Source organism: Lujinxingia vulgaris (assembly GCF_007997005.1).
Taxonomy (GTDB): domain Bacteria; phylum Myxococcota_A; class Bradymonadia; order Bradymonadales; family Bradymonadaceae; genus Lujinxingia.
In genome coordinates this window covers 1-57,671 of the sequence record NZ_VOSL01000059.1, presented here as the reverse complement: position 1 = coordinate 57,671, position 57,671 = coordinate 1, and the positions used below count along the sequence as shown (strand labels likewise).

The 57,671-nt window shown below is 64.1% G+C and carries 38 protein-coding genes and 1 pseudogene (1 of these 39 running past the window's edge); 9 read left to right on the top strand and 30 right to left on the bottom strand.

All coding sequences use genetic code 11. The features are described from left to right. The 5 genes from FRC96_RS15055 to FRC96_RS15035 form a co-directional block, all read right to left on the bottom strand. Positions 1–105 carry the beginning of a hypothetical protein gene (locus FRC96_RS15055; protein WP_146975598.1) on the bottom strand. The gene continues 408 nt to the left of window position 1, outside the view, so only the first 105 of its 513 coding nucleotides appear in the window; it begins with the start codon at positions 103–105; its stop codon lies beyond the left edge, outside the window. 21 nt (positions 106–126) lie between these two features. Further along, on the bottom strand, positions 127–837 hold the full coding sequence (locus FRC96_RS15050) for a GTPase domain-containing protein (protein ID WP_146975596.1): 711 nt from the start codon (positions 835–837) through the stop codon (positions 127–129). A gap of 355 nt (positions 838–1,192) precedes the next feature. Next, positions 1,193–1,645 carry a hypothetical protein gene (locus FRC96_RS15045; protein WP_146975594.1) on the bottom strand — a complete coding sequence of 151 codons (453 nt, stop codon included), beginning with the start codon at positions 1,643–1,645 and terminating at the stop codon, positions 1,193–1,195. 79 nt (positions 1,646–1,724) lie between these two features. Beyond that, positions 1,725–6,437 (bottom strand): Eco57I restriction-modification methylase domain-containing protein, encoded by a 4,713-nt coding sequence (locus FRC96_RS15040; protein ID WP_146975592.1) that lies wholly within the window; start codon positions 6,435–6,437, stop codon positions 1,725–1,727. Next, positions 6,434–8,809 (bottom strand): helicase-related protein, encoded by a 2,376-nt coding sequence (locus FRC96_RS15035; protein WP_230470295.1) that lies wholly within the window; start codon positions 8,807–8,809, stop codon positions 6,434–6,436. Before FRC96_RS15035 ends, FRC96_RS15040 begins: the two co-directional genes overlap by 4 nt. Before the next feature lie 800 nt (positions 8,810–9,609). On the opposite strand from FRC96_RS15035, the gene FRC96_RS15030 reads away from it, so the two are divergent. The 4 genes from FRC96_RS15030 to FRC96_RS15015 all read left to right on the top strand — a co-directional run bounded on the left by FRC96_RS15030 (position 9,610) and on the right by FRC96_RS15015 (position 19,621). Then, complete coding sequence (locus FRC96_RS15030) at positions 9,610–16,020, top strand: DEAD/DEAH box helicase (protein WP_146975591.1); 6,411 nt, start codon at positions 9,610–9,612, stop codon at positions 16,018–16,020. Between the two features lie 50 nt (positions 16,021–16,070). Further along, on the top strand, positions 16,071–18,206 hold the full coding sequence (locus FRC96_RS15025; RefSeq protein WP_146975589.1) for a 3'-5' exonuclease: 2,136 nt from the start codon (positions 16,071–16,073) through the stop codon (positions 18,204–18,206). 156 nt (positions 18,207–18,362) lie between these two features. Continuing rightward, on the top strand, positions 18,363–18,794 hold the full coding sequence (locus FRC96_RS22245) for a hypothetical protein (protein ID WP_230470294.1): 432 nt from the start codon (positions 18,363–18,365) through the stop codon (positions 18,792–18,794). A 59-nt stretch (positions 18,795–18,853) separates the two neighbouring features. Then, positions 18,854–19,621, top strand: coding sequence for a hypothetical protein (locus FRC96_RS15015; RefSeq protein WP_146975587.1), 768 nt, complete (start codon positions 18,854–18,856; stop codon positions 19,619–19,621). 584 nt (positions 19,622–20,205) lie between these two features. Here FRC96_RS15015 and FRC96_RS15010 read toward each other — a convergent pair. The 5 genes from FRC96_RS15010 to FRC96_RS14990 form a co-directional block, all read right to left on the bottom strand. Further along, the gene (locus FRC96_RS15010) at positions 20,206–21,051 is read right to left on the bottom strand and encodes a hypothetical protein (RefSeq protein ID WP_146975585.1); all 846 of its coding nucleotides are present in this window, start codon (positions 21,049–21,051) and stop codon (positions 20,206–20,208) included. A 424-nt stretch (positions 21,052–21,475) separates the two neighbouring features. Then, entirely contained in the window at positions 21,476–22,162 is a 687-nt protein-coding gene (locus FRC96_RS15005) for a hypothetical protein (protein ID WP_146975584.1), read from the bottom strand. Between the two features lie 451 nt (positions 22,163–22,613). Beyond that, positions 22,614–23,405 carry a hypothetical protein gene (locus tag FRC96_RS15000; RefSeq protein ID WP_146975582.1) on the bottom strand — a complete coding sequence of 264 codons (792 nt, stop codon included), beginning with the start codon at positions 23,403–23,405 and terminating at the stop codon, positions 22,614–22,616. Positions 23,406–23,603: 198 nt separating this feature from the next. Next, positions 23,604–24,401 (bottom strand): hypothetical protein, encoded by a 798-nt coding sequence (locus FRC96_RS22240; RefSeq protein ID WP_230470314.1) that lies wholly within the window; start codon positions 24,399–24,401, stop codon positions 23,604–23,606. Positions 24,402–24,607: 206 nt separating this feature from the next. Next, entirely contained in the window at positions 24,608–25,480 is an 873-nt protein-coding gene (locus FRC96_RS14990; protein WP_146975578.1) for a hypothetical protein, read from the bottom strand. 396 nt (positions 25,481–25,876) lie between these two features. Between FRC96_RS14990 and FRC96_RS14985 the strand changes: the two genes are divergently transcribed. Next, a complete protein-coding gene (locus tag FRC96_RS14985) occupies positions 25,877–27,265 on the top strand; it encodes a hypothetical protein (RefSeq protein ID WP_146975577.1) in 1,389 nt (462 codons plus the stop codon). Between the two features lie 477 nt (positions 27,266–27,742). Here FRC96_RS14985 and FRC96_RS14980 read toward each other — a convergent pair whose 3' ends face one another. The 8 genes from FRC96_RS14980 to FRC96_RS22235 all read right to left on the bottom strand — a co-directional run bounded on the left by FRC96_RS14980 (position 27,743) and on the right by FRC96_RS22235 (position 35,939). Then, on the bottom strand, positions 27,743–27,985 hold the full coding sequence (locus FRC96_RS14980; protein ID WP_146975575.1) for a hypothetical protein: 243 nt from the start codon (positions 27,983–27,985) through the stop codon (positions 27,743–27,745). A gap of 28 nt (positions 27,986–28,013) precedes the next feature. Beyond that, positions 28,014–29,597 (bottom strand): polyamine aminopropyltransferase, encoded by a 1,584-nt coding sequence (locus FRC96_RS14975; RefSeq protein WP_146975574.1) that lies wholly within the window; start codon positions 29,595–29,597, stop codon positions 28,014–28,016. Between the two features lie 15 nt (positions 29,598–29,612). Then, entirely contained in the window at positions 29,613–30,044 is a 432-nt protein-coding gene (locus FRC96_RS14970; RefSeq protein ID WP_146975572.1) for a DUF350 domain-containing protein, read from the bottom strand. Positions 30,045–30,093: 49 nt separating this feature from the next. Continuing rightward, the gene (locus tag FRC96_RS14965; protein WP_146975570.1) at positions 30,094–31,215 is read right to left on the bottom strand and encodes a hypothetical protein; all 1,122 of its coding nucleotides are present in this window, start codon (positions 31,213–31,215) and stop codon (positions 30,094–30,096) included. Between the two features lie 4 nt (positions 31,216–31,219). Then, positions 31,220–31,756 carry a DUF4178 domain-containing protein gene (locus FRC96_RS14960; RefSeq protein ID WP_146975569.1) on the bottom strand — a complete coding sequence of 179 codons (537 nt, stop codon included), beginning with the start codon at positions 31,754–31,756 and terminating at the stop codon, positions 31,220–31,222. A 184-nt stretch (positions 31,757–31,940) separates the two neighbouring features. After that, positions 31,941–33,323 carry a hypothetical protein gene (locus FRC96_RS14955; RefSeq protein WP_146975567.1) on the bottom strand — a complete coding sequence of 461 codons (1,383 nt, stop codon included), beginning with the start codon at positions 33,321–33,323 and terminating at the stop codon, positions 31,941–31,943. A gap of 182 nt (positions 33,324–33,505) precedes the next feature. After that, positions 33,506–34,912 carry a hypothetical protein gene (locus tag FRC96_RS14950; protein WP_146975566.1) on the bottom strand — a complete coding sequence of 469 codons (1,407 nt, stop codon included), beginning with the start codon at positions 34,910–34,912 and terminating at the stop codon, positions 33,506–33,508. 313 nt (positions 34,913–35,225) lie between these two features. After that, a complete protein-coding gene (locus FRC96_RS22235) occupies positions 35,226–35,939 on the bottom strand; it encodes a MarC family protein (protein WP_230470293.1) in 714 nt (237 codons plus the stop codon). A 196-nt stretch (positions 35,940–36,135) separates the two neighbouring features. On the opposite strand from FRC96_RS22235, the gene FRC96_RS14940 reads away from it, so the two are divergent. Next, complete coding sequence (locus FRC96_RS14940; protein WP_230470292.1) at positions 36,136–37,014, top strand: hypothetical protein; 879 nt, start codon at positions 36,136–36,138, stop codon at positions 37,012–37,014. Between the two features lie 311 nt (positions 37,015–37,325). On the opposite strand, the gene FRC96_RS14935 is transcribed toward FRC96_RS14940, so the two are convergent. From FRC96_RS14935 to phnD, 5 genes are read right to left on the bottom strand one after another with little or no spacing between them, the layout of a single operon-like run. Next, positions 37,326–37,700, bottom strand: coding sequence for a hypothetical protein (locus tag FRC96_RS14935; protein WP_146975561.1), 375 nt, complete (start codon positions 37,698–37,700; stop codon positions 37,326–37,328). 59 nt (positions 37,701–37,759) lie between these two features. Continuing rightward, positions 37,760–38,575 (bottom strand): phosphonate ABC transporter, permease protein PhnE, encoded by an 816-nt coding sequence (phnE, locus tag FRC96_RS14930; RefSeq protein WP_146975559.1) that lies wholly within the window; start codon positions 38,573–38,575, stop codon positions 37,760–37,762. Continuing rightward, positions 38,575–39,402, bottom strand: a complete 828-nt coding sequence (gene phnE, locus FRC96_RS14925; RefSeq protein WP_146975557.1) for a phosphonate ABC transporter, permease protein PhnE — start codon at positions 39,400–39,402, stop codon at positions 38,575–38,577. Before phnE (FRC96_RS14925) ends, phnE (FRC96_RS14930) begins: the two co-directional genes overlap by 1 nt. After that, positions 39,399–40,202 carry a phosphonate ABC transporter ATP-binding protein gene (gene phnC / locus FRC96_RS14920; RefSeq protein WP_146975555.1) on the bottom strand — a complete coding sequence of 268 codons (804 nt, stop codon included), beginning with the start codon at positions 40,200–40,202 and terminating at the stop codon, positions 39,399–39,401. Before phnC ends, phnE (FRC96_RS14925) begins: the two co-directional genes overlap by 4 nt. Positions 40,203–40,253: 51 nt before the next feature. Next, positions 40,254–41,258 carry a phosphate/phosphite/phosphonate ABC transporter substrate-binding protein gene (phnD, locus tag FRC96_RS14915; protein ID WP_146975553.1) on the bottom strand — a complete coding sequence of 335 codons (1,005 nt, stop codon included), beginning with the start codon at positions 41,256–41,258 and terminating at the stop codon, positions 40,254–40,256. A 281-nt stretch (positions 41,259–41,539) separates the two neighbouring features. Here phnD and FRC96_RS14910 point away from each other — a divergent pair, with 281 nt between their 5' ends. Then, the gene (locus FRC96_RS14910) at positions 41,540–43,051 is read left to right on the top strand and encodes a DegQ family serine endoprotease (protein WP_230470291.1); all 1,512 of its coding nucleotides are present in this window, start codon (positions 41,540–41,542) and stop codon (positions 43,049–43,051) included. Between the two features lie 331 nt (positions 43,052–43,382). On the opposite strand, the gene FRC96_RS14905 is transcribed toward FRC96_RS14910, so the two are convergent. The 4 genes from FRC96_RS14905 to FRC96_RS14890 all read right to left on the bottom strand — a co-directional run bounded on the left by FRC96_RS14905 (position 43,383) and on the right by FRC96_RS14890 (position 48,790). Beyond that, a complete protein-coding gene (locus tag FRC96_RS14905; protein WP_146975550.1) occupies positions 43,383–43,850 on the bottom strand; it encodes a TM2 domain-containing protein in 468 nt (155 codons plus the stop codon). A gap of 412 nt (positions 43,851–44,262) precedes the next feature. Next, positions 44,263–46,023, bottom strand: coding sequence for a hypothetical protein (locus FRC96_RS14900; protein ID WP_146975548.1), 1,761 nt, complete (start codon positions 46,021–46,023; stop codon positions 44,263–44,265). 318 nt (positions 46,024–46,341) lie between these two features. After that, the gene (locus tag FRC96_RS14895) at positions 46,342–47,337 is read right to left on the bottom strand and encodes a fasciclin domain-containing protein (RefSeq protein ID WP_146975546.1); all 996 of its coding nucleotides are present in this window, start codon (positions 47,335–47,337) and stop codon (positions 46,342–46,344) included. 211 nt (positions 47,338–47,548) lie between these two features. After that, complete coding sequence (locus tag FRC96_RS14890; RefSeq protein WP_230470290.1) at positions 47,549–48,790, bottom strand: M15 family metallopeptidase; 1,242 nt, start codon at positions 48,788–48,790, stop codon at positions 47,549–47,551. Between the two features lie 443 nt (positions 48,791–49,233). Between FRC96_RS14890 and FRC96_RS14880 the strand changes: the two genes are divergently transcribed. Then, positions 49,234–50,229: a hypothetical protein gene (locus tag FRC96_RS14880; protein ID WP_146975543.1), complete on the top strand. Its 996-nt coding sequence runs from the start codon at positions 49,234–49,236 to the stop codon at positions 50,227–50,229. A 532-nt stretch (positions 50,230–50,761) separates the two neighbouring features. Here FRC96_RS14880 and FRC96_RS14875 read toward each other — a convergent pair. Further along, positions 50,762–51,571, bottom strand: a complete 810-nt coding sequence (locus FRC96_RS14875) for an alpha/beta fold hydrolase (RefSeq protein ID WP_146975541.1) — start codon at positions 51,569–51,571, stop codon at positions 50,762–50,764. 83 nt (positions 51,572–51,654) lie between these two features. Then, on the bottom strand, positions 51,655–53,421 hold the full coding sequence (locus FRC96_RS14870; protein ID WP_146975539.1) for a BREX system ATP-binding domain-containing protein: 1,767 nt from the start codon (positions 53,419–53,421) through the stop codon (positions 51,655–51,657). A 277-nt stretch (positions 53,422–53,698) separates the two neighbouring features. Here FRC96_RS14870 and FRC96_RS14865 point away from each other — a divergent pair, with 277 nt between their 5' ends. After that, entirely contained in the window at positions 53,699–55,327 is a 1,629-nt protein-coding gene (locus FRC96_RS14865) for a two-component system sensor histidine kinase NtrB (protein WP_230470289.1), read from the top strand. A gap of 23 nt (positions 55,328–55,350) precedes the next feature. Here FRC96_RS14865 and FRC96_RS22230 read toward each other — a convergent pair. Continuing rightward, positions 55,351–57,671 (bottom strand): annotated as a pseudogene (locus FRC96_RS22230) (hypothetical protein); the annotation flags it as partial.

The following is a 57,671-nucleotide window of genomic DNA, read 5'->3' as shown; positions in this document are numbered from 1 at the left end:
GGTTCGCTGGGTGTTTGTATCAGTGATTCGATTAAGTTTATCGTTTTTCCATACTGCGTAAATGTCATCACTTTGGTTGTCTAAGGCCTGGCACCAGAACGTCATTATAATCATTGGTTCCCCTTTTTAGGTGTTAATGTGCTTGAAGAGTTGTACGACAATGCCGCGGGCTTTTTGCTCATCATCGAGGCTTCCCAGGATGATAGGAGTTCCGGTTGCTGCATAGATTTCGCGTATTAATGGAAGATCGCTGAATTCATCTTTTATATATTCGACTCGTTCATCAATCGTCTGGAAATTGAATTCATCGCTTAGATCACAATGTGTTCCAATAGCGAAAAATTTAGGTTTCGTTTCGGTCGCGGTCTTTCGCTCGTCGAGCCATTTGTAAATTTGGCTTATATCTTTTTTGATGCGTTTGCAGTGATGAGTATCGTTTTCGAGTGCCTTGTCCGCGCGGAAAAGATATAAGAGAATGTCGGTGTCTTTAACTATTTTTTGCCAGGTTTCGTAATTGCTGGCGCCACCACCGACATCGACCCCTTCTTTCATTTTTATCGGGAATGTGCGGGTTGTTCCATGATTTCCGGACGCCGTAAATGAGCGTTCACTGACGGGGAAGTTATCTGGCGCCTGAGTTGGTTTAACGTTTTTGTTGATTCTGCCTGTTTGGAGAAAATAGATCAGAGTTGTTTTTCCGGTTGCGCGCTCTCCAAGTAGGCCAAACTTTTTTCCGACCACTTTTCGTTGTGATTCATCATAGAGATTGACTGCTACGGCTCCTGCAAAAAAGCCGACGACCCCCGCGATAATTACAGGAACTAATGGAAAAGGCATTGGAAAGTCCTTTTGTAATGTTTCCTAATGGAACCGGTTACCGGGGGAGTTCGTAGCCAGGCTACTGTTCCCCTGGTTTTCAAAAGATGGCGTGGATTGTAACACGATGTTGCGGCGCTGGGCAAGCGGGTTGTGCGCACGTTATGATTGGTTGGGACGTTATTAAATCAGGGAACATCACAGTTTCTGCGGAGGTTTATGCGCTCAATTTCAGCCGATAATAGTATCGAGTCTTGGGCTTGGCGACATGCTCCAATGTCGTTATGCGATCAATTAACGGCTAGTTCTTCCCGGTGGGTAGTGTGAGGCGATCGTTTTATGGCTTCCATACCTTTCGGTTCTAGCCGTGTGGATGTTACTCGACTTCCCCAGGAATCTCTTTCACCTCTTCTTCCCCCGGCGCCCACCCCCTCAACCGCACCACACGCCGCACCACCCTCCTCCCACTCCCGTGCGCTCCCAAACTCACCGTCTCGGTCGCCGCGTTAGCGTTGAGGCCCAGGCCGCCCTCGCCGTGGCCTTCGTAGTATTCTTCGACCTCGATCTCGGTGGCGGTGAGGATGCGTTCGGCCAGGGCGAGCTCCTGGGCGGCGCGGGCGCGGGCCTGGTGGATCTGGGTTTCGAGCTCGGCGCGGCGTTGTTCGTCGGCGAGTTCGTGGCTGGGCATGTCTTTGATGGAGAAGGTAACGACGTCGGCGATGAGGGAGGCGATCTGATAGGAGGGAAACAACCCGACCTTGGCGCCGGCAACGGCGCCAGCTTTGAGGCTTTCGGTAAACGATGAACGGTTGGGGTTTTGCTTTGTCATATTAATCGCCTTTGCGCGGGTGGGGGCCGAGTTCGTGCTCTAAGTGTTGTGCTGGGCGTGTAGTATCGGGTCAGGTGCATCAAGCGTCCACAGACTCGTCTTTAACCGGGGCGTTATCCCGCTCGGGATGACCAAATCTTTCCTCAAACACCCCCCAAACCTCCGCATAATCTTTCTCCCGATCGCACCGCGTAAACGGCGCCTCATACACAATCGTCTTCTCCCGCACCCCGCCGGGCAGGGTGTCGTCCTGGATGGTCTGGGTGACGGTGCCCTCGCTCATGTGTTGGACGTCTTGCCAGTAGGGGCCGTCGGGCCAGCTTGCGGATTTGGAGCGGGGCAGGCCCACGCCCACCAGGCCGCGGGAGTTGGTGAAGACGATGCGGCCCTTCTGGTCGTACCAGGTGTCGTCTTCGTACATGCGCATCACGGGGAACTGCACGCGGTAGATGGTCTGCAACTCTTCAAGGGTGAGGCCTAAGGCCATGGCGGCGAGCACGTCGATTTCGACCAGGGCCTGGCGGCGGGCGTAGTCGGTGCGCAGGGCCACGTCGCGGGTCCAGGTGGGGGTGAGGTGTTTAAAGTGGGCGTTGTCCAGGCGTGGGTCGTCTTTGGCAAACGCGTCGTCGGTGAAGGCCGAGTCGAAGCATTCCTGCCAGAGGTCGGCGTAGTGGGTGGTGAGGCAGTTTAGGAGAAGCCCACGGATTCTCAGGGAGGTGCCCAGTTGAGATTTTGGTGGAGTAGGAATCTTCATCTGATTTGCGACATCCTGTCGGAAATGCCCTTTGCCTGTGGATTTGACCATGAAATCATATGGCACTGAGTTGAAAAGCGCAGTGATGTAGGGGGTGAGTTGTTTGTTGTTTTTAAATGTCAGAGAGAAGCCAAGATCAAGATGGCCTGTCTTGGGTGGGGAAATTGCTGTTATTAGAGTTCTCTCGCCAGATTGACTAAGCATTGTACGTGAGATGACGCGATAAAACTCCGTCACCGGCTTCTCCACCCCCCAGCCAACCCGCGGCGTGCGGCTCCGATACTCCTCGGGTGTGCAGTCAGGCACGTAGTTGGTGCGGGGAAGGTAGTCGTCGGGGAGGTCGGTGAGGTCCAGGCAATCGTAGGCCTGGTTGTGGTTGCACACTTCGCGCGGGGTTTTGTTGAAGGGGGTGCCGACAAAGAAGTGAGGGCCTGAGAGGATCCACTCCGATGCGTCGGTCGGGAAGCGGGTTTCGCGGCGGATGGTGCCGTCTTTCTTCACCGCGTTTGTCTCGTCGAACATGACCGTTGCGTAATACTCATCCTTCAAATCGCCCAAACGTTGAGGCTGGCGGGCGAACTTCTCCAACACCGCGACAAGTTGGGTGGAGTGCAGGGCGGGCAGGCGTGCCTGCAAGGGCGGGGTGCCTTCATCGTCGTAAAGGCGCGCGAAAAGGGCCAGTTCGGTGGGGCCAACTTCAATAACGCGGGCGCGGTGGCCGTGGATGTTCCAGTTATGCTCGTCGTCTTTGATGCCGGGCACCGGGCCATGCCCGTGATGCTCCATACATGCGTCGACGGTTTGAGGTAGGAAGAGGTTGGCGATGTGGGAGAAGCGCCGTATGTCGCGAGCGTGTGCTCGATAGATATTAATGCTGAATATTGTTTGATCGTGTACTTCAGGAAAAAGGAAAAACGCGTTGGTGAACTGAAAATGATAGGCAAGTCTCGGATAGGTGAGGTTGCGGAAATTTCCGCCTTTAGGGTCGTTATACATCCCTTCAGGATGCAGAAATCCAACCACACCGCATTCATTGCCAATCCGCCATCCCGTCGGAATGAAACATTTATACAGGTTGGTCTGAATACCCTTTAACTCAGGGTAATTCGCCGCCGCGTTCAAGAAGTTCTGGGTGCCCGTCGCCTCTTCGTAGGCCGTCAGAAACTCGCTGCGGATCTGGAGGCGTTCGATGGTCTCCTGACGCACGATGTTGGTCTGGGAGGCGGTGAGTTTTTTGATGACGAAGTAGGGGTCGTGGTCGCCGAGCACGCCGCCTTCGTCCCATTCCACTTTGAGCCAGGGCGGGTTTCCGAGGACGAGGTCGAAGCCGCCGCGCTCCTCGAAAATATCGGCGAACTCCAGCTCCCAGTGGTGGAAACGGTAGCGGCTGGCGAGTTCTTGGACGAGGGTGAGACGGCGGCCGATGTCGTCGGAACGGTTGATGAGCTCGTTGAGGTTTACGAAGCCGTACTCTTCGAGCTCTCGGCGCGCTTCCTCAACAGGTTGGGTGGGAGCGAAGAGGTCGGTCTGGTCGTCGGCGCGGTGCGAGGGAAGGATGTCAGCCTGAAGAATCAGGTTGAGATCCCAGTAAAAGGTTTCGCGGTCGGGGATGAGCTCGGCGTGTTCGTTGGGCCAGAACCAGAGGGCGCACCAGTAGTCCATCGCCATCTTCAGGCGGCGGTAGGGGCTCGAAGCGCGCACTTTTTCGGAATAGAGCTCCTGGTGGAGCACCGTGTCTTTGTAGGCGGTGGTGGTGGGGCTGTGCGGGTCGGCGTCGGCATGCGGCCACACATCGATGGGGTCGATGGTGCGCTCGCGGATGTCGTGCATCTTCTCGACGTGGCGGGCCCAGAGGCGGTCGATGGCCTCGGTGAGCTCGTGCAGGTTTTCGAGGTTGTCGCGGGTCAGCCGCGCGTTAAAGGCCTTGCGCCATGTTTTAAAATGCTCGTGCGCGTCGGTGGCGAGCCCCTCGATGGGGTTTTTGCCGCCTTTGCCTTTGATGATGTGGTCGTCGTACTTCGCCATCCCCTCATCGCCCAACAAGAAATGGTACACCGGCTCGCCGCGCTCGCTGACGGGCACCTTCTGGTGGCGGGCGCCGACAAGCGAGTTGCCGCAGCGGAGCTGGGTGCCGAACCAGGGCACAAAGCCGCCCTCGTGGATGGTGTTGAGCCAGAGGGAGACCTCGGCGAGCTCCACGGCGATGGGGTTGAGGTCGACGCCGTAGACGTTGCGGTCGGCGATGAGGGTTTTGATGCGCTGCTTTTCGCTTAAATAGCGGTCGTGGGGGATGTCGCGCCCCAGCTCCTCCTGCTTGCGCTGGAGGTAGGCTTCGGCGAGCTGGTTGACGGCTTCGTTGAGGAAGGCGGCGCTGCCCATGGCGGGCTCGCAGACGGTGAGCGCCAGAATCTCATCGGCCGATGTGACGCCTTCGAGCAGCTCTTTGAGCGCGTACTTCACCAGGCACGAGGTGAGCACCTCGGGGGTGTAGTAGCTCGCCGATTTTTCGCGGTCGCGGCCGGCGAGTCGGTAGATAAAGGAGCCTTTGGGGTGGACGACGAAGTTGCCTTTTTCGTCTTTGACGATCTCGTTGCTGCTGTACTTCTCGAGGTCGTCTTTTTGCACGAAGTAGGCGGTGTGCAGTTCGTCGAAATCAACGTTGGCGCGCTTGACCTCATAGAGGTCGGTCTCGGCAAAGAAGCCGCGGTAGGAGAGCAGGGCCTCGTAGACGGCGCCGAGCTGGTTGATTCCGAGCTGGGCGTAGGAGATGCGCCCGCGGCGTTTGTTGGAGGCTCGCCCGCTGCCTTTGGTTTCGTGCGAGAGGCTCATCAGCTCGATGATGCGCTGCACGACGTGGTTGCGCAGACGCACGCCGCTCAAGATGGGGGTGGCTTTGGGATCGAAGAGGTGGGTGCGCAATGGCGAGAGGGTAAAGAGGCCGTGCACGGCGGTGGGAGCCTGCTCCCCATCGGGGTTACCGAGGTCGTAGAGGTCGGTCTGGCCGGTCTGCGCGGTGCCGTTGAAGATCATGTCGAAGAGGAGCTTGATCGACTCGTGCAGGTAGTAGCCGTTGAGGGACTCGGGGGTGGAGAGGTCGACCTGTTCCAGCTCGCGCAGGCTCTCCAGGCTGTAGCCCTTCAAATACGCGTCGTTGTTCATGGGCGCGTAGCCCAGCTCGGGGCGCGCCTCGATGTAGAAGAGGAAGAGGATGCGGTACATGAAGCGCAGGCATTCGCGGCTCAGTTCGTCTGCGAGGCCGATCTCATAGCGCTTCTTTTTCTTAACGTTTTCAATGTAATAGACCGCCTCGTTGCCCAGAAGTTCGATGGCTTCGCGCAGGGCGTATTTAAGATCCTGCGACACCCCGAAGGCGTGTTTGTGAGAGCTCTCGTCGAGGGTATCGAGCAGGGATTGGTCCTGCTCCGACCAGATTTGACGACGCTCCAAAAGCGCGGCGGTGACCTTGAGGGTGTCGGTGTCTTTGCGGCCGAGGATCTCGTCGAGGTCAAAGCGCAGGTAGCGTTTTTCGCGCCATTTGGTGCGGTCGATGAGCGTGATGTCGAGCTCGCTGCAGAGCAGGATGAAGCGGGGCGGCTCCTCGCGCTCAAAGAGGATGGCGTTGATGTGATCCTCATAGCGGCTGAGCGCGTCGAGGTCGGGAGCCTGCGCATCATAGGGCGCGTGGAGCGCCCAGAGCACCGGAGCGCCATCCTGACGGCTCACCTCGGTCAGGGTGGTTATGCTGAGCTCCTCGACCTCCCGGGTGCGCTCAAGGGGCTCGTAGCCCAGATCAAAGAGCAGGCGGGTGAGGAAGGTGGCGTGACGCTGGCGGCGCTCCTCGGCGTCGTCCATGGATTCGAGCTCGGCGCGTAGCTCAAAATACTCGCGGGCCAGGCGGCGCAGGGCGTCGTGGGGGCGCGTGCCGTCATCGTCGGACCAGTCTTTAAAGACCTCAGAGTTCAGGTCGCTCTGGAGGACGGCGTCGAGGTAGTGGTGCGAATAAAACTCGGTGTCGTTATCAATGCCGGTGAAGTTCATGCGTCACTCCTGAATGCAGCAATCACCTGCACGAAGGGGATCTTATCGGTGGTCATGCTCGCCTCAATCCACTCGATGTATTCATCGAAGAGGGCGTCGATCTCGCGTTTTTTGCGGCTCACCTCATCGTGGGTGGCGGCCGCTGCGGGGTCGGTGACGCCCGCGGATTCAAAGGCGAAGGTGAGCTGACGTTCTTTGAGGGTTTCGAGGCGGTCGAGGTGGGCCTGAAGACGCGGGTTGATGGCGTCTTCAAAACGCTCGCGCTCCTTGAGCATCTCGGCGCGGGCGCGTTCCACAGCCTGGGGCAGCAGAGCCTGCAGGCGCTCGGGGTTGAGCTCGGGGAGCTGGTTGGGGATGGGGCGGCTGCCCAGCTCCAGGCGCTCGCGCACCTCATCGAAGCTGAGCACGCTGGTGAGGGTGGTGTCGCGGAAGAGCACGCCGTACCAGCGTTGCACCAGGGGCTGGCCCTTCTGGTTGGGAATCAGCGTGGAGATCAGCATCAGTGACTCGCCAGGCTCAAGCCCGCGGTCGACGGTGATCAGCGGCGCGGTGTGGCGGCCGAAGGCGTAGGCGACGCGGTCATTGGCCCACTCCAAAAGCGGGTGAAGGCGCCAAAGATAGTGCAGCGCGGGCCAGGCGCTCTCCTCGGTGCGGGAGTGGGCGATGGCCTCATCCATCGCCTCTGTACGGGCGCTGAGCAGCAGACGATCGTCATCGGGGATGACCTCGTCGGGCAACTTCTCAAAGGCGCGGCGCAGTGTTTTGTTGAGGCGAAGATCGATGCGCTGCGCGTCGTCGTCGAAGCTCACCTCAAAGCCATAGCGGCTTTTGAGGAAGTAGAGGGCTTCGCGCAAGTAGTCGTAATCATTCGCAAAAAGGGCGGGGAGGTGGTCGGTGGCCGGCCCCTCGCCGCGCTTTTGATCCTGCTGCGAGGCGGCGCTCAACTTCAGCAGCGCTTCGAGGGGGTTATCGGTCTCAAAGGCCGCGAGGAAGGCGTCGGGAGAGGCGCCCCCCTCAATGGCCTCAGCGGTTTGCAGCTCCTGCTCCTCCACATCGTAGGTGCCCATGAGCGCGGAGGGGTCACCGATGTTGCGGGAGGCCTGGTCATCCTTTTCGACAAGGATCTCGAGGATGCGGGTGTCGGAGTAGATGCGCTCGTTTTGAGCCAGGGTGGAGAGGTAGGCGATATGCGGGGTGCGGGTCTGGCCGTAACGGTCGACGCGGCCGTTGCGCTGCTGGAAGACCATCAGCGACCAGGGGATGTCGAAGTGCACCATGCGATGGCAGTAGTAGTGGAGGTTGATGCCCTCACTGGCCACATCCGACGCGATGAGCAGGCGAATGTCCGAGGACTCTCGGCCGAAATCTTCGACGACCTGCTGTTGGTCCAGATCGCTCATGCCGCCGTAGAGGCAGGCGACCTTCTTCTCGTCGAGGCCCAGCGCGGCGGGGAGGTGGCTGGCGAGCCAGCGCATGGTGGCGATGCGCTCGGTGAAGATGACGAGGCGGTCGTCTTTAAAGTGCCCGCTAAACTTAAAGGGGGAGTCGTCGTCGGTGAGGGTGTCGACCAGGAGCTGAAACTTTGAAAAGTCTTCGGGGGCGACGCGCTCCAGCACGCGGCGCAGGTGTTGGAGCTGGGCGACGTCGTCCTTGTAGCGATCGGCGGTCTCGCGGCTCTCGATGGTCTTGATGCGGTTGTCGATGGTCTCCATCGCTGCGGCGGGGCTGGAGAGCAGGCCCTTCTCCAGGCTGGTCTTAAAGAGCATGCGGCCGCCGGTGCTCTTTGCGTTGGGGCTGTCGAGCGCGCTGAAGTCGAGCTCGGCAAAGGCATCAAAGACCTGCTCTTCGACGAGAGAGGCCTGCGCGTTGAGGCGGTGCAGCTCGCGGGAGGGGATCTTATCGCCGAGCTGGTCGGCCACATCGCCTTTGAAGCGGCGGATGAAGAGGCCCTCGATATCTTCGGGGGTGTAGTTCTCCTCATCGGCGATGGCGGTGGGGTCGAGCATGTTCATCAGGCTCGCAAAGCTCTGCGCGCGCCCGTCGTGGGGCGTGGCCGAGAGCATGATGAGGGCGTCGGAGCGGCGCGAGAGAAGTTGGGCGAGTCGGGCGCGCTGGGAGCGATCGTGGCCGCGCACGGCGACGTTATGGGCCTCGTCGATGACGATGACGTCCCAGTGGGCCTGCTCCAGGTAGTGGCGGAACTCGTTGTTTTGTTTGAGCGTATCGACCGAGATGATGGCGCGGTCGAAGTAATGAAAAGGGTTCTGGTTGGTGGGGATTTTGCGGCGAATGCGCTGCAGGCCGGTCGAGTCCAGGCGCACCAGCGGGATGGTAAAACGGCTCCAGAGCTCTTTCTGGAACTGGGTGAGCATGCTCTTGACGGCGACCACCAGGATGCGGCGCGCGCGACCGCGGGCGATGAGCTCGGAGAGGAGGATACCCGCCCCGCCTCCAGCGTCTTACCCAGGCCGACGGCGTCGGCGATGAGGATGCGCTGGCGCGGCTGCTGGAGCGCCTGGGCGGCGGGCTCAAGCTGGAAGGGCAGGGAGTCCATCGCGGCCTGATGCCCCACGTAGAGCTTTTCGTCGGTGGGGGGCATGCGCCGAAGTTGGCTTTCGATGTAGAGGAGCGAGGCCTGATAATTGCTGGACCGATCTTCGACCAACGCGGTGGTGGCCGGGTCGAGCACCTCGATCTCGCGCTCGTAGGACTCGATGAAGATGGTCTCGCGGTCGCGAACCAGCTCCGAGATGCCTACGGCCTCGATGGCGCGGGTCTTTTCGGAGGTGTTGGTGACACGGCGAACCCGCCAGGTCGCGTCGCGTACGACAATGTTGGCACCGGGCGCGATCGGTAACTTCGACATCTTTTCCCTTCCCTCAAAAAACGGCGTGGTGCGTCTGCGGGTCATGCGTGGACGACCGCTAAACGACTTGTAACATAGCAGCACTACCTCGAAGGTGTCACTCGCGTTGGCAGGGTGGTGCCCCCGGGGCGCGTGCAGCGTGAACCCTTTATGCCCGGCAAAAAAGCGTTTTTGAAGCCCTTTATTTTGCGTATTTCGATCAATCAATACCCTTTTCGGCGCCAGGTCAATCCCTTAGACTCGCGTCATCACATGAAGAACGCTCGTGAGCAGGTGAGTGGGACCTTTTCAATTGAGATGTAGCTTATGATTCCATCAGCGTTGGTGGCCCAGCTTCAGCAGGGCATGCGGGACTTCTTGAGGGCGAGTTTTTGGACGACGACGCCGGAGTTCGAGCCGATGCTCGACGGGCTGATTGAGGGGGATGGCGGCCGCGAGGAGCACCCGCTTTTCAGGGGGCCTTATGTCTCGATGAAGCTGCCTTTTGAGACGGGGAGTGTGGGCACGGATTTCTTTGAAGAGCTGCCCACGGCCTTTCCGCCCTACAAGCATCAGGAGCAGGCGTTTCGGCGTCTGAGCGAGGTCGACGGCAGCCCGCGGCGCAGCACGCTGGTGGCGACGGGCACGGGCTCCGGTAAGACGGAGAGTTTTCTCTATCCGATTCTGGCGCATTGCCTGAAACACCGGGAGCAGCGGGGGATTAAGGCGATTCTGATCTACCCGATGAACGCGCTGGCGCAGGATCAGGCCGAGCGCCTGGCGCGCATGATTCATGCCCACGAGGGGCTGCGTACCCATGTGAGAGCGGGACTTTATGTGGGCTCTGAGTCGGCTGAGGTCGCGCGTGAGATGGGGCCGAACACGATTATTACCGACAAGAAGCTGCTGCGGGAGACGCCGCCGGATATTCTTCTGACCAACTATAAGATGTTGGATTATCTGATGATTCGGCCCGGCGATCAGGTGATCTGGCAGTGGAATGACCCGCAGACCTTGCAGTACCTGGTGGTCGATGAGCTGCACACCTTCGACGGGGCGCAGGGCACAGACCTTGCGAGCCTGATCCGTCGGCTGAAGGCGCGGCTGAAGACGCCCCAGGGGCATCTGACCTGCGTGGGGACCTCGGCGACGATGGGGGAGGGGCGCGAGAGCGCGGAGCGTTTGCGGCATTACGCCGGAGCGATTTTTGGGGAGACCTTTGATGAGGATGCGGTGATCGAGGAGAGCCGCGTCTCCAAAGATCATTTTTTGAGCGAGCTGCAGGCCCGGCGCGGGGCGTTGGGTTTGGAGGCTGGCGAGGAGCTGGATCAGGTGCCGGATGTGGGGGCGCATGGGGAGCTCTTGCCCACCGGCTACAGCGACCCGCATGCCTATCTGAGCGCGCAGCAGCGGATCTGGTTTGGGCGCGAGTTTGGGTCGGCGGCCGAGCTCGGCCAGGCGCTGGTGGGGCACTTTATGCTCGACCGGCTGCTCTACCATGTGGGCACGCGGCCGCGCAGCCTAAGCGATCTTGTGGAGGTGCTGCGCACCGAGGCCTTTGCCTCGGAGCCGGTGGAGGTGGTGGAGGCGGCGCTCTTGAGTTTCATCTCGCTGGTGGCCGCGGCGCGCGATGAGGGTGGGGCGCGGCCCTTTTTGCATGTGCGCGTGGAGCTCTGGCAACGCGAGCTGCGACGGATGGTGGCCTCGGTTGGCGAGCATCCGAAGATGGCCTTTCATGATGATCTGACCAAAGAGCAGCGTCGCAACCATCTGCCGGTGGTCTATTGCCGGGAGTGCGGCACGATGGGCTGGGCCACGCTCATTGAGAAGGACAAGCCCTTGAGTTTGAGCTGCAACCTGCAGAGCTTCTATGCTGGCTACTTCAGCAATGACGAGCGGGTGGCGTTCTTCTTCCCCAGAAGTGCCGGTGTGGAGGGGGATGTGTGGCATGTGCCGGGCACCACGCTGGAGCGACGCCGCGAGCCGCCAACCGCCGAGGAGCTGCAGGAGGAGGGGGGCTGGGTGGAGGCGATCTTTACCGACAACACCTACGAGAGCGGGGAGCGGGGCACGCGTTCGCATACGGACTGCCCGGGGTGCCAGGCTAAGAGCAGCCTCTCGCTGATGGGCTTTCAGGCCGCGTCGTTGACGAGCGCGTACATCAACCAGCTTTTTTCGTCGCGTTTTAACGACGATAAGAAGTTGCTGACCTTCTCGGACTCGGTGCAGGACGCGGCGCATCGCGCGGGCTTTTTTGAGGCGCGCACCTGGCGCTTTAACCTGCGGGTGGCGATTCAGCGGGTGGTGGAAGACAACGCTGAAGACATGAGCTTTGAGACGCTCACCGAGCGGGTGGTGGACTACTGGACCGGGGAGCTGGGGCAGGAGGGCTTTGCGGCGGTGTTTTGCCCGCCGGATATGGCCTGGCTCTCGGAGTATCAGGCCTTGCTCGCCGAGGAGATCAGCGAGACGCAGCTCGCGAAGCTCATCGAGCTGATTCGGCGGCGCGTGCAGTGGGAGGTTGTGGCCGAGTACACCTACATCGCGCGCATCGGGCGCACCCTGCCGCGCACCGGCGCGTCGGTGGCTTACGCCGATCCGCAGAAGATCGAGGAGGCGCTGGGGCGCGTGGTGGCGCGGGTGAGCGAGGAGGTCGGCGGGATGCGCGAGCTTGAGGTCGACGATCTGCGCCCGGCGGTGATGGGGCTGTGCCGGCGAATGATGCAGCTCGGGGCGATCTTTGAGCCCAGTCTGACCGAGGCGTATCGCAGCAGTGGTGGCGAGAAGACCTTTACGCTGGGGCGCATCAACCACCTGCCGCGCTTTGGGCCACGGAGTCGGCTGCCGGCGTTTTTGTGCAACCGGCCGGGCACGCGGCGTTTTGAGAGTTATGTGCGACGCGGCAAGCAGACCTGGTACGACACCTACCTGCAGCGGGCGCTGGAGGCGAAGGTGCCGCTGCTCGCTGACGACACGGCGAGCTATGTGTGGACGGCGATTCTGGAGGAGCTGACGCGGGTGGGGCTCTTGCAGGAGGAGATGCAGGGGGGCACGCGGCTGTGGGGATTTGGGATGGATGCGCTGCGGGTGACGCGCAACGTGGCGCTGCTCAAAGAGCAGACGAGCGGGTCGGTGGTTGCGGTGGCGGAACACGAAGCGCAGAGCTGGCTCGGAGCGCCGGCGTTGGGGCCGATGGGCGGGGGGCACGCGCCATTTGAGGGCGAACACGATGCGTACTACCGGGCGCTTTACCGCGGTGGGGAGGTCAGCCGCATTGTGGCGCGCGAGCATACGGGATTGTTGGAGCGGCCGGTGCGCGAAGATGTGGAGCAGCGCTTCAAATCGCGGGATGGCAAGCTCTGGGATCCGAACCTCTTGAGCTGCACGCCTACCCTGGAGATGGGCATTGATGTGGGGGATCTGTCGACGGCGATCCTCTGCTCGGTGCCACCGAGCCAGGCGAATTACCTGCAGCGTATCGGGCGGGCGGGGCGTCGCGATGGCAACGCGCTCCTGCTGACGCTGGCCGGAGCACGCGACCACGATATTTATTTCTTTCTGGAGCCCGAGGAGATGATCGCCGGGCATGTGGCCACGCCGGGCGTCTTTTTGAATGCCTCGGCGGTGTTGGAGCGCCAGCTTACGGCCTTTGCCTTTGATCGCTGGGCAGCGAGCGGAGTGGCGGCGAATGCGTTACCCCCGAGGGTGGGGTTCGCGCTCAAGCAGGGCGACGCTAACGCCTTTCCGAACAACCTGGTGAACTTCATTGAGAGCCAGCGCGATGCGCTCTTTGAGGCGTTTGTTGAGCTTTTTGATGCGCACCTCAGCGAGGAGTCGCGCGCGTATCTGCGCCGCTTCCTCTACGGCGACGGCACCGAGTTTAAGAAGCTCAGTGTGCGCATCGTGGAGGCCTTTGATGATCTTCGCGTTGAGATTCGCGACCTCGATCTGAGCACCCAACGCATGAAGCGCGCCATCGATCAGTTGGAGGCCGAGAAGGTGCGCGATAACGCCCAGGAAGAAGAGCTCGACGCGATGAAGAAGGAGCGCACCGCGTTGCGCCGTTTGATCGTGAAGATCAAAGAGCGCAACACGATGGAGTACCTGACCACGCGCGGGCTCCTGCCGAACTACGCCTTCCCGGAAGCGGGCGTGATCTTGCAGTCGGTGGTGTGGCGGCGTCGCGGCGAAGAGGAGCGGGGCGATGGCAAGTATGTGACCTTTGAGTACGAATACGAGCGGCCCACCAGCGCGGCGATCAAGGATTTTGCGCCTCGCAACATCTTCTATGCGGGCGGTCGGCAGGTGGAGGTGGATCGCATTGGCATTGATGCCGAAAGCGTGGAGAGCTGGCAGTTCTGCGATGTCTGCCACTACGCGGAGATGGTGCAGGGCAAGAGTGATTCGGCCAAATGCCCGCATTGTGGGAGCGCGCAATTTGGTGATGTGGCAGGCCAGGTGCATCAGATGGTGCGGCTGCGTCAGGTCTTTGCCAACACCAACGATCGGAAGAGCCGCATTGGCGATGAGAGCGACGAGCGGAAGCCGCGCTTTTATAACCGGCGTATGCTCGTGACCCGGCGTGGCGAGTCGCGGGAGAGCCACGCGATCGACGATGCCACCATCCCCTTTGGTTATGAGTATGTGCCGCGCACGGATTTTCGGGAGATCAACTTCGGGGAGAGCTCCGGAAGCGACCATGGCCGACGTGGGACGATCGCCGGGGTGGAGAACATCCACACCGGGTTCCGGGTCTGCGCTGACTGCGGGAAGGTGCAGTCGGAGCTGCGCGCCGGCAAAGACGCCGTCTCCGAGCATAGCTTTGGTTGTGTTAGCCGAACCCAGAAGCGCGCCGAGAAGATCATTGAATGCCTCTTCCTCTACCGCGACTTCCAGGCTGAATCGGTGCATCTGCTCTTGCCCTTTGCGAAGCGCCCGGGCTTTGAGGAGAAGATGCAGTCCTTCATCGCGGCGTTTCAGATGGGTATGCGGGAGTTTTTTGGCGGGCAGGTCGATCACCTGGCGTCGACGAGTTACATCGTGCCCGGGAAGGGCGATGAGCCGGAGCGTCTCTTTCTGGTGCTCTACGACCAGGTGCCCGGCGGCACCGGTTACCTCAACGACCTGATGCGCCCCAACGCCGATGGCGGCTCGAAGATCTTTGAGATTCTAGAGCTCGCGCTCGAGCGCCTGACCTCCTGCCGCTGCAACGCGGATCCGCGTAAGGATGGCTGCTACCGCTGTCTCTTTGCCTACCGCAACAGCTTTGAGATGCCGTCGACCTCACGCAACACGGCGGTGGAGGTCTTTGGCGAGCTGCTCCAGGCTCGGGGTAAGTTGAAGCCCGTGGAGTCGCTCAACGCTGTGAGCGTGACGGGGCTTGCGGAGTCGCATCTGGAAGCGCGCTTTCGCGAGGCGCTGCGCAAGTCGCCGGGCATCACGATGAGCTCGGATCTGATTCAGTCGCGCGCGGGCCATCGCCTGAATGCCAACGGTTCGCGCTGGCAGATGTTTGAGCAGGTGAACTGGGATAAGAGCGCGACGCTGGCCCGGGGCGTCTCGATCGACTTCTTGATCGAGCCCGCGCCGGGTGGGGCCGGGGGAACACCGCTGGCGATCTTCACCGACGGCTACCAGTACCATAAAGCGCGTATCGCCGAGGACCTCCACCAGCGCATGGCGCTGGCGGTCTCGGGGCGCGCTCACCCCTGGTCGCTGACCTGGCACGACCTGGATCACGCGCTGGCCGAGGGCGACGATGAGGCTGCGGCGATCTGGCCCACGAATGAAACCGTGGATGATCTGCTCAAGATGTTCGCGGAAAATCTCGGGGTGAAGCACCTCACCCTGCTGCCGGGCATGAAGAGTTTTGAGCTCTTACGAAGCTACCTCGATCTGGAGCGGCACGCTGGCGAGCCAGGTGAGACCTCGCCATGGTTGACGATGATCGGGACCCTGGTCTTTGTCTCGTCGATGGATATGGCCCAGACCGCAGCCGATCGTGAAAGTTTTGCCCGCGAGGCTCGTGAAGCCTTGCCTCCGGCCATCGCCGAAGACCTGCTGGACGGGATGCCCGAGGGTTTTATGGGCAAAATTCTCCAGGGGCCAGCGCTCCCTGCGAAAGACGGCCAGGAACGCGTCGCGGTGCGCACCTTCATCGTCAGCGATCGCACGTTTATCGGAGTTGATACGACGACGACACCGCATCAAAAGACGATCGATCCGACGAAGGTTCGCGTCGCGGTGCTCCTCGACGATGAGAACTTCGATGTGGAGGAGACGGCCTACCGCCGCGTCTGGAATGGAGTGCTGCGCCTGCACAATCTCCTGCATCTTTTGCCCCATTGCTGGATGACCACCACCAGCAGCGCCGCCCGGTTCAACTACTCCGACATCATCGCCACGCGCCCCCGCCGCAGCGGCGCGTCCGACGGGGAGTGGGAGGCGGCCCGTGACGCCGCGGCCGATGTGGAGCTGGGCCTTGTGGTCGACCGCCTCTTTGAAGCGGGCGCGCCCCTGCCGGCGGTGGGTGACGAGCTCCTCGACAAGGAGGGCTTCCCGAAGGGGCCGCCAGCCGACCTGTCGTGGAAAGCGCTCAAGATCGCCGTGGTTTACAGTGAGGAGGACAAGGCTCCTTACGTTGAGGAGGGCTGGAGGGTGTTTCTCTCCGACGAGGTGAGCGCCGACCCCACCGAGCTGCTGGCCGCCCTCAACGCCGCGAGCGCCCAAAACGATTAAGCTGCCAGTCTTGCTGACCGTCTTGCTGCCTATTTGACCGAGAGAACCCTATGTCCGCGCTGGAAAATACTTTCAAAGTCGCCCTCTCCGAGGACCTTCTCGACGCGCTCTTTAAGCTGCCGCGCACGCAGCAGAAGAAGGTGCAGAAGTTCATTCGCGGGTTTCGCCGCGACCCGACCTCGAGCGCGCATAACTACGAGACGATTCAGAACGCGGCTGATCCGAACATGCGCTCGGTGCGCATCGATCAGGCTTATCGGGCCATCGTGCTGGCGCCGAAGCAGGGCAATGTCTACGTGATGCTCTACGTGGCGAACCACGACGATGCCTACGACTGGGCGCAGCGCCGGCGCGCGGAGATTCATCCAGAGACAGGCAGCCTGCAGGTCTTCTCGGTCGATGAAGAGCGTTATGTGGAGCCGAGTGAGGTCGAGGACCTCGAGGCCAAGCCTCTTTTTGAGGAGGTGCGCGATCGCGAGCTTCGGCGTCTGGGCGTGCCCGACGATCTGCTGCCGGTGGTGCGCCGGCTGCAGACGGTCAGCGAGCTGGAAGGGGCTGCTGGCGAGCTGCCCCCGGATGTCTATGAGGCGCTCTACTGGCTCTCGCAGGGCGACTCCCTGGAGACGGTGCTCAATGTGGTCGTGCTCGATAAGGAGCAGGAGGTCGACACCGAAGACTTTGCCAAAGCGCTCGAGAACCCGCAGTCGCAGCGCAAATTTGTGGTCGTCGACGACGAAAACCTCGAGCAGGTGCTCAACGCGTCGATGGAGAAGTGGCGGGTGTTTTTGCACCCGATGCAGCGCAAAATCGTAGAGCTCGACCTCAACGGCCCGATCCGCGTGCTGGGCGGCGCGGGCACGGGCAAGACGGTGGTGGCGATGCACCGCGCGGTGTTTCTGGCCCGCGAGAAGTTCAACGCCCCCAACGACCGGCTGCTCTTTACGACCTTTACCAGCAACCTGGCCCGCGACATCTCCGAAAACCTGCGCAAGCTGGCCGACCCGGAGTTGATGCGCCGCATTGAGGTCGTGCACCTCGACCAGTGGGTGAGCGACTTTTTGAAAGGTCAGGGCTACGCCCGCAAGATCGAGTACTACCAGTCGGGCTCCGGCACGCTGGCGAAGCTATGGCAGGAGGCGCTGGGCGGGGTGCCCGCGCAGATGGAGCTGCCCGAGTCCTTCTTCCGCGAGGAGTGGGAGTACGTTGTCCAAGCCCAGGGCTGCCAGAGCCTGCGCGACTACCTCCGAGCCCGCCGCACCGGCCGCGGCGTGCCGCTTCGCGGCGCGCAGCGCCGCGATATCTGGAAGGTCTTTGAGACCTACCGCGCCAGTCTCAACGAGAAAGGGCTCAGCGAGCGAGCCGACGCGCTGCGCGATGCCCGCGCACTCTTGAAGGAGAAGGGCGACGTGTTGCCTTACCGCGCCATCCTCCTCGATGAGGCGCAGGATATGGGCGAGGAGGCGTTTAAGCTGATTCGCCAGATGATTCCGGAGCAGCGCGACAACGACCTCTTTATCGTCGGGGATGGCCACCAGCGCATCTACCGTCAGCCTGTCGTGATGAAGCAATGCGGCATCAACATTCAGGGCCGCAACCACGCCCATAAGCTGCGCATCAACTACCGAACCACCGACGCCATCCGCCGCTTCGCCGTGGGCATCCTGGAGGGCATTGACGTCGACAACCTCGATGGCGAGGTCGACCAGGAAGACGGCTACAAGTCGCTGCGCCCCGGCGTAAGCCCCCGCATCGAGAACGCCCGCGACTTTGGCGACGAGGTCGACCGCATCGAGGCCTTCATTCGCGAGGTAGAGCCCGAGGACTACCGCGACACCTGCCTCGTGGCGCGCACCAACAAGCGCGTCGCCGACTACAAGGAGGCGCTGGAGAAACGCGGCATCCCCACCCACACCATCAGTCGCCAGACCTACGACGACCGCAGCGCCCCGGGCGTGCGCGTGGCCACGATGCACCGGGTCAAAGGCCTGGAGTTCGACCGGGTGATCATCGCGGCGGTTAATAAAGGCGTGGTGCCTCTGCAGTACGTGCTTGATGGCAGCCAGGACGAGATGGTGCGGGCGGATCTGGATACCCGGGAGCGCGCGTTGTTTTATGTGGCGACGACGCGGGCGCGGAGTGAGGTGTTGGTGACGAGTTATGGGGAGAGGAGTGGGTATCTGGGGTGAAGGGGGCGCCCGGGTTCGCCACGCTGGTCGATTCGTTCGGGCGTTCGGTGGTTCGCGTTTTGTGGTCAGGTGGTTGTGGGGTCAGGTGGTTGCGCAACGCCCCGCTTCGCCACGCTGGTCGATTCGTGAGCACGTCCGGTGGTTCGCCGGGGGGGCATGCCGCCACTCGTATTCAGCCAGCGGCGGGGTGATGCCCGAAACACTCTCGATGACCCCAACCTCCTTCAGGATCCGCGCCAAAAGCGCTTCCGACACACCCTCTGGCGTGACGAGCTCCACCTTCCTGTCGAGGAGCGCTTCGAGCAGCTCCGAGAGCTCGAAGAGGTTCGCGTAGGTCTTCTCGCCATCCCGAAAGTCGACCTAAAGATCGACGTCACGTTGCGCGTGGGCGTCGTCGCGTGCGAAGGAGCCGAAGAGGCCCGGGCGGTGGACGCCGAGCGCGTGGATGGCGGGCCCGTGCTCGGCGAGTCGAGACAGAACGGCGTGGTTGGCCAGGGTTGGTTTCATCGTTGTGTCTCTGGGGCTGTGCGCTTTGTTCAGGGGGCGGCCCATCCCTGCGTCGTTGTGGCGCTTTTCGCAACGCGTTGAAGCCCTTTGCCAGGCTCCCTACCCTCAGCCACTCACTACCCCATCGTGGCGGACCTCCCATGAATCGCATTCACCCTCTCCTTACACTCGCCGCGCTCCTTGTGTTTAGCCTCTTGAGCGCTCCGGTCGCCGCGCAACCCGCGCTCTACCCGGAGTCGCCCGAGCGCTCCCCACCCACCGCCGCGCCTTCCGCCGATGCCGACGCGGACGCCGGCGACGAGCCCCGATTTCAGCTTCTTCAACCCACCCGCGTGCGCTGGGGGAAGAGCTACCTGGAGTATCAGCTCAAAGACCGCCAGACCGGCGAGGTCTATCGTGAAGGGGATTTCTACCGGGTGCTCGGGCATCCCGAGTTGGGCGAGCAGTTTGACGAGAATATGGCGCGCCAGACCCGGGGATACGTTCTGGGGGTTCCGATGATGGCGGTGGCGGTTCCGGTGCTCGTGGTGTCGGTCCCCGTGGTGATGTTTTCGGCCTTTTTCGTGTTCCTTGCGGGGATGGGGGCAGGGGCGGCGCTTCTCCCGCCCGCCGAGGCGTGGTGGGCGGTGGGCGGTGTGGTCGTCGGGGGGCTGACGTTTGGGTATGGGGCAAAACTCTATTCAGCTCGCCACCGCTATCGGCTCGTGTTGGTGGGGCAGGCCGACGCCCAACGTCTCGTGGAGGAGGCCAACGCGCGTGGTGCGTTGTTCGACGCCCGGGGTAACGCGCGGCTGCGCGAGACACCGTCGAGCTTTCGGTTGAGCGTGGCGCCTTATGTGCGGCCGACGCTGGGGCGCTCCGGAGAGGCCGGAATGGCGGGGGGAGTGGGGTTGAGGATGCGTTGGTAGAGCGTTGGGGCGCCGGGGTTCGCGATGTTGGCAGGCAGGTACGGGCGTTGGGTGGGGCGCGGGTTGTGGTTGGGTGGTTAAGGGGTTGGGTGGTTGTGGGGCGCCGGGGTTCGCGACGTGGGTCGATTCGTGAGTGCGTTGGGTGGTTCGCGGGTTGTGGTTGGGTGGTTGGGTGGTTGTGGGGCGCCCCGCTTCGCAACGCTGGTCGATTCGTGTGTGCCGCATTTGGCGGAAGCGGAAGGTCCCGCTTCGCCGCGCTGGTCGAGGCGTGCGCTCGGGTTTTGGAGCGCGGGCGTTTCGCGAGCCCCTCGACCCACACGCCATCTTCATCGCCGGGGTTTCGCGAACCCGTCGACGCCTGGCCGGGAGGCAGGCGGTGCCTGTTCTGAACCCCTCGACCCCTACAAAAATGGCAGGCTGTGCCTGTTTCGTACCCCTCGACCCCTGGAGAAATGGCAGGGTGTGCCTCTTTTGACCCCCTAAGTGCCCCGTTCGGGGTATGTGGTTGCGTGAACTTCGGGCAAAACGAAGCCCCGGTGGCGAGCCGGGGCTTTTGGGGCGTTTAGCGTGTCGCAATCAAGCCATCAGACGTGGGTGGGCTGCACCACATCATCACTGACCACCGGAGGCTGGACGTCGCTGGGAGGCGCGTCGCCCTCCAGGAGTTCTTCGCCGCTGACGGGGTCGATGTCGGTGGGTTTGAGGCGGCGGCGATGGTCGGCGCGCACGCGTTCGTGTTGTTCGGTGAAGCCGGCGATGAGGGATTCGCGCTGCCGGGTGGCCTGCTCGTCGAGGGAGGGGTAGCTGGCGAGGGCCTGGAGGTAGACGAGCGCGGCCGCCTCGTGGAGCTCCTCGCGGGCGGCGCGCACGTCGATGAAGGGGACTCCGGCGTCGGCCTCACGGTTGAGCTCGGCACGGAAGCGCGCGACGAGTTCGCGGAGGCGAGTGACCTCGCGTTCCAGGCCGAGCAGTGTCATGTCGCTGGCGAGCTGGCTGTCGGTGTGCTCCAGAAACACGTCGAGGATGCCGAGCTGCACCTCAAAGCTCTGATGCACAATGGGAGCAATGCCGCGCGGGAAGAGGACGTCGAGCACGCGCCGGGCGGCCTGGACAACCGGGTCCTCGTCGGGGCCCACGGTGCGCGCGTCGGTCATGGCCTTGATCGCGCCAACCTGGGCGTCGATCTGGTTGTCGATGGCCAACGCCTCGCCGCGCGCCGACGAGCTCTGGGTGCGGGCCTGCTCGTAGGCGAACTCCAGACGCAGCGCGCGCTCCCCGACGCTGATGGCCTCGTCGGCGGCCGCTTTGAGGGTGTCGAGGCTGCGCTTTTCGGCTTCGTCGCGAAGGGCTTTGAGCGCGAAGACGTAGCGGCCGGTGGGCATGTGAATGAAGTTGAGGTGATTGGAGACGATCCCTTTGATGCTTCTCATCGCTTTCCTCGCTTCTAAAGTCGGCCTTGCGAGCGGACGCAGAAGGCCCGTCGACAACGCCGTGACGTAAAAGGACCGCCGCGCCCCATGCGCGGCGGAACACTTCAGGGCGAGATCTCCTACGACGTACATCACTAGGATGAAGGATGGATCTCGGGTGTGGTGAATGAGGGTAGGTTAGATGGGGGAGGGGGGGAGGTCAACGCGGGTGGGGCGGCGGGGTGCGCGATGTTGGCAGGCCGGTAAGGACGTTGGGTGGTTCGCGGGTTGTGGTTGGGTGGTTAAGGGGTTGGGTGGTTGTGGGACGCCGGGGTTCGCGATGTGGGGCGATTCGTGAGGACGTTGGGTGGGGCGGGGGTTGTAGACGCCCCGCTTCGGGATGCGGGTTGATTTGTGCGGGCGTTCGGGGGGGCGCGGATTGTGCTTAATCGTGTTGAAAGCTCATGGTGGCGTACTTTTCGTAGAGAACCTCGCTCTCGCCCTGGCACTCCGGTTCGGCGACATCGGAGCAGGGGATCCCCGGAGATACGGTGACTTCGGCGAGGTCCTCGTTCCAGTCGATGTAGCCGGCATACCAGGGCGTTTGGATATCGTTGGCGCCAATCTCCTGAGCAGCTTCCCAGATGAGTTCACCGGCAAGGTAGACGCGGGCATGGGCGCGGATGGCCTCGGTATGGTTGTGGCCCATAGCGACAATATGGGTGCGTCCCGAGGAGAACGCGTCGTGAACGATATAGTTGAGGGGATCGTCATAGCCGACCGTGCTGACCATGGTGACTTGTGTGTCGACACCGTCAGTCGTGAAGGTCGACGGGTAGTTGCCCCAGAAGACGCATTCATTTTCGTCAATGGCTTGAGAAAAAGAGTCTTCCTCCGAGGTGCAGTAGTAGAGGTCCAGGCCTCCGCGAAACTCCGGGTCGTCTTCATTCGGAAGGAGTTTTTCCCAGGAGAGCGCAATGACGACTTCGTCCTCGGGGAGCGGGGGCGTCTCGGAAGGCTGCGGGTCGCAGGGGGCGTCGGGGCAGTCGGCGGTGTCAGCGGTATCGGCGTTACAGGCGCTGCCTAGAAGGAGTAGGGCGCAGAGGGCGATGATGGGACGTGTCGGATTCATAAGAGGGATCCTGTGGTGTTGAAACGTTGAATTGAATACTACGCCGTGAGCCAACGTTGGCGCCGTGTCTGCTGCACCGAGAGCACCCTGAGCTGCGTTACAAATCCTCGACGATGCAAAAGCATCGCCTGTGGTTTGCGCCTTGTTCAGGTCACTCTCGGTTTCGCATCCAAAGGCGTCAACATTAGCTCACAGCGTTATGATGGCCTGCGGCGATCGGTTCTGAGTTGCTCTCGAGATGAAAGCGCGTGTGATGCGAGCTCCACGCGTTGCGTTGCTCACGATGCGCTGGCGACGCCCGTGGGATGAGAAACTCACGTTAGCCAGAAGGAGGGGGGCGATTCAAATGGTTGTGGCGTTGGGTTTCAGGGGGCGCCCCGCTTGGGGATGCGGGTTGATTTGTGCGTGGGTTAGGGGGCGTGTCCGTGGGGGGAGTCTGAGGTGGTTTTATTCACTCCACCTCCACCTCATGCTCGCTCAAATCCAGTGGGACCTCGTCCATATAAAGCCCGCCTCGGGCGCAGCGGTTGGCGTCATCGGCCAGGCAGGGGAGGGGGGTGAAGCGCTCGGGGGTGTCGGTGTGGGGGAGCCAGTCGAAGAGGGCGACGTACCAGGTCTGGCCGGGGGCCATGAGGGCTTCGCGGTACTGCCAGACGCGCTCGCCATGGAGGTAGACGTCGACCCTGGCGAGCACGGTGTGGGCGCCGGCGATGTAGCGGACCGCGGCGTGGGTGCGCTGGCCGGGGAGGATGGGGTGGCCGACCTGCTCGATGAGGCCGTGGCGGGTGGCGTTGTCGCCGGCGCGGGTGAAGAAGAGGTCGCCGTTGATGGGCCAGGGGTTCTCGGGGGTGCGCCAGGAGGTGCAGCCCAGGCGGTTGGGGGCGTCAAAGGAGGTGGCCAGCGGGCTCATGCAGGCGATGAGATCGAGGTCGACGGCGTCTTCGCGCAGGATGGGGCCGTCGATCAGCGGCTCCCAGGAGAGGCGCATCACAAAGGGCTCGTCCATCAGCGGGGCGGCCGCGTCGTCGGGCAGCGGGGGAAGGTAGGGATCTTCGGCGGGCTCGGGGGGGACGGGGGTTTCGTAAAACGCCCAGTGGGCGTCGGAGTCGACGGGGGCCGGGGCGCTGGCCTCGATCGGACCGCAGGATGTGGTGAGTGCGGCGAGGAGCAGCGCGGCGCTCAGACGATGCAGAACATGGGGACGTGGGAGGGGCGCGGGTGCTACAAGGCCAGGTCGGGTCATGGTCGTCTCGGCGGTGGCGGCGAAGGGGCCGGTGGCTGGCGAGTTCCCTCCGCGGTGATGGTGTGAGCGTGGGGAGAGGCTACCGCGCGAGGGGGATGGGGTCAAAAGCGATGGTGGGTGCGTTGCACGATATAAAAAAACCGGCCCCCTTGAAGGGGCCGGTTTTTTAACCGATGCAAATGGTCTGGGAACGCCGCGTCAGGGTGCCTCGGCGAAGGTGACGACGTAGGTGTAGAGCGCGTCGTTCACCTCATGACAGGCATCATCGCCATCGCGCTCAGCACACGAGGGGCCGTCGGTGATGGTGACCTGAGCGGGGTCTTCGTGCCAGTCGATGGTGCCAGCGTACCACATCGCCTTGCTGACCTCGGGCGTGAGCTCCACCGAGTTCTCCCAGGCCAGCTCACCATCGAGGTAGACGCGGGCGTGGGCTCGGACGGCGAATCGGATGGTGTAGCCGTGGACCACCAGGTGGGTGCGCCCGGCGGTGGGGTGATCGTGCACGACCCATTCCGGGTAGTCGATAAAGCGACTTTCGAGCAGCAGCTCGGTCTCCATACGCTCACCATCCGGGGTGGGACTAAACCCGGCATGCGGGTTGCGGTAGCTCGTGCAGCCGTTCAGGTCGTCGAAGAGCGAAGCGTCGAGGGCGTGGCAGTAGAAGAGATCAAGGTCGGTAAGGGAGTTGATGTACGGGCTCGCGTCTTCATCCACGGGATCGACGCGCTCCCAGATCACCTCGATGAGGACGTCGCGTTCGGGCCGCGGAGGGGGATCCTGTGGGCGCCAGTCAGGCAGATCGTGGGGGGCGTCGGCATCGGAGGCGTCCGGGCCGGCGTCGGCGTCGGAGGCGTCTGGACCGGCGTCCTCGTCGGGCTGCACGTCGCAGGAGGCGTCGGGGCAGTCGTCGTTGGGGCTTTCGGCGTTTTCGGGCGTGCAGGCCGGGGCCACGATGAAGATGGCGAGGAGTATGGCAATCGGGAGGTTGGGGCGCATGGTAATTCTCGCTGGTGAGTTTAAGTGCTTGATTGTTAGGGGTTGTTACGCCGTGAGCTATCGTTGACGCTGTGTCTGCTGCATTGAGAGCACCGGGAGCTGCGTTGCAAAGCCTCGACGATGCTAAAGCATCGCCTGCGTTTTGCGCCTTGCTCGCGTCACGCTCAATCTCGCATTCATCAGCGTCAACTTCTGCTCACGGCGTATTAATCGGCGTCGATTTCGGCGCCATCGAGGAGCACCTCTTCGGCGTAGACGCCCTCATCGGCGCAGGCGCCAGGGGCTTCGGAGGTGCAGGGGGGCGGTTCGATGCGGGTCGGGTTCTGGGGGATATCGGGGTCGGCGGACCACGCGAAGATGGCGGCATACCAGGTCTGGTCGCGTTCGGTGAGGATTCTGGTGTCTTCCCAGATGCGTCGTCCCTCCAGGTACATGGTGAGTGTGGCGCGGGCGTCGTAGCCGCCGTAGTGGTAGCGCACGCCGACGTGGGTGCGGCCGGCCGGGAGCAGGGCGTGGCCGACCTGTTCGGCGACCCCGTCGCGGGTGGCGTCTTCGCCGGCGCGCACCGGGTAGGCTTCGCCATCGATGCGCCACTGGCTTATCGGGTTGCTCCAGGAGGCGCAGGCCTCGGTGTGGTGGCGGTCAAAGGTCTGACCGGGCGGGGCGAGGCAGGTGATAAGCTCCAGGTCGACGGAGCGGCTGACCAGGGGGCGCTCGTCGGTGAGGTGCTCCCACTCCAGGCGCACGACGAAGTCTTCGTCGAGCAGGGGGACTTCAAAGCCATCGGGAAGCGGCTGGAGGTAGCGGCCGGTGGGGTCAGTGGGATCGCCCGGATCGCCGGGGTCTGTAGGGTCCGTGGGGTCGCCCGGATCAGTGGGGTCGCCGGGGTCGCCGGGGTTTGCAGGGTCCGTGGGGTCGCTCGGATCAGTGGGATGGCCGGGCTCCTGGAACTCCCAGCCATCGCCCTCGACCAGGGTGTCGGGGCCATCATCGGGGCCGCAGCCCGCAGAGAGGAGAAGCAGCGCGCTGAAGAGCGCGCTTCCGATGCGGTGGAGCGCGTGGTGGGGGAGGAGGGGCATGGTGAGGGCTCGGTACGGATGAGGAACAGACAAACGTGCCGGGGGGCGAGCTGCCCCCCGGCTATTGTATGACTATGGAGTCAGAGTACCGAGATGGGGTGAGGAGTTCAACGGTGGGGCGTCGGGGGTTGCGGTGTGGGGAGGTTCGTGTGGGCGTGTGGTGGGGTGCGGGTTGAGGTTGGGTGGTTGTGTGGTGGTGGGGCGCCGGGGCTTGCGGTGTGGGGAGGTTCGTGTGGGCGTGGGGTGGGGTGCGGTCGTTGCATCTTGAAACGCGGCGTTGCCTGACGGGGGTCGGGGGGCGTGGTAGTGAGGGGACATCGTATTTTAGAGACTGGGCGTCCTCTGCTTTCGTGTGGTGAGGGGACGCCAGTGGATGAGGCTGCTTTGAGGGGAGCGATGATGCGCTGGAAAACGGTGAAGATGGCTTGGGTGATGGTGGCGTTGGCCGCGATGGTAGGGTGCAGCGGGGAGCCGGAGGGGCCGGCGACGCGAGATGACGCGGGCGTTGCGGTGGATGCGGGAGCGGGCGATGCCAACGTGGCGCGCGATGCGGGGGAGGATGCGAGTGATGCTGGCGGCCCAGGCGGCGGCGATGCGGGTGATGCTGACGAGGGGGAAGATGCCGGCGGGGGAGGTGATGCGGCCGATAGCGGGGAAGACGCGCAGCTCTGGGAGGGGCAGGGGGGCTATGAGGTGCGTGGGCCACAGGAGGCCGGGGCCCGCGTGGTGCTTGAGGTGGGGAGCGCGGCGGTGGGGTTTGGCGAGAAGCCCGGGGGCGGGCCGGCGCTCCTGTGGGATTTCGGGGATGAGGTCTATGTGCGCGGCGAGGCGGAGGGGTTTAACGCGGGGCTTGCGCATGGCGAGGAGGTGGAAGATTCGCCACTTTACGGCAAGGAGTCGCCCCGGGCCCGGCCGGTGTATCAGCGGGAGGGGGAGGGCTTGCGTTACCCCGGAGGTCCGGCGCATTACCTGGGGCCGGCCGGTGGCGGCCCCGAAGATCGCAAGAGCGGCGCGTACTTTATGGGGGTTGCGGCCACCGGAGGTAAGACCAGTGAGCCGGCGCCTTTTCGCGACGGGCGTTACTATTATGCGTCGCGGGTGCGTTACCCCCAGGGGCAGAACGACAACTCGCTGAAAACGATGCGGGGCTCTCAGCGCGACAGTCAGCAGGAGGGGTGGGGAGGCTCGGCGGCGGGCAACATCGCGAAGAATCAGTGGCAGTACAGCGAGGGAGGCACGCTCGTGTTTCCGCCGCCGATGGAGAACGGCTACCGGGTGCCGGTGTGGTCGTCTCGGCCCGAAGGGGATGTGACGCGTTGGCATCTGGAGGAGATGTTCATCGACCCCACCGGCGACACCGAGCCCGGGATGATCTTCAATGAGTGGCAGTACTGGTTTGCGGACACCGGACGCCAGATCTGGTTGCCGGCGATGAATCTCGGGCCCGACGAGGAGGAGCTGGGGCGCTATACGCCCAACACCCACTGGGATAGCACGCGGGGTTTCTACCATCAGGTGGGGCCGGAGCCGGCTGGCTACAACCAACCCGACTACATGTTTGGCGAGGTCTACGTCGATGGCAGCTGGCGACGGGTGGTGTTGACCGATGGTCCGGACTATCTGGAGAGCGCCCGGGTGGAGCTGCAGCGCATCGTGAGCTGGAGTGACGAGCGCATTGAGGTGGTGCTCAACCCCGGGTCGTTGCTGGAGGGGGAGGGGCCGCTCTATGTGCACTGGATCGACAATGACAACGTGGCAAGGCTTGCCGGGGTGTGGGCGCGGTGAGTAGGGCTCGGGGGGGCGCCGGGGGTTTGCGGTGTGGGGAGGAGCGTGAGGGCGTGGGGTGGTGTGCGGGTTGAGGTTGGGTGGTTGTGTGGTTGGGTGGTTGTGGGGCGCCGGGGTTTGCGGTGTGGGGAGGTTCGGGCGGGCGTGGGGTGGGTTGTGGTTGGGACGTGTCGGGGGGTGAGGGATGGGCTGGTGGGGGGTGACGTTTTCGTTGAACGTGTTTGACCAGGTTTCAGATGCGAATCGCCCGTCTTGCGACGAAATGCGTGTAAGGTGTTGATTTGGCTGGATAAAAAACGACCCACGGTCACCTCAACGGTGACCGTGGGTCGTTTTTGGAGGTCGGCAAAAAGAGGGGGTTGGGTACGGTTTTTGTTAAACGCGTTCAGCGAATATGCGTGGTGGTCGGGTGGGTTGTGGGGATAAGGTGTTGATATCGCTGAGAAATGATCGTCCCCGGGACGGGTTTGGGGGGTGTCATTTCCCGCCGTGCAACCCACCGCCGCGGAAGCCGCGGTTGCCCACGCTGCCCAGGCGCCCGGAGCGCGGGTAGGCGTGGCGGCCGTAGTAGACGACGTGCATGTCGCGGTGGCGGCGAGTGTACTCGCGCTCGTTGTCGGTGGGCGGGCTGTCGTCGGGGTTTGCGGCGACGGCGATGGCGGCGATGAAGAGAAAGAGGAGGCCGCAGAGCAGGCCGAGCCCGATGGCGTGTCCGTTCATAAGGGTGCCTTAAAAAGGTGGGGGCAGGTCAGTTCCAGCTGCGCCAGTCGTTACGAAAGTAGTCGATGAGCACCGGTCGCATCAAGGTGTTGGGCTCGACCTCCTGGCGACGCTGCAGATCAGGGGGGAAGTAGAAGAGCTCGTCATCGTGGTCGCTGTCGTAGAAGCGGCCTCTGAAGTCGCGCAGGGGCGCGGGGGGCACAAAGCCCGGGGAGGCCAGCGCAAAACCCCACTCGCCAAAACTCGGGACGTTGGCGTGAAAGGGGCGCGTCTGCCAGCCGGCGCGCTCCAGAGTGGCGATGGCGCCCCAGTAGGTGCGGTTGGCAAAGAAGGGGCTGCCGAGCTGGGCGACCATCAGGCCGTCGGGGGCCAGGAGCGCCTGCAGGCTTACGTAAAAGGTCACCGAGTAGAGCTTGGCCAGCGACTCGTGGTGAGGGTCGGGCAGATCGATAATGATGAGGTCGTAGGGCGGCTCATCGCGCGATTCAAACTCGCGCACAAAGTTAAAGGCGTCGACGTTAAGCACCTCTACCGGGAGCTTTTCAAAGGCCTGCTGGTTGAGCTCGCGCAGCATCGGGTGGTCGCGGCCCAGGCGCGTCATGGCCGGGTCGAGGTCGACCATCGTGATGTGCTCAATGCTCTGGTAGTGGCCCAGCTCGCGCAGCGCCAGGCCGTCGCCGCCGCCGAGCACCAGCACACGCTCGATGGTCTGAAGTCGGCTTGCCGCCGGGTGCACCAGCGCCTCGTGGTAGCGGTACTCATCGCGGGCGGAGAACTGCAGCGAGCCGTCGAGGAAGAGGCGGATGTCGTCGTCGCGCCTGGACATCACGATCTTCTGGTAGGGGGTCTGCTCCATAAAGACGATGGGGTCTTCATAGAGCTCGCGCTCCACCAGGCGCTCCATGGGGCGGTTGATGATCAGCGCGCCGCCGAGCAGCGCCAGCGCCAGCGCGCCCAGTGTGAGCATGGGGCGCGCGCGGGTGAGCATGGGGCGAAAGACCTGAAGCATCACCAGGGCGACGAGCACATTGAAGAGCCCGATGAGCAGCGAGGAGCCCATGATGCCGAAGACCGGGAGCAGCAAAAGGGGGAAGGCCACCCCGCCGACGAGCGCGCCCAGGTAGTCGACGCCCATCATCTGACCGACGCTTAAGCGCAGATCCTGGCGCAGCTCCTCGCTGATGCGAATCAGGAGCGGCATCTCCAGGCCTACCAGCGTGCCGAGCGTCAGGATCAGCACGACGCGCCCGATCTCGAAAAAACCGCCGATGGCATAGAGGTAAAAGAGCGCAAAGGCCGACAGCCCCCCCACAAGCCCCACCAGGATCTCGGTGAGCACGAAGACATCGACCAGGTGCGTCTTGACCCGCGTGGAGAGGAAGGCGCCCAGACCGTAGGCCGACATAAAGAGGCCGATGGTCATGGAGAACTGAAAGGTGCTGTTGCCCAGCAGGTAGGTGCTCACCGTGCCGACGATGAGCTGGTAGATGATGCCGCAGATCGAGACGGCACCCACGCTCAGGGCGACGATCGCAAGAAGCGTGCGCTGGCGGCCGCCCAGGGGTTGAGGGGAGGCCGCCTCGGTGGTCTCGGCGAGTTCGGGGGGGCTCATAGGACTTTGGGGCGCTTAGATGACGCCGTGAATGATCACGGCAAACGCGATGAAGTAGCTACCCTCAATCAGGCCGACGGCCAGGTTGTCTTCTTCGTGGATCTGCTTGTTGAAGTCGAAGGAGGTCGCCGCCACGAGGATGACGCGCCCGACCCAGAGCATCAAGAGGCCCAGCAAGAAGAGGCCGGCGACAAGCGCGATGTCGGCCCACAGCGTGCTCGCCATGCGATCGCCACCGACGAGCCCGTGCAGGATGATCGCCGCGGCGATCTGAAACATGCCCTTGCTGGCGCCGACGGCGGTGTTGCGGTCGCCGACGAGCTCGGCATTGACGTCGAAGGGCGCGATGACCTTGTAGGCGTAGCGCGCCAGCACCAGGGCGGCCATGCCGCCCAGGCTCCATCCGAGAATCTGTGTGATCAGTTGACCCAACTGTGCCATGTCCATGGGGGTTCCTCGTGCAGCGTGTGGTTATGGGGGCAGCCTCCAGGCGCGATCAGGCGCGGGGCTTTAACTCGATGATCTCGATATCCTTCCAGGTCAAAATCTCCATCAGGCTCCACTCATGCTCGCCACGGTCCTCATAGAGGAGGTGTTCGAGGATGAGGGCGCCGCCGGCGTGGATACGCGGGAAGGGGGAGGGCAAGTAAACCCAGGCTTTGTAGTTGCTTTGATAGGTCTCACCCTCAAAGCGGGTGGTCAGGCTGCCGCTGCCGCTGTTGTTGCGGTCGAGCGAGAGCGTGGTGTTGCGCACGCGCACCCAGCGCTGGTTGTGGGCCTGCTGGCTGACGCTGGCGAGCTCGTCGGGGCTGAGTTCGAGCCAGTGCAGCATGTAGCGGTGGTTGCGATAGCAGTCGTCGCCCTCGCTGTCGGTGTACTCTTCTTCGTAGGTCTCGATGGCGATGAAGTGCTCTTCACCCCGGTGATTTTGCAGCCGGAGCTCGTAGCCGGTCTCCTCGCCAGGCTCGCGGTGCTCGCGCACGTCGACCACGGTGAGCAGCTCTCCGCGGAGCTTGAGTTTGGAGCCGGAGCCCATCTTCTCAAGGTGTTTGCGGGTGACTTTGGTGCGACCGTTGGCCACATACGCCGCCACGCCGATGAAGATGAGCAGCCCCAGCCAGAAGGGCCAGGAACCCACAATGCGCGGTTTGCTGCGCAGGATCTGAACCTTGAAGGCGGCCGCCGGCACCGCGCGGGCGCTGAATAGCGTGATCTGCGGGCTGTAGGTGCCGGCGTCGGGCACGCGGAAGTTAAACTGCGTGCGGGCGTTCTGCTCGTCCCAGGTGCCCGACTCGCCACCTTCGCGCCAGACGCCGGTCTCGCGCCAGTAGGAGTCTTCGAGCTCCAGAAGTTCTTCGCCATCGCTGTTGAGCACCGCCGCGCCCACGTCCATCGCGCCGTTCACCGGCATGGGCATCGCGTAGAGGATGTTGAGCGTGTACATGCGCTCGGGGTCGAGCTCCAGGCCGATGAGCTTCTGCGGGGTGTTGAGCTCGGCGAAGTTGGCCGTCTCGTTGTAGATCAGCGTCTTGCGCTCGCCCATCATGCCGTAGATGGCACCGACCAGGCAGAAGAGCGCAAAGAAGGCGGGGATAAGTGGGCGGTCTCGGATCGTCATGGTCTCAGTCCGGCTGGGCCATCAAATCGAGCGAGGCGGCGTTGACCGGCTCGCCAACCATCACTTCATATTCACTCTCGCCCCAGCGTTGCACGCTGAGACGCTTGCCGCCCTCGCCCTCGTAGTCCCAGGAGTAGGCGGTGGTGCGCGTCTCGCTGCCGCTCTCGCGGCTGATCTTGGCGTCGCTGGTGCCTTTCTCGGTGAGGCGAAAGAGCTGGCCGAGGTACTCGATCTCTTCGGGGGGCTCCTCGTTGAGCGTAAGATCGGCCGGACGGTAGAGGGCCACTTCCAGCTCGTCGTCATCTTCGACCGAGAGCCAGATGTGGGCGTCATCACCGCCGTAGAGCTTGTAGTCGTGCCAGAAGAAGCCGTTGGCATGATTCACGATGCGCTGGTTGACGATGTAGGTCTGATCGAGGTGCACGACCACATCGCCGACGCGCAGGCTGCTCAGGTTGACGTCGCGCCCCGGGGGCAGTTGTCGCGGCTCGGGACGTTTCCCAAAGAGCGCGGCGAAGAAGCGTTTGAACCAGGCTAGCATCACAGCTCCGGGCAAGAATGGTGCACGAACACGAGAGGGTTGCGGGTATCACGCGCGGTCCCCCGGGTGCAAACGACGTCCAGCAAAAGGGGCAGCCGCGGGGGCGCGCTTCAGGGTGACCGAGGGTCGGCGGAAGGCCTCGGGTGATGCGGTCGATCGCGCGCTCCGTGGAGGCAGAATAACGTCAGCGGTCGAGCTCGTAGACCATGATCACCGGCGGGTTGGAGTAGGTGCCCTCACGGTCGGCCCGCTGGGCGGTGAGGTAGAGCAGGCCGCGCTCGGCGTCGAAGGCGCCACCGCCGATGGTGTTGGTGTTAAAGGGGATCTCCAAGGGGCCGTGGGCAACGGGGCGCACCTCATGAGGGAGCTTCTCGCCAGCTTTGACCTCGAGCAGATCGTCGATGTCGAAGGCCCAGAAGAAGGGGCTGTAGTCGGTGACGTTGTTGGCGCAATAACCGCCGCAGTTGGAGCTACCCCCCTCGGGGGTGCATTTGTAGCAGACGCCGGTCTCGTGGCCGCCGGAGTGGCCGATGACCAGATACGTGCGCGATCCCGGCGGGATAAACCCGAAGGTGGCCCGTGAGAGGTGTGTCCAGATGTCGTTTGTGCCGTCGGTGTTGTTCATGTCCTCGTGCAAGGGATGGGTGAGGCTGAAGTCCATCAGCGCTTCGGTGGGCACCTTATCGGAGGGGGGCGCGGTCAGGGCCGCCGGGTCGAAGGTGAAGAAGGAGGGGCCGATGCTCGCGCGGCCGTGAATGGGGATGCCGCCCGAGGATCCGGTCAGATGCGTGGCGCCGAGCTCCGCCTGCAGCTCTTCGGGGATGGGCATGACCCAGCCATTGGCGTGCGCGCGGCCTTCGAATTCATAGTATCCGTCCACCGCCGAGCCCTCCAGATCGTCGGGGTCGCGCAGCATTAACGTGGTGTGGGTGTTGTCGGCCGGGGCGTCGTAATATTCGTACGCGTGAATGAGGAGATCGTAGCCTTGGCCTTCGCCATCTTCGATGAAGGCCAGGCCGCCGATGCGGTCGATCGACTGGGGGTTCTCCGCCCGGTTAAGCACGCTGGCAAAGCCCTGCAACGGCGCCTGGGCCATGTTGAGTTCGGCGACCACGGCGCTGTCGACGAGCTCGGGGATCGTGAACTCGGCGATGGCCTGCTGGTAGGTGTGGCCCACAAGAAAGACCGAAGGACGCTCGGGGTGCAGCGCAATGGGGCCTTCGGAGTAGTTCATCGAGGAGTTGCCGAACTCACCGGCCGGAACGCGAAAAGCCCCGACGAAGTTGAAGTCGTCGGGGGTGACGCGCGCATCGTCCGGGTCGGGTTGTTGCGCGTCCTGGCCACTATCGTTGACATCTTGTTCGACATTTTCTTCGACGTCTTCTTCGGTGTCAGGCGTTTCTGCATCCGGTGAGGTGCTCTCGGTGTCCTGGAGGCTACCGGTGTCCGGCGACCGATCGTGTGCAGGGTCGTTGTCACCGTTGCACGCAGAGAGCGTGGAGGCGGTAAGCAGGGAGGCAAGGAGCAGGGCGAGGATGTGACGATTCTGCGATGGAACGGGGCGCATGATCACTCTCCCGGCAGTCTGGGGGGCGTAGAACAGGGGCATGGGGGCTCAGGGCGTTGCGAACGCGGCGCGGCTCACGAGATGGAAACGCGCCGGGAGCAGGCCGTGGTGAGCTGACCCAGGGTCGCCGGAGGTCCTTTGTTCATGCGGCCGGCCGCTTTCGGGTGCGCGGTGAAGGGCGCTCAGCGGTCGTAGGAGTAGACCATGATCACCGGTGGATTTAAGAACTCGCGTTCGCGGTCGGCCCGCTGGGCGGTGAGGTAGAGCAGGCCGCGTTCGGAGTCGAAGGCGCCGCCCCCGATGGAGTTGGTGCTAAAGGGGATCTCAAAGGGTCCGTAAGCGAAGGGGCGCACCTCATGCGGCAATTTTTCCCCGGCCTTGACGTCGAGCAGGTCGTCGATGTCGAAGGCCCAGAAGAACGTCGCGTAGTCGGTGGCGTCGCGCGCGCAGTTTCCCGCACATGTGGAGGTGCGGCCTTCCGGGATGCACTTGTAGCAGACACCGCTCTGATGACCGCCGGACTTCCCGATCACGAGGTAGGTACGCGAGCCGGGTGGGATGAATCCGAAGGTGGCTCGTGAGAGGTGCGTCCAGATGTCGTTGTCGCCCTGGTCGTTGTTGAGGTCATGGTGGAGCGGGTTTGCCAGGCTGTAGTCCAACAGCGCCTCGGTCGGGATCTCCTCGGAGGGTGGGGCGGTGAACGCCGCCGGCTCGAAGGTGAAGAAGGTGGGGCCGATGCTCGCGCGGCTGTGAATGGGGTAGCCGCCCGAGGAGCCGGTCAGGTGCGTGGCGCCCAGCTCCTGCTGCAGCGCTTCGGGGATGGGGGTGACCCAGCCGTTGGTGTGCGCGCGGCCTTCGAGCTCATAGAAGCCGTCTACGGCGGAGCCCTCCAGGTCGTCGGGGTCGCGCAGCATCAGCGTGGTGTGGGTTTTGTCAGCCGGGGCGTCGTAGTACTGCCAGGCGTGAACCAGGAGATCATAACCCTCGCCATCCTCCAAAAAGGCCATGCCGCCGAGTCGATCGAGCCTCTGGGGGTTGTCCAGACGGTCGAGTACGCTGGCAAATCTCTGGACCGGCCTCTCGGCGGTGTTGAGCTCGGTGAGCACGGAGCTGTTGACCAGGTCGGGAATGGTAAACTCGGCGATGGCCTGGTCGTAGTTATGGCCGACCAGAAAGACCGAGTTGCGTTCCGGGTGCAGCGCGATTGGTCCCTGGGAGAAGTTCATTGAGGAGGCACCAAACCGGCTCGCAGGCACGCGAAATGCGCCCACGAAGCTGAAGTCGTCCATGGTCACGCGCGGGTCTTCGGGGTCAGGCTGCGCTGCGTCGCCGCTATCCTCACCGTCGTCGACATCAGGCGTCTGAGTGTCGGGCGGGTCTGAGTCGTGCGCATCTGCGTCGGGCGAAGGTGCGTCGGCGTCCTGGTGCTCTCCGGTGTCGGGTGAGGGTGTTTGCCCGGGGGCGTCGTCACCGCTGCATGCGCTGAGTGCACAGGCGGTGAGCAGGGCGCTGAGGCGCAGCGCGAGGCGATGGTGGCTTTGAGTAGGGTTCGGGTGCACGGCGTTCTCCCCGCAGGTGGGGAGGGTCAATCAAAGCTCCCCGGGTCGGTCTGGCTCGAAGGTTGGGGGGAGGTTAGGAGATTCGCGGAGGTTTGAAAAGAGGGGGGCGATTGAGGGTGGGTCGGAGTGACCGTGGGTCGAGGTGACCGAGGGTCGAAGTGATCAAAAATCGATCGGAGTGACCGAGGGTCGGTCGGAGTGACCGAGGGTCGGTCGAAGCCGTGTGATTGTGCGGGTGTCGAGGGTCGGTCGGAGTGACCGAGGGTCGGTGGGAGTGACCGAGGGTCGGTGGGAGTGACCGAGGGTCGGTCGGAGTGACCGAGGGTCGGTCGAAGGTGCGTGATTACGTGCCGATCTCGAAAAAACCTTTGATGCCGGTCAGTGCGATCTGCACGCCCATGGCGACCACGATCAGGCCCATAAAACGGGTGCCGATGTCGCGGTAAAAGCTCGACGACTCGTCCTCCTTGGCGGGGGAGGTGTCGACAGGGGCACCTTCGCCGGCGGGGCTGCTTTTTGAGGGGGCCTTCCTGGCCGGTACAAAGAGCGTGATCCAGAGCAGGGCGCAGGTCACTCCGACGGCGATCAAGGCCGTCAGGGGTAGGGTCTGTTGGCTTTGTGCTGCCAGGGTGATGACGCCGGTGATGGGGCCGGGGCCGGCTGAGAAAAGGATCAGGGGAGTGAGCGAGGCCTGGTGAATCGCGCGCTCGGAGTCAGGCTCGGCGGGCTCTGGCGAGGAGTGAGCCCCGGTCTTCTGCGCGGGGTCGGGGTTGGTGGGGGTCTGACGCCCGCCCAGCATCGCCGCGCCGATGCCGACCAGCACCGCGCCGCCGGTCACCGAGAAGGCGTCGATGGAGACGCCGAACATCTCCAGGATGCGCGTGCCCAGGAGGGCGGCCCCGGCGAGGATCACCACGGTGGCAAGCGCGACCTGGGCGGCGTCTTTCAGCTGTGTTTCCCGAGGTTGGTCCTGCTCGATGTTGGCAAACATCGCCAGACACACCAGCGGGTTGACCAGCGAGATCATCGTGATGATGCCCTGCAGTATGGTGTCCAAGACAACCTCGCGCCGCGATGGGTGATGAGCGTTCGTGTCAGGGGGCTCCTCTAAAGGTGGGGCGTTAGGACGCCCGAACAAGTCGGCGGGGCGGTTGTGGTGGGCCTGGCGAGCAGCTACGGTATGCCCCATTGGAGTGATGTCGCGTCGGGCAGGTTGTCCGCGACCGGGTGAATACTGGCGAGCGAGGATGGTGATGAAAGGAACAGGTCGGTTTGTGTGGTTCGCAGTGGTGGCAATGGGCCTGGGAGGGGCGTGCTCCGGCGACGACACCAACCGTCGCGCTTCAAATGACGTGGGAGAGGTCGACGCTGGCGTAGATTCAGGCGATGGCGGGCTTTTCGAGGATCCGCAGGAGGAGCCCGGCGATCTGGGGCAGCCCTGCGATCTGATCTGCAACCTCTCGACCTGCATCGATGTCAGCGACGCGTGTGAAGGGGGCGTCTGCGTCTCCCATCAGGAGCTCGGCGGCTCGTACTGCAGCCGACTCTGTGTGGAGAGCTGCGCGCCGGGCTACACCTGCCAGCAGACCGAAGACGAGAGCGGACCGGCCTGTCTGAGCAATGCGCCGGAGTGCGGCAACGGCAGGGTGGAGTTCGGCGAAGTCTGTGACGGGGAGGAGGGGTGCGCGGAAGATTGCCTGAGCGTTGAGGAGCCGGTGGAGGAGCCGGAGGTCTCCGGGGGAAGCGTGACGATGTCGCTCTACGGAGGGGAGCCTCAGACGGTCAGCGGGGATGCGCCGGCGGTTCGGGCGGAGCTCTCGTTCGGGCGGCTCTTTGTTTCAAGCTCGCTCAACGCGATCACCTTCGGCATGGATCTTCCCGAGGCCGGGAGCGAGGTGCCTGTGGAACAGCCCCTGGAGGCCGGTCTTATCGAGAACGTCGGGGGCACCACCTGCTCGTACAACGCTTCGACGATGGCGAATATCAGCGCGTTCGATGAGGCTGCTCAGACGATCGCCGGGAGCGCTGCGTTTACGCTCTTTTGCCAGAGTGGGATCTGCGGGAGCGAGTGTTCGCCGACGATCGATGTGGAACTCGAGTTTGATGTGCGGTGGGTGGAGCTGGAGGAGTAAGGTGCGGGGCGTGGGGGGGGGCGCGATGTGGGGAGTCGCCGCGTGGGTTCGGGGGGGCGCGTGGTGTGGTTATGTAGTTATGAGGTTATGAGGTTGTGTGGTTGTGGGGCGCCGGGGTTCGCGATGTGGGGAGGTTCGTGTGGGGGTATGGGGTTCGTGTGCCGGGGGAAGGTGCGAGGTGACCGAGGGTCGCGGGAGGTCCGGTGTTTATGCGGGTGCGAGGTGACCGAGGGTCGCGGGAGGCCCCGTGTTTATGCGGGTGCGAGGTGACCGAGGGTCGCGGGAGGTCCCGTGTTTATGCGGGTAAAACGTCACTCTGTGGCGTCGAGTTGCAGCAGGGCGTGGGTGGTGGTGCCGCAGAAGAGCTCGATGAGCGTGGTGCGCTCCACGATGACCGGGCGACATCCGCTGGCGGCTACATCGCCGAAGTCGCCCTCACCGCTGGCATGCAGGATGGAGAAAATGCAGTCGGAGCGGCCCGGAGCCTCCCAGCAGACGTCGACGTTCTGGCCGACGCGCAGGTCGGTGTCGGGGGTGGCGCGTAGCGTTGCGGGCTCTGCGACGGCCGGTGTTTGGGTGGGGGCGGCTGGTTCGGATGGGGAGGTTGTCGCGCGTTGTTGTGACGAGGGGGAGTCGCAGGCGACGAGCATCAGGGCAGATAGAAGGGCTGCGCGAATCATGAGCATGGGGAGGCCGGGCTGTGGAGAACCTGTGGGAAGGGGCCAGGGGATGCTCCTCACGGGACTCAGATCACCGCCGCGCGCGCTTTGGCCGAGACCCACTCCGAGAGCACGACCGTGGCCAGGATCACCAGGAAGATCACGCTGACCCGGCTCCAGGCCAGGGTGTCGATGGCGCCCTGAAGGGCCATCCCGATGCCGCCGGCACCGACGAGCCCCAGCACGGTGGCCTCGCGGATGTTGATATCCCAGCGGTAGACCGAGATGCCGGCGAAGGCCGGGGCGATCTGCGGAATCACGCCGAAGGTGAGCACCTGAAGGCGGCTCGCGCCGGTGGAGGAGACGGCTTCGACGGTGTGGGCGTCGATCTCCTCGATGGCCTCGTAGAGCAGTTTGCCGCAAAAACCCACCGATCGCAGCGCGATGGCGATGATGCCGCTGAGCATCCCCGGGCCGAAGATCACCACCAGCATCAGCGCCCAGATGATCGAGTTCACCGAGCGCGAGGTCACCAGCAGCGCCAGCGCCACCGGACGCACGAAGACCTTTGAGGGGGTGGTGTTATTCGCCGCCAGAAAGGCCAGTGGCGAGGCGATCATCACGCCCAGGATGGTGCCCAGGGTGGCGATGTGGATGGTGTCGACCACCGGTCCCCAGAGCTCGGCGATGTAGCCGAGTTGCGGGGGCCACATGCGCATGGCGAGGTCCGCGCCTTGCATCGGCGCCGAGCCCACAAACTCCCAGGTGGTCTGATCGCTGATGATCTTTGCGCAGAAGACCACCAGCGCGGCCACGGCCAGGGTGACGCCAAAATGCTGCCAGGCGGCTTTGCGGTCACGGCGGCGCCAGATGCGGGTATCGCCTTGCTGCTCAACGGGCATCACAGAACCTTTCGACGGATGGCGCCGGCGATGTACTCGGCGATAAAGACGGTGGTGATGATGAGGATCAAGATGGCCGAGACGGCCTCAAACTCGTAGCGATCAAAGGCCGTGGTCAGCGTCGCGCCGATGCCGCCGGCGCCGACGATGCCGATGACAGCCGACTCGCGGAAGTTGATGTCCAGGCGGTAGAGCGAGAGGCCGATAAAACGCGGCATGATCTGCGGAAGCACCGCGTAGACGACCCGCTGCAGCCAGGAGGCCCCGGCGGATTCCACGGCTTCGACGGCGTTCCACTGAATGGCCTCAATGTCTTCGGCGATGAGCTTGCCTAAAAAGCCGATGGTGGAGACGACCAGGGTGACCACGCCGGCAAAGGGGCCGAAGCCGAACATCGCCACGAGCATGATCGCCAGGATGATCTCGTGAAAGGCGCGCGTGCCGGCAAGAATCGCGCGGCAGACCAGGTAGACCGGGCGGCTGGCCAGGTTGCGCGCCGCGCCCAGACCCAGGGGCACCGAAAGCGCGATGCCGGCCACGGTGGCCACCACCGTCATCGTGAGGCTCTCCAGGATGCCGGCGCGGATGTCGCTCCAGCGCGTAAAGAAGTCGGGCGAGAGCGCGGCAGCAAAGAAGGTGCGCGCACGGGTCATGCCTTCAAAGAGGCGCCCGACGTCGACCTCGACCGATGAGAGCGCCCACAGCAGGTAGAGGCTCGCGCCGATGTAAAGCGCCCAGCGGGTGCGCGGGTTGGCGATATGCGGGGGGCGGCGCCAGCGACGCGGCGCGCCGGCGGTCGGCGGCGTTGTGGGAGGGGCAGTGCTCACGCGGCGACCCCGTCATCTTCAGCCGGCGCTGCCGCCTGGTCGCTCTCGGCGTCTTTGTTCCAGTCTTCGCCGCCGTAGATCTCGGGGAGCACCGCGTCGGTGAGTTCTTGCGGCTTGCCATCGAAGACGACGTTTCCGGCCTGCAGCCCGACGATGCGGTCGGTGTAGGCGCGGGCCAGGGGCACGTCGTGGATGTTGATGATCGCGGTGAGGTTATGCGCTTTGCACAGATCGCCGAGAAGCTGCATGACCTGGCGTGCGGTGCGCGGGTCGAGGCTTGCGGTGGGCTCGTCGACCAGCAGAAGCTCGGGCTGCTGCATCAGGGCCCGGGCGATGCCGACGCGCTGGCGCTGGCCGCCGGAGAGGGCGTCGGCGCGGCGGTCGTGAAGCCCTTTGAGGCCCACCGTCTCCAGAAGCTCAAAGGCGCGATCGACGTCGGCCTGAGGAAAGCGCCGCATCCAGCTCTGCCAGAAGCTCACATAACCCAGGCGGCCGCTTAAGACGTTCTCCATCACCGTGAGTCGGTCGACCAACGCATAGTCTTGAAAGATCATCGCAATGCGCCTACGCGCTCGCCGCAGCTCCCCGCGCGAGAGGGTGGTCAGCTCCTGCTCACCGAGCTTCACCGAGCCCGATGTGGGCTCGACCAGGCGGTTGATGCAGCGGATCAGCGTCGATTTGCCGGCGCCCGAGGGGCCGATCAGCGCGACGAGCTGTCCGGTGGGCACCTCCAGATCGACGGAGGGCAGCGCTACAAAGCCGTCCGGGTAGCGTTTGTGCAGGCCTTTGAGGGTGAGCATCGCAATAACCTCAGTGAGAGGAGCAGAAGTTGCCGCCAGATCGCTCAACGATCACTGGCAGGAGTAGCCGGGCTTGAAGACCTGGTCGATCTGGCGAATCACCTCCCAGTGATCTTTGTAGGAGATGGGAATGAAGCCGTCTTCGTCGGGGAACTCCCGGTCCAGCACCGAGCCCTCCCAGGGGAAGCTGAAGAAGGCGTCGCGGATGGCCTGCTCCAGCTCCGGGTGCAGGTTGTAGGCGACGCCAAAGCCGGTGGTCGGGAAGGTCTTGGAGCGGTAGAGCACGCGGATCTGATCGCGGGGCACTTTGCCCTGATCAAAGAGGCGGTCGGTGACCACGTTGGCGACCGCCGCGGCGTCGTAGTCCTGATTGAAGACGCCTAAGAGCGAGTTGTCGTGACGTCCGGAGTAGGCCGCCTCGAAGTCGCGTCCAGCCTGCAAGTCGAACTCCGAGCCGAGCAAGGCCGAGGGTGCCTTGAACCCGGAGTTGGAGGTCGGGGAGGTAAACGCCAGGGTGCGGCCTTTGAGCTCGTCGACGGTGGTGATGCCGCTGTCGACATGCGTGATGAGCTCCATCTCGTAGCCAAAGGAGCCATCTTCGGCGGCCATCATCGCCAGGGGCTTAAAGCCTGCGCAGTTGACCGCCAGGGGGAGACTCCCGGTGTTGAAACCCGCGATGTGCAGGCGTCCGGCGCGCATCGCCTCGATCTGGGCGGCGTTGGAGCCCACGGGAAAGAACTGCACCTCTTTGCCCGTCTCGCGCTCCAGATGCTCCAGAAAGCCGTCCCAGACCTGGCGGTACTGCGCCGGATCTTCAACCGGGGTGTAGGCGAAGATCAGCGTGTCCGGGTTGAGCCAGCGCAGCCCCTCGGGGTCGCGGTCGGCCACGAGATCGCCGTCGCGGTCGCAGAAGCGCGGCCGGTCGAGCTGGCCCTCGAGACACTCGCCATCAACCCAGTCGCCGACGCGTTCGCAGCCGGCGGTGGCGACAAGCGCGCCGAGCAGCGTGGCCAGAGCCAGGGATCGGCGAAGCGGGCGGCGAGTGCGGTGCGTCATGGGCTACGTCGTGGGGAAAGCGGTGATGGTCTGCGGGGTGTTATAGCGCAGCCGGGCCCGCTCGCCAATGTGGCTTCGATGGTGCGCGGGATGACGCACGCGCTCAGAGGGCATGACGAGGTTGGGCGCGCGCATCGGACGCATATCGGGAGCCGGGGGGATGCCGGGGGGCGGGAATGATTTTAAATTATTGTCGCGTTGAACACCCGCCATGGCCAGATCCCGTACGGCGGCTGGCCGAGATGATGTTGAACCCTGTGTTGAGACGGGAGGAAGACCCCATGCGAAGAGCACCTTGGATGATCGCGATGTTGGCGGCCACCGGCGTGGCCTGTTTTCAACCGGAGACGAGCCCCGACCCGGCGGTCAGCGCGCCCGGCGTCGAAGAGGCCAGCGTGGAGGTGGCGCCCCATCCCGATGAGGCGGCAGGCGCGGCAGGGCACGACCTGCGGGTGAGCGGCTCCGAGATGGCCATGCGCCTGGAGCTCCCCGATGTGGTCGAGAAGGTGATGCCCTCGGTGGTGGGCATCAACACCGAGCGCAGCGTGCGGCAGATGGCCTCGCCATTCGGGCGCTCTCCCTTTGGCGGCCACCCCTTCTTCGGGCCGCGGGGGATGCCGCAGCAACCTCAGGAGCGCGTGCAGGAAGGCCTGGGAAGTGGCGTGATTGTGGACGCTGAGGGCATCGTGCTCACCAACAACCACGTCATCGAAGGCGCCGACACCATCCGCCTGACCCTCAACGACGGGCGAGAGTTTGAGGCCGAGGTCGTGGGCTCCGATCCGCAGAGCGACATCGCCGTGCTGCGCTTCAAAGACGCGCCCGACGACCTCAAAGCGATTGAGTTTGGTGACTCTGACGCGCTTCGCCTGGCGGAGTCGGTGGTGGCCATCGGCAACCCCTTCGGGCTCTCCAGCACCGTGACCTTAGGCATTGTGTCGGCGAAGGGCCGGGGCAATATGGGGATTGTCGACTATGAGGACTTCATTCAGACCGACGCGGCGATCAACCCGGGCAACTCCGGCGGGGCGCTGGTGAACCTGCGCGGGGAGCTTGTGGGCATCAACACGGCGATCCTCTCCAAGAGCGGCGGCTACCAGGGCGTCGGGTTTGCGATCCCCTCGAAGATGGCCCGTGGCATCATGGAGAGCCTGGTGGAAACCGGAAAGGTCAGCCGCGGCTGGCTCGGGGTGATGATCCAGGAGCTGACCCCGGAGCTTGCCAGCGCGCTGGAGATCCCGGAGAGCGCGCGCGGGGTGGTCGTCTCGGACGTGCAGCCTCAGAGCCCGGCGGCGCGCGCCGGTTTGCAGCGCGGTGACCTGATCACGAGCATTGCCGGGCGCAGCGTGAGCTCTCCCGGGGAGTTGAAGAACCGCGTGGGCATGGCTCAGCCGGGTACCGAGGTGGAGGTCGCCTATCTTCGCGAGGGTCAGGCTATGAAAGGTCGCCTGGAGCTCGGCGCGCTGGAAGATGCGGCCGGTGTGGCCAGCGCTCCGGGCTTTGCGCCCTCGCCAGTCGAAGGGCTGAGCCTGCAGGCCCTCAACGATGAGCTGCGCGCGCAGCTTCGCGTACCCCCGGCGCTGCGCCAGGGGGTGGCGGTGACCGAGGTTGCGCCGGGGAGTGAGGCGGCGCGTCTGCGCCTTCGCCCCGGGGATGTGATTCTGGAGGTCAACCGCCGCCCGGTCTCCTCACCGGCCGACGTCTCCCAGCTCTGGCAGACCTCGCGTGGGCAGGTGCTGGTGCTGCTCTACCGTCAGGGGGCGACGATCTTTATGACGCTGCCGGCGAACTAAGCGTCGACGAGGGATCTGCGACCTCGATGAGGCACCGGGCGACATGACAGAAGCCCGCCGCGACGCTCGCGGTGGGTTTTTTTGATCGTCGTGGTTGTGTGACCGAGGGTCAGGCAAGAGTGATCGAAGGTCAGGTGACCGAGGGTCAGGTAAGAGTGACCGAGGGTCAGGTAAAAGTGACCGAGGGTCAGGTGAATGATGGTCGTTTTGATGGAGTGACCGAGGGTCAGGTAAGGGTGACCGAGGGTCAGGTAAGAGTGACCGAGGGTCAGGTAAGAGTGACCGAGGGTCAGGTAAGAGTGACCGAGGGTCAGGTAAGAGTGACCGAGGGTCAGTGCCGGTGATGCGCGCGCTTATCGAGGGTGGCGTCCTGCCCCATCTCGGCTTCCAGCTCGGCGAACTTATCGGCCAGCGGGTCGTCGAGCAGTTTGTCGAGCTCGCGCTCGGCGATCTCTTCGTCGGTGGGAGCGCGGGTGGGGACCGCGCGACGCGTGGGCTCCGGATGGTGTGGTAGTCGCTCGGGCTGTCGGGTGGGCGGCGCCAGGCGCCGGCCCTCGGCGTCGCGGTAATAGCCCATCAAGATGGTCATGACGTCGACGGCCCACCACAGGCCAAAGCCGCCGGCGGTGAGAAACATAAGCAGGCCGGTGATGACTTTGCCGGTGTAGAAGCGATGCACACCGAGCGCTCCCAGAAAGACCGCCAGGGTAAAGGCGACGACGCGGCTGCGATCGCTGAACTGCTCGGGGCGGCGGCCGGGCGATTGAACGGGAGAATGAACAGGAAGGTTTCGGGTCATGGGGGACTCCACGGCGTGGCGGGGCTGTGTCGAAAAGATAAGCGTGTATGCGGTCATCTCGGGTGACCCTCGGTCATCTCGGGTGACCCTCGGTCATCTCGGGTGACCCTCGGTCATCTCGGGTGACCCTCGGTCATCTCGGGTGACCCTCGGTCATCTCGGGTGACTCTCGGTCATCTCGGGTGACTCTCGGTCATTGCGTTGGGGTAACACGCGGCGACGCGAAGCTATTTAGAATGGTGGGCCGAAGGCAAGGGGACGCTCCCTGGAAACGACGCACAGCGCGGTTTGCGGGCATGAGACGTCGCGAGAATGAACGTCGCAGGTTTGGTGACAAAAAAGCCCGCTACCCGAGGGGGTAGCGAGCTTTTCTCAACGTCGGGGACGGTCCCCGACCCGGGGGGATCGAAGATTAAGGCTGCCGGACGCCCTCGAAGGTGGCCTCCATCTCGGTGGGCGGCCCGTCGTCGCGGCGCACCTCGCCAAGGAAGAGCCCTTCGTTGATGAGGTCGGTGACGCCGTCGGAGTCGGTGTCATACATCAGGCCTTCGCCTTCGACGAAGAGGTTGATGGAGAACTCCAGGTCGGCGAGGAATTGGTTGGCGTAGGTGCTGATCAGTGGAGCGACGAGAGAGCTACAAAAACTTCCCACTGGCAGGTTGATGCCACCCACATTCACTGAGCCGATGTTATCGCAGATCCAGTAGTTGAGCGCTCCGGAGATGCTGTTGGCGTTGCCGCCGGTCATCGCCGGGATCAGCGTATCATTGAGAATCTGCAAGATGACCAGGCCGTAGGGCACCGTCATCTCATGAGCGTCGATCTCCAGTCGGTTGTAGTTGATGAGACGGCCGTCCCACTCCGACTGCAACGCCCCGATGCTGCTGCCAGATCCGAGCCCGAAGCGAATTTCGCCGCAGTCAGCAGGGCTGGTGTCGGTGCAGTTGCGACGCCAGTAGAAGTTCATCGCCTGCCAGGCGTCCACCCCGCGAAGCTCGCCCTCGCCAACTTGTTTGTTGCTGATGGTGAGGACGCTCTCGACCTTCATCTGGCTGATGGTGTCATTGAGATCCTGGCCAATGGCCATGAGGTCTGCGAAAAACTCCATGCGGCTGAGCTGGTCGTTGACGAAGTCTTCAATAGTGTCACGAGCTTCGCCGCCAAAGGCCATCGCGATAAGACATTCTTCAAGGCTGCGGTTCTCACAGACCCATTCTTCTGCCCAGTCGATCACCAGGTCGGCAATGGCGCGACCCGGGTTGGAGATGGCTTCAACCGCAGTGACAATCGTCGACCCAATCGCCCCGGTGCTGGAAATCGCCTCGCGGAAATCCCAATAACTCTCGACGTCGTAGACGCCGGTCGGCATCAGGTCGAGAAGCGTGAGGTCGACCATCACGTCGGTGGTGGCGTCGGGCTCGGCGCTGACGTCGTCGGCGCAGCCGAAGGCCATGATCTGGTCGAAGGCGCCGCGACCGTAGGCGACGACGGTGTAGCGGTTATTCGGATCGAGGCCTTCAAAGAGGGCGGTATCGGTGAGGTCGGCCAGGTCGGCTTCGAGCAGGTGCGCGGCGGCCGGCGGGGTGAAGGTGGGGATGGAGGAGCAGGGCTGTTGGACGGCGTCCCAGAGGCGCAGCTGCACAAAGCTCAGGGGGGCGACATCAGTGCGGTCGTAGGAGGCGCCGATGCGCAGGGCGCCGACGGGCACGGTGCCCACGTTGACGGTGAAGTCGACCGGGTCATCGGCCCAGCTGTGGGTGGCGCGCACGCGAATGGTGCCCAGCGCGTCGCCGACGAGCAGGCGGTTGGTGGCGATGCCCTGCGCGTTGGTGAACGAGGAGTTGGACTGGAGGCGAGTCTGGGTGGAGCCGGCCTCGGCGATGATCTCGAAGGTGATCGCCTCATCCGGGGTGACCTCGCCCTGGTCATCGGCCAGGCGCACCTGAAGTTCGAGCGACTCGCCGATGTAGGTGCCCTGCTCGGTCTGACTGACGGCGCTGAGCGTGTAGCCCCGGGCGTCGTCGTTGGTCGGCGGGTCGCGGTCGGGGTTGGTGTCGACGCGGGTGACGCCGTCGCCCGTATTATAATGCACGCTGCTTTCGCCGCAGGCCGCTGCGCCCAGTAGGAGCGTCAGCGCCACGAGAGAGGGCATCCAGGAAGAGGTGCGAATCATGAGGGTATCCATGCGTTAGTCTGACGCGTCGGCAGCCAGAGGGATCTCAATCGAGAGATCCAAAGTGTAGAGCAAGTCACATGCCACATTCAAAAGGTGGCCAAAATCATGCGCAAGTGGGCGAACCCATAGCGAAATCTTCGGGGAATGACAAGTCGCGTCATGAACGAATGTGGGCCATAAATCGGGTGCGTGGTTCGTGAGGCACGCGTTGATGTGCCCGCAGGCAACAAAAAAGGGCGTGCCAGATTGGCACGCCCTTCGGACATTCACGCCGGCGAGGCTGGCGCCTCACCGGTGTGCTACTGCGCCGCGACCTTACTCGGTGGGCGGCAACACCACGCTGTCGATGACGTGAATGATCATGTTGCTGGACAGAATGTTGGCTTCGGTCACCGTGGCGCCTTCGTAGGTCACGGTAGCTCCGTCGACGACGATTTCCGCTTCCGCGCCGTTGACCGTGGCGACGTTGCCGCTGGCCAGGTCGAAGGAGCTGACATAGCCGGGCACAAGATGGAAGGACAGGATGCCAGCGAGCTCTTCGGCGGTGAAGTCTTCCAGGTTGATGTCATCAAAGGCCGGGTCAGCCGGGGCGAACACGGTGAAGGGACCACCGGTCGCGACGGTTTCGCCGAGCTCAGCGGCCTCAACCGCAGCTAGAAGACCGGTGAAGTTTCCAGAGTCGGTTGCGGTTTCAGCGGCGTTGAAGGCCGGCGGGAAGACGACTTCGTCGATGACGTGAATCACGCCGTTGGTGGCGATGACGTCGGTCGCGCTGATGGGCGCGGTGGCGAAGGTCAGACCGTCGATGTCTTCGATGATGGCCGGCGCGCCGTTGAGCGTTTGAACAGCACCCGGGCTCACGTCAGCAGCAAGCACCTCAGTGTCAAGGACGTGGTAGGTGAGCACGGCGGCGAGGTCGGCGGGCTCCATCTCCGCGATGGCGGCCGAGTCGAGGTCAGCCGCTTCAAACGCGGCGTTGGTCGGTGCGAAGACGGTGAAGGGGCCTTCACCGGCGAGGTCATCATCGAGGCCGGCGCGGACCACTGCCTCGACAAGGAGGGAGAAGTCTTCGTTGGCCTGAGCGGTCTCAACGATGTTGAGCTCGTCGTCGCCGCCGGCGTCGTCCTCGACGTCGGTGTCTTCACCGGCATCTTCTTCGCCGCCGGTGTCTTCTTCGACATCGGCGTCATCGCCGGCGTCTTCTTCCACACCGACATCATCGATGGTCTCGGGGTCGTCATCGTCACCGCCGCACGCCACAACGAACGCGCCGATCAAAAAAAGCACCAGAAGTTTCAGATTTTTGTTCATGATCCATCTCCTTTAACTGCGTTAAGTTCACCGTTTCTATCGTAGCTCTCGGGGGTGACCACCTTTTGAACAGGGTTGCCCGCGGTATCGGGTACAACCGGAGGAGGCACCACAGCCGACAGCTCGAAGGGAACCTTAGGAGCGAGACGAAAGGTGGCAAGCATGTGCACGAATTTTTTTGAACAGGTTTTGAATTTGTCGATGAACAGGTCTAACGCAGCGAGTCAAGAAGTTCGCTCAAGCCCTGATCTGGTGGGATGTAGCAGCCGCCCAGGCAGGGAGGGGTTTCGTCGACGCTCTGGAGATCATCTTCGTAAAGCGACCAGCCCTGGCGGTAGTTGCCCAGGTCCTGACCGGCCAGATCGCGAAACGCGTCGAATTCGTGCTGCCTCATGCGGGCGTGATGGCCGGGGTGCCACTCGAAGTGGAAGATGTCGTCGTAGCGTGCTCCCCAGATGATTCCGAGTCCTTCGGCCAGCTCACCGATGCGCTCCCACGCTTTGCGGTCCGCCTCGTAGTGGCGGTTGGCTTCGCTCATCGTCGCGCGGTGGGTGAGGTTAAGATCGAAGGCCATGCCGACATGATGCCAGCTGGCCAGGCGCCGGCCGCCGGGCGGGCTCCAGCTGCGGTGTCCGGAGATGAACACGACCTCGATGCCCTCGTGTTCGAGCAACTCATATAAGAGGCGGGCGCGCAGGGCGATCTCGGGGTGGATGGTCTCAAGGTGGTTTCCGCCGCGAATCTCGTCAATGTCGGGAAGCGTGATCGGCGGCAGCGTGGGGTTGGGGGCGGGTATTGCGCCGGCGTCGGGAGATGCGGGGGTGGTCAGGGGACCGGCGAACTCAGGAGAGGCGAAGTCAACCTGGCAGTGGGGAGAAGGGTCGACGCCGATGACGTGCGCCGGGCCCTGGTAGCCGCGCTCACGTTGCCCCCGAATGAACTCGGCGATGAGGCAGGCGTCGACGCCGACCTCTACCAGGTGCAACTCACCGCCGACGACCCGGAGTTTGCTAAGTCCTTCGAGTGTAGCGAGGCCCGGGAGTCCCACGAGCATCAGGTCGCCGCCGACTGCGTCCAGGTTGCGCAGCCCCTCGAGGTGGTTGAGCAAAAAGCTCTGCCGAACGATGAGACTGCCCTCGACGCGCTCAATGCTGCCGAGGTCGGGAAGCGCCGACTCCCGGATGTTCTCAATGACGAGGTCGCCGGTGATAAGCGTGCACCCCCGAAGTTCGCTGAGCGGGGCGGGGGCGCACACGCCGGGGCCGGAGCGTGGCCCGGCAGCGCTGGTCGAAGTCGAGGTGGACTGTTCGGCACCCAGGGTGGAGGGGGCGGGCTGGGCGCTTGCGCATCCGGCGGAGGTGAGGAGGGCGGTGGCGGTGAGGGCGGCGGCCAGGAGCAGGTGGTGGGCGCGATGCAGGGTGTGGCGGGGCGATACGAGGTTTTCCGGGATCATCAGCCAACTCCGGGGTTGGGGGGATGCGAGTATAACACATGAAGAGCAGTCGCTTCATGGGTTGCGGGTGACCGAGGGTCAGGTGGGATGACCGAGGGTCAGGCGAGGTGACCGAGGGTCAGGTGAGGTGACCGAGGGTCAGGCGAAGTGGAAGTGACCGAGGGTCAGGCGAAGTGGAAGTGACCGAGGGTCAGGTGAGGTGACCGAGGGTCAGGTGAAGTGACGGTCAGGTGAAGTGACCGAGGGTCAGGTAAGGTGACCGAGGGTCGCATGAGGATGTTGACGGTCGCATAAGGTTGTTTGTTCATGCGCACCATCGCCCGGTGGGGCCTGTAGTTTTGTCAGCACCAGGGCACTTTTTTGCCCATCGGCGGCAACTTCTGGCGCCAGCGCTCGATAACGATCGGGAGAGGTCTCACATCCCCTCCTGCTCGGAGCGTTTTATGACTCGTCCTCGTCGCCATCTTCCAGGTCAGGTCGCCGCATTGACCCGTCGCACGCATGGTCGTCGCTATGCGCTTCGGCCCGATGCGCCCATGAACGCGATTGCGGCCTACGAGTTCGCGCGCTCGGCGGAGCGCAGCGACGTGGAGTTGTATGCCGGGGTGGTCATGTCCAACCACCTGCATCTGGTGGTCCATGACAGGCAGGCAAAGCGGAGCGACTTTATGCGCGACGCGATGAGCGGCATCTCCAGTGTGCGCAAGAAAGTCCTGGGTCTATCGGGTCCGGGCGACTCGCTGTGGAACCGCAGCCAGTACGGCGATACGGTGCTGCTCGACCGGCAGGCGTTGGAGAATCACATCGTCTATGTGCTGCTCAACCCGGTGAGGGCCGGGCTTGTGGAGCGCGCCAGAGACTGGCCGGGCTTTATGATCATGCCCTCCGACTGGGAGAAGACGGTCAATGTGCCGCGCCCGGAGAGCCACTACGGCGATGACCAGCCCGAGACGATCGCGTTTACGCCCCGGCGCCCGCCCGGATATGAGGAGATGACGCTTGAGGAGGTGGTGGCTCATTTTGAGAAGCTGGTGAAGAAGGGCGAGAAGAAGATTCATCGCGAGATGGCCCGCCAGAAGCGCACGTTTCTGGGGGTTGAGGGCGTGCTCGCGACCGATCCCTCCAGCAGCCCGAAGACGCCGGCTGGCCGTGGGGAGGCTGCGCCCCGATTTGCTGCCAGCGATCCGCAGCTTCAGGAGGAGGCGCAGGTGCGGGAGAAGGCGTTTCGTGACGCCTACGCCCGGGAGCGCAAGCGGTGGCTTGAGGGCAAGAAGCGCTGCGTCTTTCCCTGCGGTACGCTGTGGTTAAGGCGCAACGCGCCGATCACGTGTCGGGAACACGACCCCTGTGAGGCGGGGCTGGCGGCGAACTTTCAGATCTATCAGGTCCACCAGGCGCGCGGTGCGCCCGGGCGGGATGCGGCTCAGGTGGCCGAGTAGCTAGAGAGCCTGGAGGGGCGTTGTGCGCGGGTGCCCGAGGGAGGTGACCGAGCGCATCGGGTGATGCCGGCGCCGCCGGGGAAGGATGTTGGCGGTGCCGGGGGTGATGAACTGCGTTGTCGACCATTGGGGGGAGCTGTTCTTTGTGCGCATTGAAGGGGCGTTGAGGCGCCGCTCTGTCTTTCGTTTGGGAGTGGGGCGGCGCTTCGGGGTCATAACGAGCGTGAATCGGCGCAGAACGCGTTCGGACGCGTACCGGGGGGCGGTTGAGCGCTCGGGAGCGCTCGGGGGAGAGGTCTGCGGGGCAATGAGAACGCGTGGGGGAGCAGGTGATGAGGCGAAGTGGGTGGTGAAATCGCTCTTTGCGGGGCGCCTTGCGCCCATGACCAGTGCGCGATCGACCGCTTATTTGCGGGGCCTCGAGTGACTGTCGGTCGCGTGGGCATCGGCCTCGAGTGACTGTAGGTCGCATGCGGGTGACTGTAGGTCGCATGCGGGTGACTGTCGGTCGTGACGGCGTGGGTCCATTACCTCACCCCGCACTCCGATTGACCTTCTCCGCTGCCTTCGCAACCTCCCGTTCTACCAACCGCGCCAAAAGCTCCGGCTTCTCGCTCAGGGGGAGGTGTCCCGCACCCTCCACCACATCGAGCGGTGCGGCGGGGAAGAGCTCCTGCCACATCGGGATCCCGCGGATCAGGGCACCGAAGGTGCGCTCCCCATGCACAAGGCTCAACGGAGTGGTGACCTCGGCGAAGCGGCGCGCGTTGCCCATGCGGTCGAGCTCGCGCAGGTAGCTAAGCGTGGTGCGGGTGGGGGTGTGCGCGACGGTGGTCATGTCCGGTTGCTCGTCGCTCTGGGCGGCGAGCGAGCGGTTGGTGAGCCAGCGGCCAAGCGGGTTTGCGAAGGTCGAGACGTAGGCCAGGCGGCCAAAGCCAGGGATCAGAAAGAGCTTTAAATACCAGGGGTTGAACGCAAAGGGCTCGACCATCACGAGGTGATCGAGCGCGCCGGGATGGCGGCGCAGAAGTTCGATGCCGAAGAGGGCCCCGCTGCAACTTCCCACGGCGATGAAGGGGCCAGGGTGGCGGCCTCGAAGATCGTGCAACCACGCGGCCACCGGCTCGACGATGGCGTCCAGGGTGAAGTGAGAGGGGGCCGGAGAGAGGCCGTAGCCGGGCCAGTCGCACCCCGCGAAGGCCCGGTCGGGCGGCAGGTGATCGCGTAGCGGGTCAAAGGTGTGGTGGCTTCCGCCCCAGCCGTGCAGGCCGATGATAAGCGGGCCGTCCCGCAGGTCTTCGACGACGTGCAGCGATGGCGAGAGGGTGAGGGCGGTGGACATGGAGGGCTCTCGGAAGACGGCGTAAGGGCAGCGGGCAAGGTGGGCACCATGAGAGTGCCGTCCAGGGGGCGATTCTCAGGGGGTCAGGTATTTAGCAGTCCCTGAAGCTCGCCCACCGCGTCGCGCAACCGCGTGGGGCGGCGGCGTGCGATGTCGAGGAGCTCGACGATAAACTTCATCGACTGGCGCGGCGTGTTGAGCAGGCCATGGCGATGAAGTCCACTGATGATGCGGGGTAGAAGGGCATCCAGGGCGGCGGGTAGAGGCTCTTCGTGCGCGTCGCGGTACAGGCGAAGCACCCGGCTTGCGAGCTTCTCGAAGTCCTCACCGCCAAGCAATTTCAGGTCGACAAAGGCGTCGTCGGGAGCGGCCTGGCGCAGCACGTCCACGCCCTGATCATCGGGGGTCATGGCGAAGATCGCCAGCAGGCCGTGGCGGTTGTGGTAGCGGGCCGGGAGGGTCTGCAACACGCCCAGGCCGCCGCCGGAGAGGTCTTCGCGCTCAAAGGGCGCAGCGTCGGCGCCCACGCTGGCCGCGGCCATTGCCTTAAAGAGGTTCTCGGCGTGGGCGCGGTTCTCACTGGAAAGGAGCGCAAAGCGCTCGGCCTCATCAAAGAGCAGCACCAGCCCCTGGTAGCCGGCGTCGCGCGCGAGCGTGTCGATGCCGCTCAAAAGGTAGGCGTAGATACGTGCCCAGGGGCGGTAATCTTTGAGGCTGTAAATCGTACGGTGTTTGCCGGGAAGTCTTCGCAACTCCTGGTCGAGGTCGCGGTTACGGCCGATGGGCTGACCCTCGATCCAGCGCATCAGGCGGTCGCGAAGCTCGGGGTGAGCATCGACCGAGAGTCGCTCAAAGTGAGTGAGCGCGGCGCTCAGATACAGATGGGGTGCAGGCTCGGGACGATCGCTGTCGTCGTCGACCGAGGGTCGTTGGGGGGTGACCGAGGGTCGGTGTTGTGAGGTGACCGAGGGTCGTTGCTGTGAGGTGACCGAGGGTCGTTCGGGGAGGTCGAAACGGGCGCGGGCTGTCGGGCTCTGCAGCGCACGCTCGAAGAGCGGGCTGAGCCCCTGGCGCGGGGCGTCGGGACGCTCCGGGTAAGTAAGCTGGTCGATGAGCCCGCGGTAGACGCGACCCGGGTGGCTGGGGGCGGCGCCCTCCGCGTCGAGCACCACCCGGGCGACGAGGAAGTTCTGTGCCAACGCCCGGCGCGCGATGACTTCGAGCAGGTGCGTTTTGCCGGCGCCGTAGTCGGCCAGCAGCACGCGCAGGTTACCCGCGCCGTGGGCGAGCGCGCCGAGGTCGGTGTCGACGAGGTCGAGCTCGGTGTCGCGACCCACGGTGTAGGCGTCGACAGACTCGTCGGGAACCACCCCCAGGCGCATCGCCTCGACGACTCGCGGGGGCAAGCGGGAGTCCGGGGTAAGGCGGCAGTCCAGGATCTCGACCGGCCCTGCTCCGCGGCCGATGAGGATCGCGTTCTGAGCAAAGCGCCGTGCGATCTTCCGGGCCTCCTCGGGTTCGATCCGAACGATCAAAAATCCCGCCTCGTCGGGCCACTCGCCGCGTGGGTCGCGGGCGCGGGTGGGAAGATGCGTGAGGCCTCGCTGACGCAAAAGGTCGGCCAGCGCGGTGTGCGCGCGGGCGTTCTCGGCGGGCGATCGAAGCTGTGAGGCGGGGTTGTAGGCGGTGATCACCGCCCAGGGGGTCTCGGCATCGAGCTCGTTCACCTCCAACAACGCGTCGACGCCCTCGCCGACCCTCAACGCGAGGGGCCCCTCCTCGCGTATGACCTCGTAGATCGCCTCGGCGTAGCTCTGAAAGAGGGCATCGTGTGTGGGGGGAGATGTCATGGGATCGGCGCTCAACGTCAAGGGCAGGCAGCTGTCGCGGCAAGCCTCGACGAAATCGGCGGTGGAGGCAAGTCCGTGACGCTGCGCAAAATCTGCGCGCGATGGCGGTGCAAGTGCCCGTTTAAGCTTGAGAAATCGCGAAATGAAGCTTTGAAGATCGCGAAATTTCGTTACGATGCGATCATCAAATCCCGAAAGACGTTGTGGGGGGCATGTGATGGGTGCATCCCCTGAACCGGGCCATGCGGATGCGTGGTCGGCATTTCTGGCGAGATCTATGGAGAGCAGTGATACGGATGTCACACGTTATCTGAGCTGGATGGCGGGTGAGCGCGATATGGAAGAGCTCTTCGCGTTGCTGGCGATGTGGGTCGATGGCGAGGGGGTGGAGACGCTCATCGAGACGTTGCCCGCGCGACTGGCCGGGCGTCTGGGCGATGGGTGTGTGGTGGTCTTTGACGATGCGCTGCAGGGGAGCGGGCGCGTGGTTCGGGCGTGCAGCGATGAGGGCGACGCGGGAGGGTTGCGGGCGTGGGGTGAGGCGCTGGCGCTGGAGCCTTATTGTGGCGCCGAGGATGTCGTGGAGATCTCGCCGCGCGCCAATGAGCCCTGGGGGATGGGGCTGGCGCTGCGGCTGGATGTGGGCGATGGGGTACGCGCGGTGCTAGCGCTGCTATCGTGGTCGCGTCCGTTTGACGCGACCTCGCGTCGGCTTGCCTCCCGGGCAGCTCGACTCGCCGGCGCTACGATCAAACGTGCGCGACGTGCCGCGATGATCCGGGAGGCGCTCACCTACGCCCAGTCACGCGCGGCCGACCTGGAGCAGCGCATGACCCTGAGTCGCGCTGCCGCCCACGGTCTTGGCGAGGGGGTGGTGACCCTCGACGCCGCCGGACGCGTGATGTTCGCAAACCCCAGCGCCGCACGGATGCTGGGGCTGAGCGTGGAGGCGCTTCAAGGGCGCGACTTCCACTCCCTTGTGCATCCGCAGCGCGCGATGTGGGCCGATGAGGGCCCCTGCGCCCTGGAGCTCGCCCTGGGCAGCGGTGCCGATGTGCGCTGCCACGACGACACCTTCGAGCGTGCCGACGGCTCGCGCTTCGCCGTCGTTTATACCGTGAGTCCGCTGCCCGGCGCGGTGGGTGGGCGCGTCGTCGCGATGCGCGATATGAGCGACTACCAGAAGATGCACGCCCACCTCCTCCTCACCGATCGCATGGTCGCGGTGGGCACGCTGGCCTCGGGGATCGCCCACGAGATCAACAACCCTCTCTCCTTTGTGGACGCCAACCTGCGATTTTCATTGCGTTCGCTTCGTGGTGAGACGCCGGCGTTCGATGCGATCGACGAGGCGCTCTCCGAGGCGCTCGACGGGGTGGTGCGCATGCGGGGGATCGTCGACGCGATGCGCGCTTTTTCGGGCGGTGCTGGTGACGAGGTGGACTGGATCGACCTGGAGCAGTGCCTTAAGGACGCGATGACGATCAGCGCCGGCGAGATTGGCCAGCTCGCGACGATGCGACGGGTGGGCGACGAGCTTGGTCAGGTTCGGGCGAACACCACGCAGCTCACGCAGGTGCTGGTCAGCCTGCTCTTGAACGTGACGCACGCCTTCGACGAGAAGAGCGCGGGTGCAGAAGTCGTCGTACGCACTCGCCGCGAGCCCGATCTGGCAACCATCGAGGTTCGCGACAACGGGCGCGGGATCTCGGTCCATCATCTGCGACGGATCTTCGATCCCTTCTTCACAACCTCGCCCGTCGGTCGTGGCACCGGTCTGGGGCTTTTTGTGGCGCGCAGCCTGGTGGACGAGCTCGGCGGGCAGCTCACCTGCGATAGTGTGGTCGGCGAGGGGACGTGCTTTACGCTGCGCCTGCCTGTGCAGGGGCGTCGGCGCGCGGGCTGAGTGAGCTGTGTGATCCGGGTTGCTTATTCGAAGGCGTACACGGCCTCTTCGCCGTGCTCGGCGACCAGGCGGTCGACGTGCATGAGCAACTTCTCGCGTTGCTGCCAGAAGACCTTAAGGCGCAACCGGTCGCGGTTGTTCTGCTCGGGAAAGAGGATGGGATCGACGACCTCCGGTCGCATCATGCGCACCGCGTCGATCATCGTGCGGCTAAAGCGGGTGACCCCCGGAAGGCGGCGCTCGACCACCGCCATCGGCTGAAACTGAAAGGCCGCGCCGTTGTCGAGGCTCAAAAAGGCGCCGTCCACAAAGTGGTTGTTGACCCCGTAGTACTCCTCCACGCCGCTGTAACGATCGAAGTTGTTGGTCAGATAATCGAAGACCGTGATGTTGGAGAGCTGACGCGCGATCTCGCGTGTCGATGTCTCCCCCAACTCGCCACGAAGTTGGCGCGCCTGGCCGGTCTCATCACGCTCGATGAGGGTCTGAAGAAACGCGGGCGCGGGCTGCTCCAGCACGCTCGGGTCGGCGTTCACGTCGACCAGGGGCTGCCAGACCTCGGTGTATTCGATGGGCCACTGGTGGAGCTCGGGCACCCAGGCTTTGATGACGCCGTGCAAGAACTCCTTCTCCTGACCGGTCTCGTCGCGCTCAAGAACCCAGCGAAGATCGTCGAAACGGGCCTCGGCGTAGTTGCGTTGCCGGGCGGTGTTGACGCGGCCGTAGAGCTCATCGAAGGCGTCGCGGCTCAGGCGCGCGTGCTTGTTCTCGGGCACGCGAAAGCCGCAGGGCAACATCTGGCAGAGGCGGTAGGCGGCGATCTCGGCCTTCCAGCCATCTTCCCACTCAAACTGGGCGGGCTTAAAGGCGTAGCGGCTCTCGCCGGATTCGGTCAGGCGCATGCTCACCGAACGTCCGCCACCGAGCGCGCGTAGCGCGACCTCTGGCGAGGGCTCCAGCGTCTCCAGCGGAGCATAGAGCGCCGGGTCGACCTCCAGCGACTGGTCAAAGAGCGCCTGCAGCTCCCCGGGCGTTGAGGCCTGCGCGTAGGCGCGGGTGAGGATCTCGCGCGCCAGGCTGTGGTTGTTCTCGGCCAGCGCAGCCTCGGCCAGCTCGTCCGGGGCGATCTCCAGGGCCTCGTCCACGCGGTCGACCGCGACCTCGATGGCCTCATGGATGCGACGCTGGCGCTCGCGCTCCAGGGCGAAGTCGTCGATGAGCATCGGCTCCACGGCCACCGCCGGGGCGTAGGCGGCACGCTCGGTCTGCGTCGTCGCCGCAGCCGGGGCGAAGGCCGCGTAGGTCACCGCCGCGCTGGCCACGCCGGTGGCCACCAGCGCGACCGTCCAAGGGAGCACATGCCCGGCGCTGATGCGACTCCAGAGTGAGCGCTCGGCCGGTGCCTGCGTCTCGGCAATCTCGGCATGAAAGGCCGGCACCTGATCGGCCCGCGCCGGTTTCGCGCTCGTGCCGGTGGCGTGCGCCAGCAGCATCGCATGCAGACCCCGGGTCAGCGCGGCCTGCACCTTCTCGTAGATCGGGTGCTCTTCGAGGGGCACGAAGGGGCCGTCATCTTCGGCGATGGCGTCGGCGATCACCCAAACGCCCCGCTGCAAGAGGGCCAGGAGCGTCGGGGTGTCGATGTTGCCGTAGGTCGCGTCGCCGATCTTCAGGCGGTAGCGCCTCGCTGAGGGCAGGGCGCTCTCGAGGATGCTCTCGATGTTGAAGGGGTCACGTGTGCCAGAGGTTGGCTCGCCATGCGGACGTTTGGCCTGCTGGCGCCGGTCGGCCTCGGCGTGATCTTCGCGCGGAGCCTCGCGATCCGGGGCATCCTGGGTGACCCTCGGTTCTTGCGCGGTCGTGTCCGAGGGCATGGCGATCCCCGGCGTCACGTCGACCTCTTCGATGTTGGCGTCGTCGATCTCCTCGGCGTCCTCGTCCGCGTCCGGAGCCGGAGCTGTGGGGATGGGGGGCGGCGGGCTGCTGGCCTGAGGTTTTGCATCGTCGGCCCCCGGCAGGCGCTCAAAAGGCGTGGGGGAGTCGTCGACAATGAAGATCTCGTCGGCCGCGTCGCTTATCGCATCGCCCAGCCAGCCTTCGCCCCAGCCTTCATCCAGGGCGCTTAAGTCCTCACCCTCGGTCGCGGGACGTGGAGGGGTCAGCGGGCTGGTCGGGGGCTGGTCGGCGGCAGGGGCGGGGCCTTTGCCGCGGAGCTCACGCAGGAGCGCAGCAGCCAGGGGGCGCATCGGATCGGGGCGATCGGCCTCTGGCGAGCGGTGGTGGGCGCCGCGGGCCTCAAAGAGGCCCAGGCGCGGCTTCGGGAGCTCCGGGTCGCCCCCAATCT

What these genes read in the sequence shown, in the direction of transcription:
- FRC96_RS15030 (WP_146975591.1), top strand. Translation starts at nt 9,610, where the DNA reads ATGATTCCATCAGCGTTGGTGGCCCAGCTTCAGCAGGGCATGCGGGAC.
- phnC (WP_146975555.1), bottom strand. Translation starts at nt 40,202, where the DNA reads ATGCTCACCCTCAAAGGCCTGCACAAACGCTACCCGGACGGCTTTGTA.
- FRC96_RS15015 (WP_146975587.1), top strand. Translation starts at nt 18,854, where the DNA reads ATGAATCGCATTCACCCTCTCCTTACACTCGCCGCGCTCCTTGTGTTT.
- FRC96_RS14975 (WP_146975574.1), bottom strand. Translation starts at nt 29,597, where the DNA reads ATGAGCCCCCCCGAACTCGCCGAGACCACCGAGGCGGCCTCCCCTCAA.
- FRC96_RS14895 (WP_146975546.1), bottom strand. Translation starts at nt 47,337, where the DNA reads ATGAACAAAAATCTGAAACTTCTGGTGCTTTTTTTGATCGGCGCGTTC.
- phnE (WP_146975559.1), bottom strand. Translation starts at nt 38,575, where the DNA reads ATGCCCGTTGAGCAGCAAGGCGATACCCGCATCTGGCGCCGCCGTGAC.
- FRC96_RS15050 (WP_146975596.1), bottom strand. Translation starts at nt 837, where the DNA reads ATGCCTTTTCCATTAGTTCCTGTAATTATCGCGGGGGTCGTCGGCTTT.
- FRC96_RS14940 (WP_230470292.1), top strand. Translation starts at nt 36,136, where the DNA reads ATGAAAGGAACAGGTCGGTTTGTGTGGTTCGCAGTGGTGGCAATGGGC.
- FRC96_RS14965 (WP_146975570.1), bottom strand. Translation starts at nt 31,215, where the DNA reads ATGACGATCCGAGACCGCCCACTTATCCCCGCCTTCTTTGCGCTCTTC.
- FRC96_RS15005 (WP_146975584.1), bottom strand. Translation starts at nt 22,162, where the DNA reads ATGAATCCGACACGTCCCATCATCGCCCTCTGCGCCCTACTCCTTCTA.
- phnD (WP_146975553.1), bottom strand. Translation starts at nt 41,258, where the DNA reads ATGACGCACCGCACTCGCCGCCCGCTTCGCCGATCCCTGGCTCTGGCC.
- FRC96_RS14935 (WP_146975561.1), bottom strand. Translation starts at nt 37,700, where the DNA reads ATGCTCATGATTCGCGCAGCCCTTCTATCTGCCCTGATGCTCGTCGCC.
- FRC96_RS22245 (WP_230470294.1), top strand. Translation starts at nt 18,363, where the DNA reads ATGCCGCCACTCGTATTCAGCCAGCGGCGGGGTGATGCCCGAAACACT.
- FRC96_RS14980 (WP_146975575.1), bottom strand. Translation starts at nt 27,985, where the DNA reads ATGAACGGACACGCCATCGGGCTCGGCCTGCTCTGCGGCCTCCTCTTT.
- FRC96_RS14870 (WP_146975539.1), bottom strand. Translation starts at nt 53,421, where the DNA reads ATGACATCTCCCCCCACACACGATGCCCTCTTTCAGAGCTACGCCGAG.
- FRC96_RS14910 (WP_230470291.1), top strand. Translation starts at nt 41,540, where the DNA reads ATGCGAAGAGCACCTTGGATGATCGCGATGTTGGCGGCCACCGGCGTG.
- FRC96_RS15040 (WP_146975592.1), bottom strand. Translation starts at nt 6,437, where the DNA reads ATGAACTTCACCGGCATTGATAACGACACCGAGTTTTATTCGCACCAC.
- FRC96_RS15025 (WP_146975589.1), top strand. Translation starts at nt 16,071, where the DNA reads ATGTCCGCGCTGGAAAATACTTTCAAAGTCGCCCTCTCCGAGGACCTT.
- FRC96_RS14970 (WP_146975572.1), bottom strand. Translation starts at nt 30,044, where the DNA reads ATGGACATGGCACAGTTGGGTCAACTGATCACACAGATTCTCGGATGG.
- FRC96_RS14960 (WP_146975569.1), bottom strand. Translation starts at nt 31,756, where the DNA reads ATGCTAGCCTGGTTCAAACGCTTCTTCGCCGCGCTCTTTGGGAAACGT.
- FRC96_RS14990 (WP_146975578.1), bottom strand. Translation starts at nt 25,480, where the DNA reads ATGCCCCTCCTCCCCCACCACGCGCTCCACCGCATCGGAAGCGCGCTC.
- FRC96_RS15035 (WP_230470295.1), bottom strand. Translation starts at nt 8,809, where the DNA reads ATGCTCACCCAGTTCCAGAAAGAGCTCTGGAGCCGTTTTACCATCCCG.
- FRC96_RS14865 (WP_230470289.1), top strand. Translation starts at nt 53,699, where the DNA reads ATGGAGAGCAGTGATACGGATGTCACACGTTATCTGAGCTGGATGGCG.
- FRC96_RS14890 (WP_230470290.1), bottom strand. Translation starts at nt 48,790, where the DNA reads ATGATCCCGGAAAACCTCGTATCGCCCCGCCACACCCTGCATCGCGCC.
- FRC96_RS15000 (WP_146975582.1), bottom strand. Translation starts at nt 23,405, where the DNA reads ATGACCCGACCTGGCCTTGTAGCACCCGCGCCCCTCCCACGTCCCCAT.
- FRC96_RS14905 (WP_146975550.1), bottom strand. Translation starts at nt 43,850, where the DNA reads ATGACCCGAAACCTTCCTGTTCATTCTCCCGTTCAATCGCCCGGCCGC.
- FRC96_RS14875 (WP_146975541.1), bottom strand. Translation starts at nt 51,571, where the DNA reads ATGTCCACCGCCCTCACCCTCTCGCCATCGCTGCACGTCGTCGAAGAC.
- FRC96_RS14985 (WP_146975577.1), top strand. Translation starts at nt 25,877, where the DNA reads ATGATGCGCTGGAAAACGGTGAAGATGGCTTGGGTGATGGTGGCGTTG.
- FRC96_RS15010 (WP_146975585.1), bottom strand. Translation starts at nt 21,051, where the DNA reads ATGAGAAGCATCAAAGGGATCGTCTCCAATCACCTCAACTTCATTCAC.
- FRC96_RS14955 (WP_146975567.1), bottom strand. Translation starts at nt 33,323, where the DNA reads ATGCGCCCCGTTCCATCGCAGAATCGTCACATCCTCGCCCTGCTCCTT.
- FRC96_RS22240 (WP_230470314.1), bottom strand. Translation starts at nt 24,401, where the DNA reads ATGCGCCCCAACCTCCCGATTGCCATACTCCTCGCCATCTTCATCGTG.
- FRC96_RS14900 (WP_146975548.1), bottom strand. Translation starts at nt 46,023, where the DNA reads ATGATTCGCACCTCTTCCTGGATGCCCTCTCTCGTGGCGCTGACGCTC.
- FRC96_RS14880 (WP_146975543.1), top strand. Translation starts at nt 49,234, where the DNA reads ATGACTCGTCCTCGTCGCCATCTTCCAGGTCAGGTCGCCGCATTGACC.
- FRC96_RS15045 (WP_146975594.1), bottom strand. Translation starts at nt 1,645, where the DNA reads ATGACAAAGCAAAACCCCAACCGTTCATCGTTTACCGAAAGCCTCAAA.